The sequence below is a fragment of the Pedobacter sp. B4419 genome, from assembly GCF_059693725.1.
In genome coordinates this window covers 519044-576714 of sequence record NZ_JCASSL010000001.1, presented here as the reverse complement: position 1 = coordinate 576714, position 57671 = coordinate 519044, and the positions used below count along the sequence as shown (strand labels likewise).

55 protein-coding genes (2 of these 55 running past the window's edge) are annotated in these 57671 nt (G+C 41.1%); 28 read left to right on the top strand and 27 right to left on the bottom strand.

Annotation, left to right across the window (positions count from 1 at the left end; all coding sequences use genetic code 11):
* The 7 genes from AC570H_RS02350 to AC570H_RS02320 all read right to left on the bottom strand — a co-directional run.
* Window positions 1-73 carry the beginning of a DUF7847 domain-containing protein gene (locus tag AC570H_RS02350; RefSeq protein ID WP_497351318.1) on the bottom strand. Its footprint begins 803 nt before the window's first position, so only the first 73 of its 876 coding nucleotides appear in the window; the start codon lies at window positions 71-73; its stop codon lies off the left edge, out of view.
* Entirely contained in the window at window positions 70-1038 is a 969-nt protein-coding gene (locus tag AC570H_RS02345; RefSeq protein WP_497351316.1) for a glycosyltransferase family 2 protein, read from the bottom strand. Before AC570H_RS02345 ends, AC570H_RS02350 begins: the two co-directional genes overlap by 4 nt.
* 77 nt (window positions 1039-1115) lie before the next feature.
* Window positions 1116-2063 carry a glycosyltransferase family 2 protein gene (locus AC570H_RS02340; protein ID WP_497351314.1) on the bottom strand — a complete coding sequence of 316 codons (948 nt, stop codon included), beginning with the start codon at window positions 2061-2063 and terminating at the stop codon, window positions 1116-1118.
* Window positions 2064-2201: 138 nt separating this feature from the next.
* A complete protein-coding gene (locus AC570H_RS02335) occupies window positions 2202-2792 on the bottom strand; it encodes a DUF4199 domain-containing protein (protein WP_497351312.1) in 591 nt (196 codons plus the stop codon).
* Between the two features lie 16 nt (window positions 2793-2808).
* Window positions 2809-3483 carry a hypothetical protein gene (locus tag AC570H_RS02330; RefSeq protein WP_497351310.1) on the bottom strand — a complete coding sequence of 225 codons (675 nt, stop codon included), beginning with the start codon at window positions 3481-3483 and terminating at the stop codon, window positions 2809-2811.
* Window positions 3476-4738: a dihydroorotase gene (locus AC570H_RS02325; RefSeq protein WP_497351308.1), complete on the bottom strand. Its 1263-nt coding sequence runs from the start codon at window positions 4736-4738 to the stop codon at window positions 3476-3478. The genes AC570H_RS02330 and AC570H_RS02325 overlap by 8 nt, the downstream gene beginning before the upstream one ends.
* 40 nt (window positions 4739-4778) lie before the next feature.
* A complete protein-coding gene (locus AC570H_RS02320) occupies window positions 4779-6827 on the bottom strand; it encodes a BatA domain-containing protein (RefSeq protein ID WP_497351306.1) in 2049 nt (682 codons plus the stop codon).
* A gap of 184 nt (window positions 6828-7011) precedes the next feature.
* On the opposite strand from AC570H_RS02320, the gene AC570H_RS02315 reads away from it, so the two are divergent.
* Window positions 7012-7482 carry an Lrp/AsnC family transcriptional regulator gene (locus AC570H_RS02315; RefSeq protein WP_497351304.1) on the top strand — a complete coding sequence of 157 codons (471 nt, stop codon included), beginning with the start codon at window positions 7012-7014 and terminating at the stop codon, window positions 7480-7482.
* Between the two features lie 7 nt (window positions 7483-7489).
* On the top strand, window positions 7490-8464 hold the full coding sequence (locus tag AC570H_RS02310; protein WP_497351302.1) for an EamA family transporter: 975 nt from the start codon (window positions 7490-7492) through the stop codon (window positions 8462-8464).
* Between the two features lie 5 nt (window positions 8465-8469).
* On the opposite strand, the gene AC570H_RS02305 is transcribed toward AC570H_RS02310, so the two are convergent.
* Together AC570H_RS02305 and AC570H_RS02300 are read right to left on the bottom strand one after the other, a co-directional pair.
* Window positions 8470-9297, bottom strand: a complete 828-nt coding sequence (locus tag AC570H_RS02305) for a TlpA family protein disulfide reductase (RefSeq protein ID WP_497351300.1) — start codon at window positions 9295-9297, stop codon at window positions 8470-8472.
* A gap of 90 nt (window positions 9298-9387) precedes the next feature.
* Window positions 9388-10965 carry a L,D-transpeptidase family protein gene (locus AC570H_RS02300; RefSeq protein WP_497351298.1) on the bottom strand — a complete coding sequence of 526 codons (1578 nt, stop codon included), beginning with the start codon at window positions 10963-10965 and terminating at the stop codon, window positions 9388-9390.
* Window positions 10966-11240: 275 nt separating this feature from the next.
* On the opposite strand from AC570H_RS02300, the gene hisG reads away from it, so the two are divergent.
* From hisG to AC570H_RS02250, 10 genes are all read left to right on the top strand, one after another.
* Window positions 11241-12092: an ATP phosphoribosyltransferase gene (gene hisG / locus AC570H_RS02295; RefSeq protein WP_497351296.1), complete on the top strand. Its 852-nt coding sequence runs from the start codon at window positions 11241-11243 to the stop codon at window positions 12090-12092.
* Window positions 12093-12161: 69 nt separating this feature from the next.
* Window positions 12162-13451 carry a histidinol dehydrogenase gene (hisD, locus tag AC570H_RS02290; protein ID WP_497351294.1) on the top strand — a complete coding sequence of 430 codons (1290 nt, stop codon included), beginning with the start codon at window positions 12162-12164 and terminating at the stop codon, window positions 13449-13451.
* Window positions 13452-13593: 142 nt separating this feature from the next.
* Window positions 13594-14637, top strand: coding sequence for a histidinol-phosphate transaminase (gene hisC / locus AC570H_RS02285; RefSeq protein ID WP_497351292.1), 1044 nt, complete (start codon window positions 13594-13596; stop codon window positions 14635-14637).
* 82 nt (window positions 14638-14719) lie between these two features.
* On the top strand, window positions 14720-15853 hold the full coding sequence (gene hisB / locus AC570H_RS02280; RefSeq protein WP_497351290.1) for a bifunctional histidinol-phosphatase/imidazoleglycerol-phosphate dehydratase HisB: 1134 nt from the start codon (window positions 14720-14722) through the stop codon (window positions 15851-15853).
* A 171-nt stretch (window positions 15854-16024) separates the two neighbouring features.
* Window positions 16025-16618: an imidazole glycerol phosphate synthase subunit HisH gene (gene hisH, locus AC570H_RS02275; RefSeq protein ID WP_497351288.1), complete on the top strand. Its 594-nt coding sequence runs from the start codon at window positions 16025-16027 to the stop codon at window positions 16616-16618.
* A 1-nt stretch (window position 16619) separates the two neighbouring features.
* The gene (gene hisA, locus AC570H_RS02270) at window positions 16620-17369 is read left to right on the top strand and encodes a 1-(5-phosphoribosyl)-5-[(5-phosphoribosylamino)methylideneamino]imidazole-4-carboxamide isomerase (RefSeq protein ID WP_497351286.1); all 750 of its coding nucleotides are present in this window, start codon (window positions 16620-16622) and stop codon (window positions 17367-17369) included.
* A 49-nt stretch (window positions 17370-17418) separates the two neighbouring features.
* Window positions 17419-17643, top strand: coding sequence for a hypothetical protein (locus AC570H_RS02265; protein ID WP_497351284.1), 225 nt, complete (start codon window positions 17419-17421; stop codon window positions 17641-17643).
* 4 nt (window positions 17644-17647) lie between these two features.
* The gene (gene hisF / locus AC570H_RS02260) at window positions 17648-18442 is read left to right on the top strand and encodes an imidazole glycerol phosphate synthase subunit HisF (protein ID WP_497351282.1); all 795 of its coding nucleotides are present in this window, start codon (window positions 17648-17650) and stop codon (window positions 18440-18442) included.
* A 255-nt stretch (window positions 18443-18697) separates the two neighbouring features.
* Entirely contained in the window at window positions 18698-19300 is a 603-nt protein-coding gene (gene hisIE, locus AC570H_RS02255; RefSeq protein ID WP_497354891.1) for a bifunctional phosphoribosyl-AMP cyclohydrolase/phosphoribosyl-ATP diphosphatase HisIE, read from the top strand.
* A gap of 104 nt (window positions 19301-19404) precedes the next feature.
* Window positions 19405-20304: a WD40 repeat domain-containing protein gene (locus AC570H_RS02250; protein ID WP_497351280.1), complete on the top strand. Its 900-nt coding sequence runs from the start codon at window positions 19405-19407 to the stop codon at window positions 20302-20304.
* Here AC570H_RS02250 and AC570H_RS02245 read toward each other — a convergent pair.
* The 3 genes from AC570H_RS02245 to AC570H_RS02235 form a co-directional block, all read right to left on the bottom strand.
* Window positions 20294-20980: a carboxypeptidase-like regulatory domain-containing protein gene (locus tag AC570H_RS02245; protein WP_497351278.1), complete on the bottom strand. Its 687-nt coding sequence runs from the start codon at window positions 20978-20980 to the stop codon at window positions 20294-20296. The two genes, AC570H_RS02250 and AC570H_RS02245, sit on opposite strands and share 11 nt — an antisense overlap.
* 81 nt (window positions 20981-21061) lie before the next feature.
* Window positions 21062-21790 carry a carboxypeptidase-like regulatory domain-containing protein gene (locus AC570H_RS02240; protein ID WP_497351276.1) on the bottom strand — a complete coding sequence of 243 codons (729 nt, stop codon included), beginning with the start codon at window positions 21788-21790 and terminating at the stop codon, window positions 21062-21064.
* Window positions 21791-21842: 52 nt separating this feature from the next.
* A complete protein-coding gene (locus tag AC570H_RS02235) occupies window positions 21843-27692 on the bottom strand; it encodes an alpha-2-macroglobulin family protein (RefSeq protein ID WP_497351274.1) in 5850 nt (1949 codons plus the stop codon).
* 106 nt (window positions 27693-27798) lie between these two features.
* Here AC570H_RS02235 and AC570H_RS02230 point away from each other — a divergent pair, with 106 nt between their 5' ends.
* Window positions 27799-28458 (top strand): YceH family protein, encoded by a 660-nt coding sequence (locus AC570H_RS02230; RefSeq protein WP_497351272.1) that lies wholly within the window; start codon window positions 27799-27801, stop codon window positions 28456-28458.
* A gap of 109 nt (window positions 28459-28567) precedes the next feature.
* Here AC570H_RS02230 and AC570H_RS02225 read toward each other — a convergent pair whose 3' ends face one another.
* Window positions 28568-29347 carry an NlpC/P60 family protein gene (locus AC570H_RS02225; protein WP_497351270.1) on the bottom strand — a complete coding sequence of 260 codons (780 nt, stop codon included), beginning with the start codon at window positions 29345-29347 and terminating at the stop codon, window positions 28568-28570.
* A gap of 109 nt (window positions 29348-29456) precedes the next feature.
* On the opposite strand from AC570H_RS02225, the gene AC570H_RS02220 reads away from it, so the two are divergent.
* Window positions 29457-29906, top strand: coding sequence for a universal stress protein (locus tag AC570H_RS02220; RefSeq protein ID WP_497351268.1), 450 nt, complete (start codon window positions 29457-29459; stop codon window positions 29904-29906).
* Between the two features lie 66 nt (window positions 29907-29972).
* Here the strand turns inward: AC570H_RS02220 and AC570H_RS02215 are convergent, their stop codons facing one another.
* Window positions 29973-30323: a 4Fe-4S dicluster domain-containing protein gene (locus AC570H_RS02215; protein WP_497351266.1), complete on the bottom strand. Its 351-nt coding sequence runs from the start codon at window positions 30321-30323 to the stop codon at window positions 29973-29975.
* A gap of 77 nt (window positions 30324-30400) precedes the next feature.
* Here AC570H_RS02215 and AC570H_RS02210 point away from each other — a divergent pair, with 77 nt between their 5' ends.
* The 6 genes from AC570H_RS02210 to dnaJ all read left to right on the top strand — a co-directional run bounded on the left by AC570H_RS02210 (window position 30401) and on the right by dnaJ (window position 36303).
* On the top strand, window positions 30401-31420 hold the full coding sequence (locus AC570H_RS02210; protein ID WP_497351264.1) for an acyl-CoA reductase: 1020 nt from the start codon (window positions 30401-30403) through the stop codon (window positions 31418-31420).
* 49 nt (window positions 31421-31469) lie between these two features.
* Window positions 31470-33410: a T9SS type B sorting domain-containing protein gene (locus AC570H_RS02205; RefSeq protein ID WP_497351262.1), complete on the top strand. Its 1941-nt coding sequence runs from the start codon at window positions 31470-31472 to the stop codon at window positions 33408-33410.
* Window positions 33411-33460: 50 nt separating this feature from the next.
* On the top strand, window positions 33461-33664 hold the full coding sequence (locus AC570H_RS02200) for a fructose-6-phosphate aldolase (RefSeq protein WP_497351260.1): 204 nt from the start codon (window positions 33461-33463) through the stop codon (window positions 33662-33664).
* Window positions 33665-33666: 2 nt separating this feature from the next.
* Window positions 33667-34350, top strand: a complete 684-nt coding sequence (locus AC570H_RS02195) for a cell division ATP-binding protein FtsE (protein ID WP_497351258.1) — start codon at window positions 33667-33669, stop codon at window positions 34348-34350.
* A 130-nt stretch (window positions 34351-34480) separates the two neighbouring features.
* Complete coding sequence (locus AC570H_RS02190) at window positions 34481-35053, top strand: nucleotide exchange factor GrpE (RefSeq protein ID WP_497351256.1); 573 nt, start codon at window positions 34481-34483, stop codon at window positions 35051-35053.
* A gap of 86 nt (window positions 35054-35139) precedes the next feature.
* Window positions 35140-36303, top strand: coding sequence for a molecular chaperone DnaJ (dnaJ, locus tag AC570H_RS02185; protein WP_497351254.1), 1164 nt, complete (start codon window positions 35140-35142; stop codon window positions 36301-36303).
* Window positions 36304-36373: 70 nt separating this feature from the next.
* On the opposite strand, the gene AC570H_RS02180 is transcribed toward dnaJ, so the two are convergent.
* From AC570H_RS02180 to AC570H_RS02160, 5 genes are all read right to left on the bottom strand, one after another.
* The gene (locus AC570H_RS02180) at window positions 36374-36877 is read right to left on the bottom strand and encodes a hypothetical protein (protein WP_497351252.1); all 504 of its coding nucleotides are present in this window, start codon (window positions 36875-36877) and stop codon (window positions 36374-36376) included.
* 30 nt (window positions 36878-36907) lie between these two features.
* Window positions 36908-38290: a DUF3472 domain-containing protein gene (locus tag AC570H_RS02175; RefSeq protein ID WP_497351250.1), complete on the bottom strand. Its 1383-nt coding sequence runs from the start codon at window positions 38288-38290 to the stop codon at window positions 36908-36910.
* Between the two features lie 133 nt (window positions 38291-38423).
* A complete protein-coding gene (locus AC570H_RS02170; protein WP_497351248.1) occupies window positions 38424-39152 on the bottom strand; it encodes a LytR/AlgR family response regulator transcription factor in 729 nt (242 codons plus the stop codon).
* Between the two features lie 9 nt (window positions 39153-39161).
* Window positions 39162-40370: a serine hydrolase domain-containing protein gene (locus tag AC570H_RS02165; protein WP_497351246.1), complete on the bottom strand. Its 1209-nt coding sequence runs from the start codon at window positions 40368-40370 to the stop codon at window positions 39162-39164.
* Window positions 40371-40379: 9 nt separating this feature from the next.
* On the bottom strand, window positions 40380-41393 hold the full coding sequence (locus AC570H_RS02160; protein ID WP_497351244.1) for a sensor histidine kinase: 1014 nt from the start codon (window positions 41391-41393) through the stop codon (window positions 40380-40382).
* Window positions 41394-41687: 294 nt separating this feature from the next.
* Here AC570H_RS02160 and AC570H_RS02155 point away from each other — a divergent pair, with 294 nt between their 5' ends.
* The 8 genes from AC570H_RS02155 (at window position 41688) to AC570H_RS02120 (ending at window position 51633) form a co-directional block, all read left to right on the top strand.
* A complete protein-coding gene (locus tag AC570H_RS02155) occupies window positions 41688-44093 on the top strand; it encodes a TonB-dependent receptor domain-containing protein (RefSeq protein WP_497351242.1) in 2406 nt (801 codons plus the stop codon).
* Window positions 44094-44242: 149 nt separating this feature from the next.
* Window positions 44243-45415, top strand: a complete 1173-nt coding sequence (locus AC570H_RS02150; RefSeq protein WP_497351240.1) for an ankyrin repeat domain-containing protein — start codon at window positions 44243-44245, stop codon at window positions 45413-45415.
* Between the two features lie 29 nt (window positions 45416-45444).
* Entirely contained in the window at window positions 45445-46779 is a 1335-nt protein-coding gene (locus AC570H_RS02145) for an ankyrin repeat domain-containing protein (protein ID WP_497351238.1), read from the top strand.
* Window positions 46780-46820: 41 nt separating this feature from the next.
* Entirely contained in the window at window positions 46821-47576 is a 756-nt protein-coding gene (locus AC570H_RS02140) for a DUF72 domain-containing protein (RefSeq protein ID WP_497351236.1), read from the top strand.
* Between the two features lie 80 nt (window positions 47577-47656).
* Window positions 47657-48568, top strand: coding sequence for an ABC transporter ATP-binding protein (locus AC570H_RS02135; RefSeq protein ID WP_497351234.1), 912 nt, complete (start codon window positions 47657-47659; stop codon window positions 48566-48568).
* Window positions 48561-49898: an ABC transporter permease gene (locus AC570H_RS02130; protein ID WP_497351232.1), complete on the top strand. Its 1338-nt coding sequence runs from the start codon at window positions 48561-48563 to the stop codon at window positions 49896-49898. The genes AC570H_RS02135 and AC570H_RS02130 overlap by 8 nt, the downstream gene beginning before the upstream one ends.
* 73 nt (window positions 49899-49971) lie before the next feature.
* The gene (locus tag AC570H_RS02125; protein ID WP_497351230.1) at window positions 49972-50688 is read left to right on the top strand and encodes an SDR family NAD(P)-dependent oxidoreductase; all 717 of its coding nucleotides are present in this window, start codon (window positions 49972-49974) and stop codon (window positions 50686-50688) included.
* Between the two features lie 45 nt (window positions 50689-50733).
* Window positions 50734-51633 (top strand): Ppx/GppA phosphatase family protein, encoded by a 900-nt coding sequence (locus AC570H_RS02120; protein WP_497351228.1) that lies wholly within the window; start codon window positions 50734-50736, stop codon window positions 51631-51633.
* A gap of 14 nt (window positions 51634-51647) precedes the next feature.
* Here the strand turns inward: AC570H_RS02120 and AC570H_RS02115 are convergent, their stop codons facing one another.
* The 8 genes from AC570H_RS02115 to AC570H_RS02080 all read right to left on the bottom strand — a co-directional run.
* A complete protein-coding gene (locus tag AC570H_RS02115; protein ID WP_497351226.1) occupies window positions 51648-52247 on the bottom strand; it encodes a carboxypeptidase-like regulatory domain-containing protein in 600 nt (199 codons plus the stop codon).
* A 198-nt stretch (window positions 52248-52445) separates the two neighbouring features.
* Window positions 52446-53024: a Maf family protein gene (locus AC570H_RS02110; RefSeq protein WP_497351224.1), complete on the bottom strand. Its 579-nt coding sequence runs from the start codon at window positions 53022-53024 to the stop codon at window positions 52446-52448.
* A gap of 97 nt (window positions 53025-53121) precedes the next feature.
* Window positions 53122-53532, bottom strand: coding sequence for a hypothetical protein (locus AC570H_RS02105; RefSeq protein WP_497351222.1), 411 nt, complete (start codon window positions 53530-53532; stop codon window positions 53122-53124).
* A 153-nt stretch (window positions 53533-53685) separates the two neighbouring features.
* Complete coding sequence (locus AC570H_RS02100; RefSeq protein ID WP_497351220.1) at window positions 53686-54213, bottom strand: KdsC family phosphatase; 528 nt, start codon at window positions 54211-54213, stop codon at window positions 53686-53688.
* Window positions 54214-54362: 149 nt separating this feature from the next.
* Window positions 54363-54605 (bottom strand): Fe-S cluster assembly protein IscX, encoded by a 243-nt coding sequence (iscX, locus tag AC570H_RS02095; protein ID WP_497351218.1) that lies wholly within the window; start codon window positions 54603-54605, stop codon window positions 54363-54365.
* A gap of 111 nt (window positions 54606-54716) precedes the next feature.
* Window positions 54717-55049, bottom strand: a complete 333-nt coding sequence (locus AC570H_RS02090) for a 2Fe-2S iron-sulfur cluster-binding protein (protein ID WP_497351216.1) — start codon at window positions 55047-55049, stop codon at window positions 54717-54719.
* A 40-nt stretch (window positions 55050-55089) separates the two neighbouring features.
* Window positions 55090-55854 carry a Rossmann-like and DUF2520 domain-containing protein gene (locus AC570H_RS02085; protein ID WP_497351214.1) on the bottom strand — a complete coding sequence of 255 codons (765 nt, stop codon included), beginning with the start codon at window positions 55852-55854 and terminating at the stop codon, window positions 55090-55092.
* A gap of 69 nt (window positions 55855-55923) precedes the next feature.
* A protein-coding gene (locus AC570H_RS02080; protein ID WP_497351212.1) for a heme lyase CcmF/NrfE family subunit crosses the window boundary here: on the bottom strand, window positions 55924-57671 show its 3' portion. The gene runs 727 nt beyond the window's last position; 1748 of the gene's 2475 nt are visible here — the last part of the coding sequence; its start codon lies beyond the right edge, outside the window; its stop codon occupies window positions 55924-55926.

Genomic DNA, 57671 nt, shown 5'->3' with positions numbered 1-57671 from the left:
CTTTTGTTACCCTCCAAGCCTGCAGCACTACATCTTTAACCGCAAACGAGCTTTCCTTTAAATAATCTATCATGATTGTTTAAATATAATTCGCTTAAAAAAATCTTGTATAAAGCCCAAGCCATAGGCTGTTAATTGTATAAACGATGCAACAACACTCAAAAATGCAATTTTTATTGATTTATTGGCTTGCCAAGCATGAAAAAATATCAACACAAAAAACAGCAGCAAAAAGAAATTGCCTACCCAGGCCAATGGCCAATAAATGAAGTTGCATAGTAAGGTACCGCCTAATCCAAGCACAAAAAATGCCGGAAAGAAGTGCACCGGTTTGAGTTCTGATGGAAAATGTTTGTAAATATTGATCCTAGCCCGCCCAAAAAAGTGCAGCTGCTTGTAAAACTGGCTAAAGCTGGTTCTTCTTTTGTGAAAAACCTTGGCTGCCGGAATCAGTCCGATTTTAAAGCCGTTTTCGTGGATACGGATACTGTATTCAATGTCTTCGCCCAAACGGGTGAGGATAAAGCCCCCTACTTTTTCCCAAACCTCTCTAGAAACGCCCATGTTAAAGCTGCGCGGATGGAATTGGCCGATATGCTTTTTATTGCCACGGATGCCCCCTGTTGTAAATGGCGAGGTCATGGCATAGCTGATGGCTTTCTGTATCGGCGTAAAAGTATCGTGAGCAGCATCTGGTCCACCGTAGGCATCCAGCTGATGCTCAAATAGGTAATCTCTTACAATTTCGAGGTAATCCGACGGGATCAGGCAATCTGAATCGAAGATGACAAAATAATCGCCTTTGGCCCTTTCAAAACCAAAATTACGCGAAAAGCCCTGCCCTTCGTTAGGCTTAAAAAAGTATTTGACATCTAAACGGTTGGCATAAGAAGCTACAATAGCCTTGGCATCGTTTACTGAACCATCTTCGATAACCAATACCTCAAATTGCGTATAGGTTTGCTTGGTTAGCGTAGCCAACAGCTCGTCTATTTCTTGCGGACGGTTATAAAGCGGAATGATGATGGAGAAAAACATGGGTTGGGGTAAAAGGTGGAAGGTAGAAGGAAGAAGGTTTATGGCGTCGATTTACCTTACGCCCTAAACCCTATGCCTTAAAGCTCCTTTTCAATTAAGTACTGGTTTCTTTCTGGTGCGTTGCGTGACAACAATTCTGCAATAAAACCTGCTAAAAACATTTGTGAACCGACAATAATAGCCACAAGAGACAGGTAAAATAACGGTTGTTCCGTTACATCTCGATAAGGCAAATTCTTCCAAATCAATATTTTTTTCTCCAAAAGAATATAAACGGCCATTACCATCCCTAAAAAGAAGCTCAATACGCCCAAGGAGCCGAAAAAGTGCATTGGTCTTTTGCCAAACTTGCCCACAAAAAAGATAGACAGCAAGTCGAGGAAACCATTTACAAAGCGGCTTAAGCCAAACTTGGTTACACCATATTTTCTGGCCCTGTGTTCTACCACCTGCTCGCCAATTTTGCTAAAACCTGCCCATTTGGCAATAACCGGAATATAACGGTGCATTTCGCCATAAACCTCGATGGTTTTGATCACATCTTTACGGTAGGCTTTTAGGCCACAGTTAAAATCGTTGAGGTGGATGCCACTCATTTTGCGGGTAGCCGCGTTAAAGAGTTTGGTAGGGATGGTTTTGGTAATGGGATCGTAGCGTTTCTTTTTCCAGCCAGAAATGATATCGAAGTTTTCTTCTTTAATTCTCCTGTACAGTTCTGGTATTTCATCTGGACTATCTTGCAAGTCGGCATCCATAGTGATGATTACATCGCCCTGCGCCGCTTCAAAACCTACATTTAATGCTGCAGATTTGCCGTAATTCCTTCTGAACTTAATGCCTTTTACACTGCCAAAGCTTTCTTTAAGCTGCGTAATTACAGCCCAAGAAGTGTCCTTGCTGCCATCGTCTACAAAAATCGCTTCATAAGAGAAGTTATTTTCGATCATTACCTTATCTATCCAAGCGATAAGCTCAGGCAAGGATTCTTCTTCGTTATAGAGTGGAATTACTATTGATATATCCATTAATTTAGTATCAAGTAGCGAGTATCAAGTATCAAGCAACGATTTGCCTATGACTGCATACGCTTAAAAAACAACGTGCAAATTTCATCAAATTAAATGACAAAACCTGCACGTTACATTAACTTCTGTTATTTAGTTTTATTGTGGATCTGAATCTTCAACTTGTTGACCCGCCCATGGATTAGGGTTACTTCTTTTAAAAATCAAAGCAAAAATCAAAGCACCTATAAAATAGAAAACAGCTGTTATACCAAAGCCTACAACTGCTTGACTAAATGTTGGATTAAATTGACTTTCCAATCTTTTCTCTGTTTCTGCTCTTGCTTCAGCAATTTTAGCATCATCTAGTCCAAAAGTCTTATACATTTCTTCCGTTTTGCTCATTGTCAACTCCTTCATTTTCACTGTATAAGTTGGGTCTATAACTTTTCCGAAGAAGAGCGTAAACGCGTAAATGATTAAAGTAGACATGATAAACATTACAAAAATACTCCAAAGAGCTTCACCAAACGTCCAATAGCCTCCTGCCTTTTTTCTCATATCAAGGCAGAAAAATATAGCTAGCGAAATTCCAACTACAAAAGTAAGTCCCACATAGATATAAGAACTCATCAAATCTGGCATTATATACCAAGTTACAAGGAATATTATGATGCTGATAATACCCCAAATTGCACCATTCTTTAAGGCCTCCCTCTTTAGGTTAACCGTAGTTTTTGTTGCTTCCATTAGATTTAGTTTTGGTTTAGTTATTTTTATTAAAGTTAGCAATTAAGCTGTAGACTGCAACATCATAACTTTTGTTACTGCTAAACTTCAATAATTCGCCTTGTACGTTCTCTCCGCCGTTCGGATGCAAGAAAAACGTCATGAAAGGCACAAATAATTCTTCCATTTCTTCTTTCAGGTCTATTGTTTTGGCATTTTTGCAAATATCCTCTACGCTGCTTTCGGCCAATTGCTGGTTGCTGATCAAATCTTCATAGATGTGGAATTCATCCTGGAATTCATCTTCATCAACCAATAAGAATTCTTTTAAGAAATCATCCAGCTCTGGCTTGATTTCCTCATCATGGCATTCGTTAATGTACAACAACAGGTTCAGCAATTCGGTGCCACGGTCTATCGTTTCTTCCTCAATGGCTTCCCATTCTTTCGATTCGAGGTAGTTTTCTTCCAACTTATTTACATCGCTTGTAAAGAAATTGATCATCAGGGTATCGAAATACACTTCGCGCAATTCCTCAAAAGCAGGATTGTCATCAAAAACCTCATCAAATTGGGCAACTTTATCCAAAAAGTTAATATCCAATGCAAAAACCTCAGTCAGTTTTTGTTCTACTTCTTTTGTGGAAATTCCTTTTGCAGCACCAAATGCGTCTAAAGAGACCGCTAATGCTTTTTCGATTTTGTTATTCATAAGTTTCGAATTGTTTGTTGTTGTACACCAATTGTACTTTTCCTTTTAGTGTTTTGCCCAATAAGGGTGAATTGATCGCTTTTGAACGGTTGTTATTTACATTGTACTCCCACTCCTGTTGCGGCTGGTACACGACGAAATTGGCTTTGCTTCCTTTGGCAATTACCGGAACTTCGAGCTTTAACAGCTTACGTGGATTGATAGCCAATTTCTCTACAATAAGATTGGCATCTAAACCGGCCTGTACCAACAAAGGCAATACCGTTTGCAGGGCAATGATACCGTACGAAGCGATTTCGAACTCTACGTCCTTAGATTCTATTTCATGCGGGCGGTGCTGAGAAGTAATGGCATCGATGGTTCCGTCTTTCAGTCCGGCAATTAAGGCTTTATTATCAGCTTTGCTTCTTAAAGGAGGTTTTACCTTATAGTTGCTGTCAAAATCGTTCAATAAGTCTTCGGTAAACACCAGTTGATGGGCCGCTACATCGCAAGTAACCTTAACGCCGTCTTTTTTGGCTCTTTTGATCAGCGCTACGGAGCCTGCAGTAGAAATCTGGCTGATATGGATCGGTGCATTATGGTAGGTCGCCAAATAAATATCGCGTGCAATTTGCATTTCTTCGGCCAATGCCGGAATGCCTTTCATGCCCAAAAGCACATTGTTCTTGCTTTCGTTTACCTGGGCTTTGCCAGCAATGGATTTGTTTTCTGGATAAACCATTAACAAACCTTCAAAACCTAAGGCATATTGCAGGGCACGGCTCATGAAACCATCGTCTGTAATTGCCTTGCTTCCATCGGAAAAAGCAACCGCACCGGCATTTTTCATATCGAAAAGCTCGGCTAGTTCTTTGCCTTCCAAGTTGTGGCTAATGGCACCTATCGGGAAAACATCTACCAAATTGTTTTTAGCCCTGTTTAGGATGTATTCTATCTCTCCTTTCGATTGTACCACGGGTTTGGTGGTAGGCAATACGGCAATGCCGGTAAACCCACCAGCTTTGGCTGCTGCCGTTCCGCTTTGCAGATCTTCCTTGGTTTCAAGGCCAGGATCTCCAATCATACAATTAAGGTCAAAAAAACCAGGCGAAAGTATAGCGCCCTTGGCCTCTACCACAGTTTCGTTTTTCAAAGGCGATAGCTGTTTTTCGATAGCGGCAATTTTTCCGTCTTCAACGCGTACATCACAGTTTTGCTGGTTAAACTCGCTGTTAGGATCGGCAATGGTGATTCCCTTTACTAAGAGGTTCATGAATTTATATGTTATTGATTAGCTTATATTAATATTTGTATCAATGAGCTTGCAAGCTCGGTTTTTGAGTATGATAAAATCGGACCAATAAAATTTCAATGGCTAAGAAAACCAGGCTCAAAATTAGGCAAAGTTTCCATAACTCGGTTCCATTATTTTTTGAAGAAACAGCCGAGGCAATGCTATCAGACCTTGGATCCAAAAACGCAACCTGCTGTTTTCCAAATAGTTCTTTTACAGCCGAAGCTGAGCTATAGTGCATATCCGATTCTGTCCGGTTATCGTTAAAAGCAATTACTGCCAAGGTCGAATCAGCCTTTTTAAGTTCGTAGTAACCTGCTTTTTTAACCTGATCGGCTACATACAGCAAGGTTTTGCCATTGGTTTGGCGCAGTTCGGGAATGACCTCGAAATTATCGGCCACCAATTTAAGTGTTTCGTTCGCCCCCAAGGCTATTTTTTGGCTTTCGAGCATATTGTCTCGCCCTGCGGTATAATAAATAGGCTGCTCTTTGGCACTTGCAAAAGCTATTTTATACATCAGGGGTACAAAAACGGGGTGCTTGGCCAAGTTGCCATCTTCGTTGTCCAAACCGGTAGCCACTAAATAAGCCTGTCCGTTGCCGATTGGATAACGTGCAAAAAACAATTTTCCGGCTGGCAGCGTCAACAGATCTTCTTTGTTGCTCTGGTTGCGTTCTATAAAATTAAAATAACGATTGACCTGAGGCAAATCGATGTTTTGGGGCAAGGTTTCGAATACACCCTTAAACAAAGGGTGCTTGAGTTCGATGTGGCTAACCTTGGTGGCACTTGTGTTGACATCGGCTACTGCCGGAAGGTTTAGCGCGGTTAAAAAAGATGAATATATATTCTTCTCTGTCTTCACATTAGGAAAAATAACTACCGATCCACCATTGTCAATATAAGTTTTGAGCTCCTGGGCCAATCCGCTAGAAGGATTATCCAAGTCGTTAAGCACAATTAAGCTGTAATTGGATAAGGTCGAATAATTGATATTGGACTCTGGCATTTCGGTGAGCTGAAAATAAGGATCTGCACTAAACAATGCCTTGATGTATTTTTCTGCGCTTTGTCCGTTAATGCCCAACACCTTTTGGCTGGCATTGACCTTGAAACTGAAATTCAGCTGGTCATCGAAAGTTAATGGAAAATCCTTGATGCTTATCGCTCCCTTTTGCCAGCCCAAGCCCAGGCCGCTATAGGCCAAAGTATCAGTTTGGGTTTTTCCTGCAGAGATATTTACACTACTAATGGCTTTTTGTTGCTGATTGATGTTCAGCTTAATCGGAATATTTTTGGCATCTTCATCGCCATAGTTATGCAGCTGCACCACCAGTTTTTCTGTGGCACCAGCCTGATGGGTTGGCGAGAGCAACCAAGCACTATCAACTGCTACATTGGGCAGGGCATTTGAATTGAGCTTGATGAGCGAGACATTGGTATTTGCATTGGTTTTAATGGGTTGGCTACCGGCAAAACCAATCTGAAAATCGGATATGATATAGGCAAAGCGATTGCTCGCTCCAGTAAAAACGCTTTGTTGGCGATTGATTACCTGTTGCAAAGCCCGGCTTGCCGAAGAGATTCTCACTTCATCAACAGCTTGGATCAGTTCATCGGCATTGAGCAAACGCTGATGTTTGCCTTCAAAATCGTTGGTGAGCAACTGAAAACGATCATTGAGCTGAAAAGCCTTTACAATTTCCTTCGCCTTGCGCTTGGCTTCGTCTAAAAGGCTACCCTCTTTGTTTACCGCCTCCATACTGTAAGAATTGTCGATATAGATACTTACAATATTTCCCTTGCTTTGGTCTATCTTACTACCTGAGGGCAAAAACGGACGGGCAAAAGCGAAAACCAAGAACACAATGGCCAAAATGCGGCAACAAAGGATAAGCAGATTTTTAAGTTTTTCCCTGGATGATTGTTGCTCTTTGATCTCTTTTAAAAATGCAACATTGCTGAAATAGACTTTTTTAAATTTCCTGAAATTGAATAAATGGATAATGACCGGAATAGCGACCGTTAAAAGTGCAAAAAGAAAGCCCGGATAAAGGAAATTCATTAAAAACCAAAGATAGAAAAATTATGGAGATTACTAAACCAGTAATTGAAAACTTACTCAGTTTGTATACAAACTTAATCACAACTCAAAAAATCAAATCAAAACAGAATAAAAAACATTTATTACAAATAAATTATGAATATTATTCTTTTTAATATTAAATTTACTGAACTAAAATCAGAATATGAACTTAGATAAGATAGACCTTTCTATTTTGAGATTGATGCAGGAGAACTCGCGGATATCGAATGTAGACATGGCCAAAGAATTAGAAATGGCACCCTCGGCAGTGCTGGAGCGGGTAAAAAAACTAGAGCAGCGAAAAGTAATTACGCAGTACACTACAAAAATAGATCCGGCATCTATAGACATGAGTTTATTAGCTTTCATTTCTATGAAAACTTCGAATACCGTAGGCTGTACCACTACCGCTGAAGAACTTTCGAAGATAAAAGAAGTGCAGGAAGTCCACATTATTGCCGGCGAAGACTGCTACCTGGTAAAAGTAAGAACCAAAGATTCGGCTTCCTTAATGGCACTCATGCGCGACGAGTTTAGCAAAATATCGAACATCCTTTCGGTTCGCACCACCATTGTGCTCGAAACCGTAAAAGAAGACCAACAATTAATCATCCCAGAAATTAACATTAAATAACACAATTATGGCAAACGTAAAAAAAACAGCCCCCCTATTTATCGTCTATCTAGCCTTTGCCATTGTTTACATTGTGTGGGGCTCAACTTATTTCTTCATTCAAAAAGCATTGGCCGGCTTTCCACCATTTATATTGGGCTCTTTCAGGTTTATCTTGGCCGGATTGCTCCTTATCACCTGGTGCAAGCTCACAGGACAGCAGATTTTTAACAAACGCCTAATCAAACATGCAGCTGTTGCGGGCATCCTGATGCTGGGCATAGGCAATGGCATTGTGATTTGGGTAGAACAGTTCATTCCGAGTGGCTTGGTGGCTATTATGGTAGCATCGGCAGCCATCTGGTTCGTCATCTTAGACAAGCCGAAATGGAAAGAGAATTTCGGAAGCACTTCTACCGTTGCGGGACTTATTGTTGGTTTTATTGGTGTAATCCTTTTATTTGGCGAACAATTGATCCAGATTTTGAGCACCAGCCAAAGTCCAACCCAAATTGCAGGAATTATACTTTTAGTATTAGGTCCGGTAGCTTGGGCAGCTGGCTCGCTTTATTCTAAACACAAATCTAATCCTGATGATTCTGTTTCGGTAGGTACTGCCTGGCAAATGCTCGCCGCTGGTATCGCATTTATTCCAGGTGGTTTATTTACAGGCGAGTTCAAGAAATTTAACTGGACAACCATTCCCTTAGATGCCTGGCTTTCGATAGGCTACCTGGTGCTGTTTGGCTCTATTGCCGCCTTTAGCGCTTATGTTTGGTTGCTGAAAGTACGTCCGGCTACACAAGTGAGTACCTATGCCTACGTAAATCCGGTAGTGGCTGTACTGCTGAGCCTTTGCTTTACCGATGAGAAAATCAGCTTATTACAAATTCTCGGCCTAGTGGTTATTTTAGGAAGCGTTTTGCTCATTAACCTGAGCAAGTACAGAAAAAGCAAAAATACCACATCAAACCTAAAGCCCGCGTTAACAGATAAAGGCTAGAATGCTTAGTTTTTGCCGATTTCTCGAGCGAGCAAATCGGCAATTGCAGTTTCTTCGTTTACCACATTAACCAATAAGCCCTCTTTATCAATTAAAAAATGGGTAGGATAGGCATTTACGCGAAGCTGTTCGGCCATGTAATGCTCTTGATTGGGAACCGTAGCATAATCAAACTTGGTTTTAGCCAAAAATGCTTGCAACTCGGGTTTCGAATCTATAGCGAGGCTGACAAACAAAATATCGTTCCGATCCTTATACTTTTCAACCAGCTCGTTAAGCGCCGGCATTTCTTGTACACAAGCTACACAGCCGATAAACCAACACTTAAACAATACAATTTTACCTTTGGTATTGGCCGAAGTATACAGCTTGCCGTTGATGTCCTTAAAACTAAAGACTGGAATTGCTTTGCCTTTCATGTCGGTGTATTTCAATTCATCGGCAGCAAATTGCCTCATATAGGCACCTATGTTCGGATCGGTACCTTTTGGAATCCTAGCCAACTGATAATGTGGACGAGAATCATCTGACCCCAGTAATAAAGGAAAATAAAGCTCCGATTTCATTAGCTTTAAGAAATCGTCTTTGGCGATAACTTTACCACTTAAATCATGTGGTACAAAGTTTTCATAAAACTTGATATATCTAGTGTAATAGTTCCAGAATCCATTGAAATCTAATGGAACTTTGGCAGCGACAAAAGTAGGCTTCGTCGCAATCGCCGTGTCTATTTTCTTTTTCTCAGCAACCTGTTCTTTACGTTCAGGAGATTGACAAGCCCCTAAAAAACCGAGGAACAATACAGATAAAATTAAGCCATTTTTAATATTCATAAAGACATGCAACAGATTAGGAACGACTAATATCATCATTTAATCCGTAATTCTGTTAAGCGCTTAGGGTTTAGCTTATCTGCAAAACGCCTACATGTATTTTTTAATGGCCTGCCATAATGTTTCATCATAATCATAAACATCTGGCCTAAACTGAACCTTGCCATTTTCGGCCCAAGCGGTGAAATAACCGATTACAACCGCCACATTTTTACGCGTGGCAAACCAGCTCGGCTTTAACTGAAACACATTCAGGGTATCTGCCCTCTTCGCCTGGCGCTTTTGGAATTGTTTCATTCTGTTCGAATCTACCGGTGGCAGATTGACTTCCATGCGCAACTGATCGTATTGGTATTTGTCCCTCACCATTAACTGGGCAAACTGCAATGGTTTTTCTATACGCACACAGCCATGGCTAATTGCCCTATTGGCCAATTTAAAGCCATTTTTATTATTGGTATCGTGCAGGTATATGCTTGAGCTGTTGTCAAAAATAAACTTGAACTTGCCTAAGGCATTGCCTTCGCCAGAACCCTGCTTAAATTGAAACGGCAGTTTTTCTCTTGAATATTTATTCCATTGGATGGTATCCGGATCACTTACCGGCTTACCCTTAAAATAGACTTTAATGTTGTTGTTCGAAAGGTAATAAGGATCTCTGATGGCCTGCCAGTAGATTTCGCTCTGCGCAATACTTACCGGAATATTCCAGATAGGGTTTACCTGTATCGAATTAAATACGCTCACCAATTGCGGTGTTTCGTGGTTTTTAGGCTTGTCGTCTAAGTTTTTTGATTTAAGATAGACTTTCATCTTATCTAAATAGCCTTCTTCACGCTTTCCGCCAACGCAAACATTCATGTGCGCCAAGGTATCCTGTTGCTTAAACCAGGTCAATGAAAAATCTGGAATATTAACGAGCACCACCTCATCGGTCTTAATCGGCATTTGCCAGCGCATGCGTTCCATATTGATCTTTATGGCTTTAATAGCCGGATCTTCATCCGTACCTAAGCTATCTCGATAAAACGCCAAGGCCTTTTTCAGGTCCAAGTAGCTTTTAGAGGTCTGCTGTGCATTTTTAAGTGTGGCAACCAGGTCAGTGGTATTCAACATCGAATCGAGCTTGAGGCTATCAGGGCGCTTATTGGAAATGTAGTAGCGATTAAAAAACTTTCTAGGATTGATGCTGCCGTATTTGGTAAACGTGCTGTACTTTAAAAGGGCATCGGCCGATTTGATCTCCAGATCGGCGATTACCGGATAAACCTCGTCAATTTGCTTAAAGCTATTGCTACCTAAGGTTTTCAGCAAGGCTTCTAATTCGTTTATCCTGAATATTTCTGGATTGAAGCCATCGGCTTTGCTTCTTTGAATATAGTTTCTTAAAGAATCAAGCCCACCGTTTACATAGAAATGGGTTACCAGCAAAGGCTTATTCTCGTTGTGCTTATAGTAGCCCTTGATTACTTTTGGATTGGACAATTTACTGCTCAGTTCGTCCATTTTTTGGGTAAATACCGAATCGTAGGCAAGCGTGTCGAACTTGTTGTAAAGTTTATTATCGAAATGTTTGGCCAAAACAGTTGCGATCTCCGGCTTGGTGCCAAACCAGCCACAAGAGCTCAAAAACAAACATACGGCAACAAATAGGAGCGTTTTTTTCAATTTTTTGTAAGATTTAGTGTGTCATTCGGCCTAAGGGCTTGGCAGTTACACGGCAAATAAAATGCCATATTTTTTTGATTTTACATTTACAAGGTTATATTTGCAACATCTTCTGACCAAAATTACGGAAAGAAAGTTATATATGATCCAAGTTTTAAACCATTGTGCACATTTACACCATCATCGCCATTGCGGCGATAGATAGATAAATGTTTTGTACGCAAAACGGTTTTTAACAATAGACTCAATATTTCTTATTCCTAATTTTATACCAAGTGAAAACACTTAAAATTGCTATCCAAAAATCGGGTAGGTTAAACGAAAAGTCAGTAGAAATCCTTAAAAATTGTGGTTTAAATTTCGAAAACTACAAAAGTTCCCTTATCTCAACCGTTACCAATTTCCCATTAGAAATCTTATTTCTAAGAGATGACGATATTCCGGAATATGTTCAAGATGGCATAGCCGATTTGGGCATTGTTGGCGAAAATGTAATTGTAGAAGCAGGTGCCGATGTTTGCTATTTGCAGAAGCTTGGCTTTGGCAAATGTACCTTAAAAATTGCTGTCCAAAGCACGAGCAACATCACCGAATTGGCCGAGTTAAACGGCAAGGCAATTGCCACTTCCTATCCGGTTATCCTCGAAAAATACCTGAAAGAAAACAACGTCGAAGCGCAGATCAGAAACATCTCTGGCTCGGTAGAAATTGGTCCGGGCTTAGGCTTGAGCGATGCCATTTTCGACATCGTTTCTACTGGCGGAACTTTGAAGAATAACGGACTAAAACCTTTCAAAGATGTGATGAGTTCGGAGGCTGTTCTCATCTGCAATAAAGACATCGAGTTCAATGCCGAGGTGAAAGAATTGGTGCAAAGAATTCAATCGGTGCTAAGGGCAAAAGCCACCAAATATGTGGTGCTCAACGTAAGCAAAGAAAACCTGCAGGCGGTAGTCGATCTATTGCCAGGCGTAAAAAGTCCTACCGTTGTGCCATTGTTCGAAGAAGGCTGGGTAGCTGTTCATTCAGTAATTGCCGAGCAGGATTTTTGGGAAAAGATCAACAGCTTAAAGGCGGCTGGCGCACAGGGCATCGTTGTAATGCCAATTGAGAAAATTATTACGTAATTTCAATATTTTCGACTCAAAATAGCATAAAAACATATTAACTAATAGTTAAATCAAAAACATAAGAAATTGAAAATCTATAGTTATAGAGATTTATCTCAACAAAAAATAGAAGAAATTTGTTCAAGACAGCTTACTGACGATAATTTAGTTGAAACGCGCGTAAAGGACATCATTTCTACTGTAATAACTGAAGGCGATCCTGCCCTATTTGCCTTTGCATCGCAGTTTGACCAAGTGCAGCTTGCACAACTTTTCATCGGCAAGGAAGAGCTTGAAGCTTTGGCCAAAGCTATTCCTCAAACCGTAAAAAACGCCATTGATGTAGCTTATCAAAATATCTATAAATTTCATGAGGCGCAGTTAAAAAGCGAAGCAAAAATAGAGACCATGCCTGGCGTAAATTGCTGGCGGGAAGCTCGTGCTATTGAACGTGTCGGCCTTTATATTCCCGGCGGGACAGCCGTATTGCCAAGCACTTTTTTAATGCTGGGCATCCCTGCAAAAATTGCCGGATGCAACGAAATTATTGTTTGCTCTCCCCCACAAAACGACGGCAAGGTGAACACCTATTTAGCCTACGTGGCAACGCTCTTGGGCATCGAAAAAATCTACCTCGTGGGCGGCGCGCAAGCCGTAGCGGCCATGGCTTATGGAACGGCAAGTATTCCAAAAGTGAGCAAGATTTTTGGACCTGGAAACCGCTATGTTACCGAGGCTAAAAAACAGGTGCAAAATAGAGTGGCCATCGATATGCCTGCGGGTCCGTCAGAGGTTTTAGTCATTGCTGATGAAACAGCCAATCCGAGTTTTGTAGCAGCCGATTTATTGGCACAAGCCGAACACGGAACAGACAGCCAAGCCATATTGGTGAGCACTTCGCAACAAATGATTGCAGCAACGCTTGAGGCTATTGAACAACAGCTAACAGAACTGCCTCGACGCGACATTGCAACTCAAGCCATTGCCAATTCTTATGCGGTTTATGCAACAGATTTAGCAGAAGCCATGGCCTTTAGCAATACCTATGCGCCGGAGCATTTGATTTTGGCCACCGAGCATTTCGAAGCGCTTATTCCATTGATCAGCAATGCGGGCTCAGTGTTTTTGGGCAACTTAACTCCTGAGAGTGCGGGCGACTATGCCTCGGGCACCAACCATACCTTACCTACAAGTGGTTTTGCCAAAGCTTTCTCCGGCGTTTCGGTTGATACTTTTTTAAAGAAAATCACCTTTCAGCACCTGAGCAAACAGGGTTTGGAAAACATCGGCCAAACTGTAGAGGATCTGGCTGAAGCAGAAGGATTGCAGGCCCATAAAAATGCGATTACGATAAGAAGGATTAGAGAACAAGGATAAAGGAACAAGAATAAAGGAGCAAAGACAAAGGATAAAGGATAAAAGAACAAAGACAAAAAATTAGAGGAAAGTATTTAGCAATGTAGTTTAGGCGCATTGCCTCATCTTTGCTCCTTGTTCTTTTACCTCAAAAATATAAACAATGGACATTAAAGACTTACAGAGAGAAAATATAAAAACATTACGTCCTTATTCTACAGCAAGGGACGAATTTAAGGGCCAAGCAAGCGTGTTTCTAGACGCCAACGAAAACAGCTTTGGTTCTCCCCTGCCTGCTAATTACAATCGGTATCCTGATCCTTTGCAGTTGGATTTGAAAGATGCCATCAGCAAAATCAAAGGCGTTCCCATCGAAAATACATTTCTGGGCAATGGCAGCGATGAAGCCATCGACTTGTTGTTTAGGGCGTTTTGCAATCCAGGCAAAGACAATGTGATCATCTTGCCGCCAACCTATGGCATGTACGAGGTTTCGGCCAACATCAACGATGTAGAAGTAAGAAAAGTAAACCTATTGCCTAATTTCCAACTGGATTTAGAGAAAATAGCAGAAACCATAGATGCCAATACCAAAATTATCTTTATCTGCTCGCCCAACAATCCTACCGGCAATTCGATCAACAGAACCGATATCGAAACCATTTTGGCCAATTTTAAGGGATTGGTAGTGATTGATGAGGCTTACATCAACTTTGCCAAGCAAAAGACTTTTATCCAAGAGTTAACCGAATATGTAAACCTAGTGGTGTTGCAAACTTTTTCGAAAGCCTGGGGCTTAGCGGCCTTGCGCTTGGGCATGGCTTTTTCTTCACGTCCGGTTATCGATATTTTGAATAAGGTAAAACCTCCTTACAACATCAATCAGGCTACACAGGATTTGGCTTTAGCCGCTTTGGAAAATATCCAGCAGGTAAACGAATGGATTAAAATTACAGTAGCCGAAAGGGAAAGATTAAGCGCCCAACTGGCCAAAATCCCTATGGTGAAGCAAGTTTACCCATCGGACGCCAACTTTATATTGGCAGCAATAGAAAATGCCGTCGACGTTTACAATGCGCTGGTAGACCAAGGCATTATTGTACGCGATCGCTCGAAGGTTACGCTTTGTGAAGGCTGTTTACGAATCACCATCGGCACTGCCACAGAAAACGACCAATTGATTAGCCTATTGAGAAAAATGAATTAATGAAGGAATAATAGAATGAAGGAATGCCGGCTGACAGGCAGCTAATTCATTACTCAAAATTCAATCATTCAAAATTAAACTTATGAAAAAAGTATTATTTATAGACCGCGATGGCACTTTAGCCATAGAACCCGAAGACGAACAGGTAGACAGCTTTGCCAAGTTGCAGTTCTATCCAAAAGCACTGTATTACCTTTCTAAAATTGCCAATGAGCTCGATTTTGAATTGGTAATGGTTACCAACCAGGATGGCTTGGGCACTACCTCGCACCCTGAAGAAAATTTTTGGCCTATCCATAATTTCCTGATCAATACTTTTGCTGGCGAAGGTGTAGTATTTAGCGATGTGGTTATCGATAGGACCTTTGCCAAAGACAATGCGCCAACCCGCAAACCAGGCACGGCATTGTTGGGAAAATATTTGGGCGGGGGTTACGACCTCCAGAACTCCTTTGTTATTGGCGACAGGCTCAATGATGTAATCTTAGCTAAAAACCTTGGTGCAAAAGCTATTTTCTTACGTCAGAACGATAATTTAGGCATCAATGAAGGTATGGACAAGCTCGAAAGTCTAGCAGCTATCATTTGTCTGGAAACCAAAAACTGGGAAGACATCTATACCTTTTTAAGGGCTGGAACTAGAAAAGTATCCCACCGACGCAAAACCAACGAAACAGACATTAGCATTGAGCTCGATTTGGATGGTACGGGCAAGGCGAACATTAAAACCGGCTTGAATTTCTTCGATCACATGCTTGATCAGATTGCCCGACATGGCAGCATGAACCTGGAAATAATTGCCAAAGGCGACTTGCATATCGACGAGCATCATACCATTGAAGATACCGGAATTGCTTTGGGCGAAGCTTTTGCACAAGCTTTGGGCAATAAACTGGGGATTGAGCGTTATGGATTCTGCTTGCCAATGGACGATTGCCTAGCCCAGGTAGCCATTGATTTTGGCGGGCGCAACTGGATTGTTTGGGAGGCCGATTTTAAACGCGAAAAAGTGGGCGATATGCCAACCGAAATGTTTTTTCATTTTTTCAAATCTTTTAGCGACGCAGCCAAATGCAATTTGAACATCAAAGCCGAAGGCGGCAACGAACACCATAAAATAGAAGCAATTTTTAAGGCTTTTGCTAAGGCAATTAAAGTAGCCGTTAAACGCGACGCCGAAAAATTGGTCTTACCAAGTACCAAGGGATTATTGTAAGATGAAGTTGTTCAATTGTCTAATTGTTAAATTGCTAAATGTAAACTGGCAATCAGAAATTACTGACTAAGACCTAATTGAAAGAGATTGCTTCGCAGGCTCGCAATGGCTATGAACCATAGACAAATCACTACTGACTAACAACTGGCAACTGAAAACTGACAACTAAAAATGATTGGAATAATCAACTACGGAGCAGGCAATATCTTTTCGCTTACTGCAGCGCTAGAAAGGCAAAACATCGCCTATGGCATGGTAAACAACGAAGCCGAGCTCGAAAAATACAGCCACATTATCATCCCAGGTGTTGGCCATGCAGGTGCAGCGATGCACAAATTGGAACAAACGGGCATGGTGGAAGCGATCAAGGCATTGCAGAAACCTGTACTGGGCATTTGCGTGGGCATGCAGCTGCTAACTTCGCATTCTGAAGAGGGCAATGCCAATCTACTGGATATCATTCCTTTAGGAACGAAACTTTTCAACAAAAATTTGGGCATTAAAATCCCACACATGGGCTGGAATACCGTAGATTTTAAAAACAATTTATTATTTGAGAATGTTCCTAGTGGAACACAGTTTTACTTCGTACATTCTTATTTTATTGAATATAACCCTACTTTTGATATCGCCTCTGTTAATTATGGAAATAAATTTTCGGCTGCCATACAAAAAGACAACTTCTTTGGTGTTCAGTTTCACCCCGAAAAATCGGGCGAAGCAGGTGAGCGCCTATTAAAAAACTTCTCAAACTTAAGATCCTAGTATGTACATTATCCCAGCAATCGATATTTTAGACGGAAAGGTTGTCCGCTTACGCGAAGGCGACTACAACCAAAAAACAGAATATGAGGTTTCTATTGAAGAAATGATAGAGCGTTACCGTTCAAACGGCACGGATTTCATCCACATTATCGATTTAAATGGTGCCAAAGGTGATTTCAGCAATCAAAAAGCATTGTTCAGCATCATCAAAAAAACCGAGATGCGCGTACAATACGGTGGTGGCATCAGAACCATAGAACAGGTAACCAATCTGCTCGATGCCGGCATCCACCGGGTAATTGTAGGTACACAAGCGGTAAGCAACCCTGATTTTCTGCCAAATTTAAGTGCAGCTTTTGCAAAGAAAGACGATTACGCCAATCGCATCGTCATTGCCATCGATGTATTAGACGAGGTAATCAAATATTCGGGCTGGATGGAAAGCTCGCCAATCAAATTGATGGATTATGTTGACAAATGCCTACAATTGGGCTTTTTCAGGTTCCTGTGCACCGACATCAACAAAGACGGCAAATTGGGTGGCGCTGCAGTAGACCTGTACAAAAAGCTGTTAGACCACTCCCCTTTTATTAAACTGATTGCCTCAGGCGGTGTAAGTTCTATGGACGACATTAAAGAATTGGCCCAACTTGATATCAGAAGTGTAGTAGTAGGCAAAGCGATTTATGAAGGCCATATCTCCATCGAAGAAATCAAAGAATGGAATTTAAAGGCATTGAGCTCAATTTAGTCGTCATTGCGAGGAACGAAGCAATCTAATTACGATAAAATCCTAATCAATGAAATTCATCAACCTGCTAACAATAGGCATCTTTATCACTCTTTCGGGCATGGCGATGTGCTTATGGGGAATCCACATGTTTACTTATAGGGGAGATTACACAAAACTCATGTCGGTAACTGGAGAATACTCGTTTTTTCTTTGCAGCCCTACCCTTCTTCTTGGTCTAGTTCTGGCAGGTGTTGGCATAGGAAGAAGAAAAAAACCTTCTATTAAACAATAATACTTTGAACGAGCAATTCACAAATATTCCTTCAGTGGGCGGGGGGTTAACTAAGAGAATAATTCCATGCCTTGATGTAAAGGATGGACGCACAGTAAAGGGTGTCAATTTTGTCGACCTTCGTGATGCTGGTGATCCTGTTGAACTGGCAGCACAATATGCCAAGCAAGGTGCCGACGAATTGGTTTTTCTAGACATTACGGCTACGCATGAAAGGCGAAAAACCATGATCGAAATGGTAAAATCTGTAGCCAGACAATTGAACATTCCATTTACCATAGGCGGTGGCATAAGCGAAATTGCCGATGCAGAAGCCTTGCTCAATGCCGGTGCAGATAAAATCAGCATCAACTCTGCTGCAGTGCGAAATCCGCAGCTGATTGAAGACCTGGCCAAAGCTTTTGGGGTTCAGTTTGTGGTTTTAGCTGTAGACACCAAGCATTTTGAGGGCAAAAACAGGGTACATTTAAACGGTGGCCGATTGATTACCGACCTCGAAACAGAAGACTGGATTAAAAGGGCCGAGAACTTAGGTGCTGGAGAGATTTTATTGACTTCAATGGACCATGATGGCACCAAACAAGGCTTCGACTGCGAGTTATTAGGCAAAATCAACCAAATGATCAATATCCCAATCATTGCTTCGGGCGGTGCAGGAAAAACCGAACATTTTACAGAAGTTTTTCAAAAAGCGGGCGTAGATGCGGCACTGGCAGCTTCGGTTTTCCATTATGGAGAGATTTTGATCCCAGATTTGAAACAAGAACTAAAAAAACACCATATTCCAGTAAGAATCTAAACCATGAGAAAAACGTTTGATGACTTGACTTATGCTGAAATTTTACGTGCATTGCAGCAATTCAGGAAAGTTCATCAGATTGAGATCATAGAGGAGATTTTTATTGCAGAAGCTGATATTATACTTTGTAGCTATCAAAACAAGCGGTTTAATGTTAAATTTGATCTCGCTTATGGTCCTGTTTTGGAAGCTGTAGATGAAATTGACCGCACTGAACTCAAGAAACTGGAAGCATTAATTGTATTAGAAAATAAAATGACAATCGATATCAATTCACTTGACTGGGAAAAAACAAATGGATTAATTCCGGTGGTGATCCAAGATGAGCAAACATTGGAAGTGCTGATGTTGGGCTATATGAATGCCGAAGCCTTGGCAAAAACACAGGCAGAAGGCAAGGTTACCTTCTTTTCGCGTACTAAAAACCGCTTGTGGACCAAGGGCGAAGAAAGTGGCAATTTTCTTTTCGTCAAATCCATTGATACCGATTGCGACAAAGACACCTTACTGATTAAAGCAAGTCCGGTTGGACCAACCTGCCACACGGGAAGCCGCAGCTGTTTCAATACAACTTACAATCAAAACTTTATTTTTGAGTTAGAAAGCATCATCAAAGATCGGTTTGAAAACCCAACTGAAGAATCTTATGTGAACAAGCTTCGTCAAAAAGGCCTCAACAAGATTGCACAAAAAGTAGGTGAAGAAGGTGTAGAAACCGTAATAGCCGCATTAAACGAAACAGATGAAGATTTTGTAAACGAAGCTTCCGATTTGGTATTCCACCTCTTGGTTTTGTTAAAAGCTAAAGGAAAAACGCTAGAGGATATTGCGGTTAACCTAGAGAAAAGACATAAATAGGTTAAAGGTTTAAAGTTAAAAGTTTTATATGTTTCACTTTCCATCTTGAACTTTGAACCCTGAACTTTCTACTTTGAACTTTCAACCCAGAACTCAAAACTAAAATGCTCAAACACCTCCGCAACCTTTCTGGTCACCAAAATCCGGTATATGCTTTATCCAATTCGGGTAAGGAAGGAATATTTTTTAGTGCAGGAAATGATAAGGGCGTGGTAGAATGGTCGCTAGAAAAACTGGCTTTTATCATGGTGAAGATGCCGGTGCAAAGCTCGGTTTATTGTATGCACTACTATAACGACCAATTGTTTATTGGCGAAAGAAGCGGTGCATTTAGCGTGTTCGATTTTGAAAAACAGGAAGTTGTTGCACGCATTAATGCCCATACCAAGCCCATTTTCAATATCCAAACCGTAAAAAGCAAAAATGAATTGCTCACCACAGGCGAAGATGGATCTGTTGCCGTTTGGTCGTTAGCTGCATTTAAAGAAATTTATCGTTTTCAGGTAGCAAAAGATACCGTTAGAGCCATTGCCATTTCACCCAACCAAACCGAAGTAGCCTTTGCCTGCAAAGATGGCTTGATCCGGATTTATAATTTAACAGATTACAGTCCCAAGCAAGAGCTGGACGGCCATACCCTACCAGTAACTTCGCTGGCTTATCATCCGGAAGGAAAATACCTGATTACCGGTGGCCGTGATGCCCAATTGCGTATTTGGAGTTTGCCCAACTATGAACTGAAACAAACCATTCCTGCCCATCTATTTGCCATCTACGATATTATTTTCCACCCCAAGTTTCCATATTTTGCCACGGGAAGCCAAGATAAGAGTATTAAACTTTGGGATGCCGAAAACTTTAAGCTCTACAAAATCCTAAATATAGACAAAGCCGGCATTGGCCATACGCATTCGATCAATAAAATCATTTGGTCTAAAACCGGCGAGCACCTCATCTCAACGGGCGACGATAAAAAGATTATGGTTTGGGATTTTAATGACTAATAAAAGGACTTCTGATCAAATTCCAGATGCGTTTGAAGAAAGGGCGTCTAACGCTAACCACTACAGCACCCAGTGTTAAACCCTTCTCACTATAAACCATTTCTAATTCAAGTTCATGTTTATTCAATTCAGGTGTTATTTCTAGCTGTTTTGTTTCATAAGCAAGACAACTAAACTCCAATAATAGTTTCTTATCTGAATTGGCTTTTACCTGAAGCGTAAACTTGCCATCGGCATCGGTACTGCCCGATACACTACTATTTTTTAAACGTATGCTTACGCCAGGCAAAGGAAGTTTATCCTCTCTAGCAGTAATTCGACCGGTTATTGTAATTAGACTATCTGATGGTTTTAAATTTTCTTTGACTTTTGACTCCTTAGGATTATTGTTTTCGTGTATTGCAGAATCGTTTTTCACAAAAGTATTCGAAAAAGCATTTGAACTTGTAAACAAAGCCAAGCAAGAAGCCAACAAAATTTTAGCGCTAAAATTCCAACCCGAACGCTGTATTTCTTCTGGCTGAAAGTAATCTAATTGTTTTTGCGAAAGATGGCCACATACACGTCCGTTATTGTTATTAAACCAATCTTGCAACTGATCTGTGCTCCAGCTTCTAAAATCGATCACTTCTTTCTCACAAGAGCTACAATAGCGCCCTTTTTCAGATGGGCTCATACTTGCCCAGGTTTGGGTACAGGGCTCGGGTATGGAGATTCTAAGTTGTGGCATAAGCGTTAGTATTAATCACAAAATACACTATTTGAACGGACTTTTCATAAAGTTCCATACTCGTTTGAAAAAAGACGGTTTTGCAGTTACACAAACAATTGCACCGCCTAAAACTTGTATGATTTGTTCTTCGGGTTTACCCAATTCTATTTTTAGCTCTTCGGTTTCTCCAGGATTAAGCACAAGCTCTTTAGTTCTATATCCAGTATAATCGAAAAACAATATCACTTTACCGTCCTTTTTAGCTTTAACCTGCATCGTAAATCTTCCATACGCATCAGTCACTGTTTTTTGCCCGCTTAATGTCCACACTTTTACATTTAGCAAATCTATTTTATCATTAAAATCTTTCACTCGGCCACTAATCGTCACCAAAGTATCTGTTTTTGAATCTTTAACTGTAAAATTAGATTTGGATGCTTTATTTTCTTCATATACGGTTGCTATTGCTTGTTTTGAATAAGCTTTTGAGCTAGCAAACAAGGTAAGACAAGAGGCCACAAATACACCTTTGGCCAAGCTCCAGCGTGATTTTTTGACAGGTGGGCTACCCACAGTGATTTGTTCCTGAAAAAACAAGCCACATGTTGTTCCTTTATCATTTAAGAACCAATCTTTCAGTTCTTCACTTGTCCAATTCCTAAAATCGATCACCTCTTTCTCGCAGGAATTGCAGTATCTTCCCTTTTCGGAAGGTGTCATATTTACCCAGTTTTGAGTACAAGGTTCAGGTACGGAGATTCTAATTTGAGACATCAGCGTTAATTTTTAAATAAGATGCACGTTGTTACAAATTCCATAAGCCGAATTAATTTATTCCTACTTTTTTCATTCCTTCCCTGCCAAAAAACACTGGAAAATACATCATTTCGGCCTTTGCCGGATTAAGCACATAATTGCCCGAATAGCGTGGCATCAAGTCAATAGTGAAAGTATATTTGCCCTGTTTAAGCTGTGTACAGAAAATAGAAGTCTTCTCTTTAAAATATTCGCGATGGGTTTCTACGCCCCCAAACGATTGCAGTTTATTTTCGTAAGAACAACCTGCCGGGATGGGAATTTCGATCATCACATAATCCGCATCAGCCCTTACTTCTACTTCCACTTTTAAGGTGGCCAAAGTTCCAGCCTTTAATTGGCGCACAGTCGCTCCTTTTTGAACGAAGCTCGAACTTACCGTAAAATCTTTGCCCATTTTTTCAGGTTTTGAATTCTGGAACTGCTGATAAGCCGTAAAATAGACTGGCATTCCTCCTGTTTTCGACAAGGCAACCGCCTCTGTATTGACCAAAGTCTTAGCAAAAGGAAATTTGCTAATGGTTTCTTGATTAACCGTTATGGACGCAGGTGTTCCTTTCTGATTGTCAACCAGTAACTCAGGCAAAATAGTTTCTAAAATCAAAGAGGATTCGTAAGTATTGCGCCATTGTCCATCTTTGCGCTGTTCTAAAAAGTAACGCTGGATCTTATCGAGTTCGGCAATGGATTTGCCAGCCGCTTTTAAAATCTGATAAGCCAACAAGGTGTTTTGGATGCTGTTATCCCAGAAACGGTTGTTTTCTTCGCCCCAGTACAGGTTGCCAAACATGGTTTCTTTTTTAATGGCCAACAATGAATCCGCATTTATTTTTAAGCCCGCCATTTGTTTAAGGCGCATTAGCTGCAGGCGATTGTACAAAGAGGGTTTTGGATCGGTCTTGGTTTTCTCGATGGCCAATACCCAATCTTTGATATAGTTCTTATCATCGAGCAAATGAAGCAGCTTAACTGTTGCCACTTGGCTGTAATCTGTACGCGCTGTTAGCTGCTTCGTTAGATAAGTATAAAGCGCCCTTTTATCAAGGCTGGTTTGATAGCCTGCTTTTTCTGCTTCTAATAAAGCTTCTACTGCATGCAGGCTGATCCACATTTCTTCATTGCTATTTTGCCACCAGCCCCAAGTACCCTGTGGCTTTCTGTTCTGTTGCAGTTTTTTAAGTATAATACTGATGTCTTTTTCATGTTTAAATGGCTCGTTAAGATAGGCTCTCACCTTTTTCTCGAGCAAAAGTGCTTTTAACTTAGAGGCCAGCTGTTCATTGCAGAGGTATTCGTAGTTACGGAGCTTGGTCATTTCATCGAGCAAAGTCGGAAAAACAGAAGCTTCTGCCCTTAAAGTAATGTTCCCCAATTTTTTATCAAATGCATAACTGATGGTTGTGTCGCGCAATAAAGCCGAAAAATAGCCTTTGGTTTCTTTTACCCCTGCTTCTACTACGGGCACTTTTCTGATTTCTCCATCAAAATAACCATTGTCTTGCTTCAGGGTGTATTCAAAGTTCAGGCTGTCTTTTCCGACTACCGCGACAGCAAGCATATCGATATGGGAATTTTTAAAGCTAACCTGACCATTTGCCAATTCCTTACCATTGTATATAAACCTGCGGACAACTTTTTCTTCGAGCGGCGTATAATTCATCAGTTTGCCCAATACCTTAATGCTATCGCCGGTAACGGCAAACATTGGCGATACAAAATTGGCACTTAATGTTTTGAAAGATTTGATGGCTGTTTCGGCATAGCCATTCTGTTTGTTGCCGTTCATGGCAATTACCCTTGCTTTCCAATTGGTAATGTCATCCGGAAATTTAACCGTAAAGCTTGCGTTTCCATTTTCGTCGGTAAACAAACGTGGCTGCCAAAAGCCAACATCAGAGAAATGAGTACGCATGGTTTGCTGTTGCGATGCCAATTCTCCCGTTTCGGCAATGGCTGTATTTCCCTTCTTGCTTTTGATAATGATTACGCCGTTGGCCGCGATTGCGCCATAGATTGCAGCGCCCTCATCGCCTTTTAACACGGTGAGGTTATCTACTTCTTCGGGATTTAATTTGGCCATGATTTCATAAGGTACCACCACCCCATCAATCACTACCAAGGCTTTATTATTGCCTTCTAAACTTCTGCTTCCTCTCAACACCAAACGGACCCCATCCTTGTTCGCAATTAAACCTGGGGTGCTTCCCAACAGCGAACCAGAAACACTGGATACTGAAGCAGAAAGCATTTGCTTTTTAACAGTTCCATATCCCGTTACCACTATTTCTTGCAGAGAATTTGTACTTTCTTCAAGGGCAATAGTTCCAACATCGCCGTTTGTAGCCACTATCTCTTTTGCATCATAGCCTACCATAGCGATTACAATTCTTCCGTTTTTTGGGACAGTCAAACTAAACCGTCCATCGTGACCTGTAAAAGTGGCCTGTTCAAAACCCAATAATCGAATAGAAACTCCGGGCAACGGTTCTTTATCTGAGGCTGCAATTACTTTTCCAGTCATCTGATCAAGCAATAAGCCCTTATCAAAATTCTTATTGTTAAAAGTGTATAAAACCTTATCCTCAATGGTGTTCGACACACCACTTTTGGCCGATTTCACATAGGTATCCAATTCTTTGCTCAATTGATCGGCAGGCAAAACCTTAAAGCTTTGCCATTTATAATAATTTAACCCATTGGCTTTAATGTTGATGTCATTTGCCATAAAATAGCGGTTGTCCTTAAGCAAAAACAGGATCCGATAACTTCCCTGATCAAACGGCCCGAAATTGGTATGGTTACCGGGATAAATCCTGATGAAATCTGGCTCATCGTTTTTATAAACAATGATGTTTTTAATATAAGGAAGCTTGTTTTTAAAGGCAGTATCGATGTCCATGCTCAATTTCCCCCTTAAAGCAGTTCGTGTACTTTCATTGGTAAACAAAGCGGTAGTATAACTCCTCAGGTTTAAATATTCATTCCAGATGCTGTCTATTTCGCCCTTTTTAAGTTCATATTGCCTAAAATCATCATTGCCGTTTTGAGCTGTGCTGGCCAAGCCCAAGCCTGAGGGAGGAGCCGGTGTTCTTGTGTTTTTAGGCTTGTACATGCTTCTGGCATTAATGTAATTCGGCACCTGCAAACTTTCAAAAGATTTTTGTTTAATGAGGCCTGGTAAAAAAGTATAGGTATAACCAGGCTCTTTTAAAAAATTATGCGAAAAACCAGTGGTCTCAAAACGGAGTATATTCTCCTTGATCGGCCCTACCAAGAGTTCCCTGTTTTTTGAAACCGTTGGTGGCGGATTTAACAAAATGGCAGTACTATCTGCTTTCAAAGTGGTTTTCTCAGACAGGAAATTGTCTGTGATCTTCAGCATGTACTTCTGTAAATTGAGTGTCTCCTCCTCATCCAACACTGGAGCTTTCTGAATTACAGCAACATTTCCCGTGGTCATGTCGGCATTTGTAATAGCGGCATTTATACTAATTACCTTTTTGGTCCCCTTATCTACTTCTACCTCCCATAGGTGAACCATTTTGGTAGCCGTGCGTAAATAAATGCTATGCTTGCCCGGGCTTACCGCAAAGGCGTAGCGCTGCAATTGGTCTGCCTGACTAAAATATACCGGAACCTGATCGATGTAAACAATACTTACCGGATCTATATCGCCCTTATCCATTACAAAAGGGGCAATTTGAGCTAAAGTATCCTTGGTTTGTTCTACAAATGTATAAATTTCATTAGGGTGAGTAAACTTGTAATATTCTATGGTATCTAGTCCCAAAGCCTTTCCCCATTTTTGCCAGTCCATTTTTAGACTGCCAGAAGCCGTGATATCTTCTATTTCCAATTGGATTTTCTTTTTTCGGGCATAATAGCGCTTGATAAAATTGGGCAAAGAAGGCGTAGACACATTTCCAAATTTGGCGGTAAAGGCCTGCGCGGTCACATCGGTAGCACTCACAGGCTTATTGGCTATATCGGTAACCTTAACCAGCATTTTCACTTCCTGTCCAGGATAAACAACAGCTGGCGCAATCAACTTTACATTTAAATAATTTGGATTGTAAACGGCGCTAAGCTCCTGCATTTTTTCTTTCTCGTCCCAAAAATAATTGATCCGGATATGAGCAGCTTTACTTACGCCATGCCTTATCGCCGTATCTAACTGGCTGCCATAACCTTGCAATAGAATTTGATTACCCGAAAAAACCGTATACCAAAAAGGCACTTTATTTTCATTATCCACCACTACCCTCAACGAATCTTTGCTTTGCAGGGCGTTGATATTCAGCTTGGGTGTAAAGTCGGCAAGGTAAATCGTTTCCTCGTAACCATTAGGCAATTTTACTTCGTAATATTCGGCATTGTAATTTGTTTTTAAACGAGTAGGCAAATCCACAGGAACAGAATCAAGCAAAATATCATTTGAAGAATAAGCAAGGACAAAAGCCTTTTGGTTTAATGATTTATCATTTTCTTTATACTCGACCAGCAAACTGTCTTTTTGTAGCGATCCTTTTATTTCCCGTAGCTTTAATTCTTTTTGATAGACATAATCAAGCTGCCTTTTTTCTCGTCTAACCTCATTGTTGCTATTCCGAAAAGTAAAATCAAGCGTAAAATCGATATTTGCCTTTGGGAAAATGCTATCGGGCAAGATCAGTTTGGTTTCGCCCACTGGCTCAAGCTTCATTTCCTTTTTCCAAAGCGTATCAGGTATAAACACCTTTTGATCAAAATAAGCCCTAGTCCTGGAGGTTGTGGCCAGTATTTCTACCCTGCCGTCGGGAACGGCCAATTCATTTTCGTCGCTGGCCTTCATAAAAATGGCAAGTGGCGATCCGCTCTGATGTGTGGTTTTATCGGTTCTTACCTGAAAATTCAAGGATTTGAGCTCATAATCTTCGTACTTAAAGCTTGAACCGATCAACATGGTTTTTTCCTTGTCTTGTTTAACCAAGCTTACATTATAGTGATTGTCTAGTGTTAAATCAAGGCTATCACTCAATACAAAATCAAAATCGTAGCCCCCATTTCTGTATGGCTGGATAGTTCCTATTTTTTTCTGTTTATTGCGACCAGCCAACATTACATCAACAGGTATATTATTGATCAAACTGCCTTTCGCATCTAACACATAAGCCTTGAGCCTAACGGTGTCTAATGGCTTATATCTAGGCTTACTAAAAACCAGATAGCCTGTATATTTTGGTGGCACATTTTTATAGCGGTATTTCTTCTTAAAAAGATTCCGAAAAGGTTGCCAGGTATATTTAATGGGAAATGAATAGGCTACTTTCTTAAAAAACGGCCAATCTTCACGCTCATCGTCTATTTCGAAACTAAAAAAATTGCTTACGCCCTCGTAGCTCACTTTAATTACTTGGCTTTTTTTCTTAAAGCTGGTCTGATAAAGATGGGTTTGCTGGTTATAAGCTACCTTTTGGCCATTGCCCAATTCTACCTTGGCATTATTGATCAAATTGCCTTTGACATCCTTTACATAAAACTGCAGGTTGTGCAGGTTATTGACCATGGCAATGGATACGTTCTGTTTATCAATCAACGAATAATTGAGTTTATTCTTGATGGCGCTCACATAAAGGTAGTTTCCGTAAGGCAAGCTCTCCTTTTTGTATTTTTTAGCAAACTCGAAACTGTCTACAAGTGTATGCAGGAAGCTATCATTGATGGCCAAAACGGAATGTTCGGCAATAGCTAACATCTCTTTGTCTGTGAGTTGATAGATATAAGTATGGCTACTGGTTTGGCGACTTTTATTTAATTGCTGCTGTGCAACTGCGAGGGTAGAAAGAAAAAGAAAAGAAAAAAGGAGTAAGCGTATCTTCATAAAACGGGGATTTACTTAAAGATACTTTTTGGATTAGAATTCCATACTTAAAAATCAAATTTTACCACAATATTTAGAAATTTAATGAATTGCCCTATATTTAGCCATGGACACACTAAAACCGCTACCTACATTAGATGCCGAACAGATCAGAGTATTGGGTGCTTTGATGGAAAAATGCAAGACCACGCCAGATTATTATCCGATGACCTTAAATGGACTGGCCGCAGCCTGTAACCAAAAGACATCCAGAAAACCTGTTGTTCAATATGACGAATCGACTATTGTTGCCGCACTGAATTCATTAAAAATTGCAGGGCTGATTTCTACAGCTACAGGTGGTTCGATCAGGAACATCAAATACAAACATAATTTTGCCATTGTTTATCCTTTGGTTCCGGCCGAAGTAGCGGTGATGTGCCTCTTGTTTTTACGCGGTCCGCAAACGCCTGGAGAAATCAATACTAACTCGGGCAGGCTCTACGAGTTCGAAACTTTAGAAGAAGTACAAAGCGTATTGGAGAAACTGGCTAGCGAAGAACCCGCTTACATCAAACAACTGCCACGCAGACCTGGACAAAAAGAACAGCGCTACATGCATTTATTTGCCGGCGATATTGAGACTTTTGAAGAAGAATACATTACTTCGGAAGAAACGCCAAGCAGATCGAACAGCGAATTGGAAGAACGTTTGGGCAAAGTAGAAACAGAATTGGCCGAACTCAAAGCCAAATTAGAGGAATTGATGAAAGAACTGGGTGTTTAGCATCGAACCTAGTATTTGATGAGTTGTTAGCTCTCCCATTCGTCATCCGCACATAATCTAGGATCCAACTTGGCAGATTCTGAAACAAGTTCAGGATGACGACCTTTTATTAAAAAAATCGCTTCACAATCCGCAGCTTGTGTGTATACCTTCCCAATTCGGCATTATAAATACCTTGTCCATCGATAGGATCGATACGAACCTTACCCGCAGCATGGATGATTTTGTCGTTACCCAGCATCATCCCCACATGGGTAATCTTGCCCTCCTCGTTATCAAAAAAGGCCAAATCGCCTACAGCAGCGCCAGATAAAAAATCGACCAATTCACCCTGTTCTGCCTGTTGCGAAGCATCTCTTCTCAGCTGGATGCCATGCAACCTGAACACCGTCTGCACAAAACCCGAACAATCGATACCAAACAAGGTTCTGCCACCCCATAAATAAGGTGCATTTTCGAAAAATTTCGCTGTGTTTTCTATTTGATCTTTTATAGATTGAGTGCTGGCCAATTGGGCTTCAAATTTAACTTCAAACTTCTCTTCGCCCAAAAAGCAAAAACCATCTTCATAAAAAGGCAAGGTACTGCCCGCTGCCACATAATAGGCACTTCCGTTGGCAGCTATCAGGGTATTATTTACCGCAGCTGGAGCCAAATAGGTATAAGAACGGCCATCCAGATACTGCGCTTCACTCAATTTTCGCAGTTGTTTAAAATCCATCCAGCCCTCATAGCCATCGTCGAAATTTTGAACCAGCCACCACTTTTCGGTTTGCTCGAGTACCTTCACCCGATCGCCAAACAAGAGCTGCGATACAATTTCACTTCTGTCTGATGGTTCTTTTCTTAAAGGCGCGATGGCAACCCTGCAAATTTGGTAGTTTTCCATTTTTAAAACATGAGCCCTAAAAATAAGGATTAATAGTTAAAAAGTGCATTACCAAACATTTATGGACGAAAATTGTTATTTTTAACAGACAAACTTAAATGCTGAAATCATGAACTACAAAAAAATCCTCATTGCTGTAGACAACAGTACTTGTTCTGAAAAAGCAGCAAAAACCGGCTATGAAATGGCCAGTAAATTCGACGCAGAAATTGCCTTGTTAAATATCATCGAACCTGCACCCGCAACCGTTAATCCGGATTTTACATTGGCACCGGTTTTTATGGAGATGTATGATAACAGTGAAGAAAACAGCCATGTGCTGCTCAAGGAAATGGAAAGCAAGTTTGGCAACAATATAAAAACCACTTACCTCACCAGTTTGGATACCGCCAGTCATGGCATTTTAAAGCAGGCCGAAGAATGGGGTGCCGATTTGATTGTGATTGGCACACACGGCAGAACAGGCCTCTATCATTTTTTTATGGGCAGCGTAGCCGAAAGCGTGGCCAGAAAAGCGCCTTGCCCCGTATTAGTGGTTCCTAACAGAAGCGACGTTTAACCAAAACTATAGCAACAAAAAAGGGACCCGATTACCGCGTCCCTTTTGTTTATTTTGAGCTTTTAATTAGCCTTCTTGGTGCAACCAGGCTTTTTTAGCCAATAATTCTTCTTCGGTTTCGCGGATATCTTCATCATCCACACAACAATCTACCGGACAAACTGCCGCACATTGAGGCTCATCATGAAAACCCTTACATTCTGTACACTTATCAGAAACAATATAATAAACTTCGTCAGAAAGTGCTTCCTGAGAAGATCCAGCATCAATTTGCTGGTCACCAAAGTCGATGATGCCGTCTAGATTGGTACCATCCGAAAATCTCCAGGCAGTGCCTGCATCGTAAATTGCATTATTTGGGCATTCTGGCTCACATGCGCCACAATTAATACACTCGTCTGTTATTTTAATCGCCATGTCTTCGTCTATATCTATTGCTAAGCTTAACTTTGCAGTGCAAATATAACACATAATCATTTATAATAATTCTAAATATGTCATCACTTAGCAAAGAAAGCCTTATTAATGCCTTCGAAAAACTCGGTCGGTTCATGTCTCAACCAGACCAAGCTTTCGAAGCCGTTATCGATTCGGCAAGCCGCCATAATGCATGGTTTACCGTTGGAGAGGTAAAAAAAGCACTTTCTTCGCTAGGCAATATGCTCAATATCCAAGACCTCCAAACTTGGATGGAATCCATCCGTTTAAGCAATACGCCAAAGAAAGTTGGGCTGATTTTGGCCGGAAATATTCCTTTGGTAGGGTTTCACGATGTGTTGTGCGTATTGGTTACAGGCAATATCGCGCTGATCAAACTGTCATCTTCTGATGATAAATTATTGCCCGAACTGCTTAAAAAACTGGTGGAATTTGAGCCTGCACTTCACGATCACATCGTTTATACCGAAAGGCTAAAAGAGTTTGATGCCATTATTGCGACCGGCAGCAATAATACTTCGCGTTATTTTGAGTTTTATTTTGGCAACGTGCCCAATATCATCCGCAAAAACAGAAATAGCGTAGCCGTTTTAAGTGGCCAAGAAAGCAGTGAAGAACTTAAAAGCCTGGGTCATGATATTTTTGATTATTTTGGATTGGGTTGCCGAAACGTCTCTAAAATCTATGTACCCAAAGGCTATAAACTGGACCATTTTTTTGAAGCGGTAGAATCTTTTAACGACATCATCAACCACTTCAAATACAACAACAATTACGACTACAACAAATCTGTATACCTGGTAAATTTGGTCAAACATCTTGATAACGGCTTTTTGCTAGTGAAGGAAGATGAATCGCTTACTTCGCCACTGGCAGTGCTCTTTTATGAAACTTATGAAGACGAAGCCCAACTGGCCGAAAAAATCAATACTCAAGAAGAACAGATCCAATGTGTGGTTTCGCATTTGAACCTGCCTTTAACCAGAGCGTCTATCGCTTTTGGACAAAGCCAAAACCCAAAACTTTGGGATTATGCCGACAATATAAATACAGTTGATTTCCTATTGGCTTTGTAGCTTATAAATTTATCCCTATTTTGTAGACGCTTTATCCCCAAGCGTCCATTTGACAGCAATTAGAAGTTTTGTTTGGTCTTTATTCGTACTGCTCTTTTCCATAACTGGATTAAAGGCTCAGGTTTGCAATGGCGCACTGGGCGATCCGGTAATCAATATCGATTTTGGAAAGGGATCGAGCCAATTTGGACCCCAATTAAGCAATGGGCAAACCAATTATACCTATATAGCCGATAGCCCCAACGACGGCCAATACACCATTGCCCAAAGCACAAACGGCATGCACAACAGTCCGGGGAATGGCTGGTTCCAAATTGGCAACCATACTCCTAACGACCCCAATGGCTATATGATGGTGGTGAACGCCTCTACCACACCAGGAATTTTTTACCAAGAAACGATTTCTGGCCTTTGTCCGGGTACTACCTACGAGTTTTCGGCCTGGATTGTCAATATCCTGAATTATTCGGGCAACAAGCCCAACGTAACTTTTACCATTGAAACCACCAGTGGCACAGTTTTAAAAACCTACGATACCGGCGATATCTTCGAAACCACCCAAGCCACTTGGAAACAGTATGCCATGACGTTTACTACTTCGAGCAATGCCAGCATTGTTTTGAAAATGATCAATAACGGCCCAGGTGGCATCGGAAACGACATTGCCTTGGATGACATTACCTTTAGGGCATGTGGACCTGTAATTACGCCTTCTATTAATGATATTGCTACCAATTTTGGCACAACGATCAATGTTTGTGAAAATGCTACGACGAATTATACTTTAAGTGCAACAGTTTCGGCAGGCTATAACGATGCTGTTTACCAATGGCAAATTAACACCAACAGCGGATGGACAGACTTGCCGGGTGAAACCAACACGCAAACCATTATTACGCCTAATCCCTTGCCAGGCACTTACGAATATAGATTGATAGCAGCGGAAAGGGCCAATATCAACTCGCCAAGCTGCAGGGTTTCTTCTGCCCCACTCACCATTAAGGTAAATGCCAGGCCTAATCCTATGATTAGCAACAACGGCCCCATTTGTTTTGGAGGCAACCTGCAACTAACCACCACCAATATTACTGTTGCTACAGGAGATGTGGTGAGCTATAAATGGGATGGACCGAACAACTTCAGTTCTACGCAAAAAGATCCGGCAATCAATAATATGGATGCCAATAAAGCAGGCACCTATCGGCTTACTTTCACCAAAAACGGCTGTGAAGAAATTAGGCAAACCACGGTTAGCGTTCTCCCTCAGGTTAACGCACTGATTAAGCCCCTTACCGGCCCCATTTGTGAAGGCCAAAGCATACAATTGGAAGCTTCTGGAGGCACTACCTATTCATGGCAACCTGCTGATGGCTTAAGTGACTTGAACAGCGCAACGCCAACGGTTTCGCCGAGCCAAACCACAACTTATGCCGTTAGTATAAGTCGAGATGGCTGTTCGGCAACAGCTTCGATAACCGTCCGTGTATTGAAAAACGTAAATGCAAATGCTGGGCCCGACAAAAAAATAGTGCAGGGACAAGGCATTGTATTGGATGGCCAAGCCAGTGGCGATGATTTAACCTACAGTTGGTTTCCTACCGATTACCTGGACGACCCCACCAAGCTTAACCCTATTGCAAGTCCGCTAAAAGACATTACCTATACTTTAACCGTTCAGTCGCCCTGCAATACAGTTACCGATGAAGTCTTTATCAAAGTTTACCCGAAAGTAGAAATCCCGAATACTTTTACACCTAATGGCGATGGTGTAAACGATAAATGGCTCATTCCATCTATAGAAGGCTATGATAAGGTAAAGCTGAGAGTGGTTAACCGCTACGGACAATTGGTATTTGAAACAACGGATGCCAAACATACCTGGGATGGCAAATCAGATGGCAAAGTTTTACCTGCCGGCACCTATTATTATACCCTTTACCTCAACGACGATAAAAAAGCCTATTCTGGTTGGGTATTATTGGCCAGATAAAATCCATTATTTCAATCTAAATTTCGGCTAGAAATGTTATTTTTGGGCAGATGTATATCATAAAAGTAAAAGGCATTGCCAAAATACCCGACTATGTGCAACTAAGAGATGAAAAATTTACGCTCTTGGCCTATTTCAGAGTCGACAGACCCGATAAATCTTTAGAAAAATTGGGCTTTGGCGATAAGCTAGATCAAATTATGAACATTATTAATGACCTTCCCTTTGGACAGGTTACCAAACTAGATATTTGAACATGACACAAAGCGCAGTAATCAACCTACAGAATGTAGATGTTTTTCAACAGAAGCACTTGGTTTTATCTAACGTAAATCTTGATATAGCCAAAGGCGAATTTGTCTTTTTAATTGGCCAAACGGGTTCTGGAAAAAGCAGCTTGCTCAAAATCATTTACGGCGATTTGCATATCGGCAATGGCAATGGCAGCGTAGCGGGTTTCAACCTTAAAAACCTGGCTGAAAAAGAAGTGCCTTACCTGCGCAGGAAACTGGGCATTGTTTTTCAGGATTTCCAATTGCTAAGCGACAGAACCATTGAGCAGAATTTAGAGTTTGTATTAAAGGCTACAGGCTGGAACGATAAAAACCTGATTAACGAACGCATTAAAGACGTACTTGAAAAAGTGGGTTTGCGTTCTAAAATCAAGAAAATGCCTCATGAGCTTTCGGGTGGCGAGCAGCAACGCGTGGTAATTGCGCGGGCTTTGCTTAACAACCCAGAGATTATTTTGGCCGATGAGCCAACGGGCAACTTAGACCCTGATACTTCAGAAGAAATCGTGTTGCTGTTGAAACAAATCAGCCAAAGCGGCACTGCTGTTTTAATGGCCACGCACGATTACCATATCATCCGCACCTTCCCTTCTCGCATCATCAAATGCGAAAGCGGCGTGATGCACGAAGACGCCCAGATTGCCTAGTGCAATGCTGACAAAAAATTAGATTTCAGCCATTCTGTTCGGTTACTCCCAGTTAAAACTGACAGCATGGCTGATTTTTTTGTATTGGCAAAGCTTTTGAGTTCAAACACAAAAAACACGAGTATACAACATGTTTAATAAGAAGAAAAAGGAAGAAGAACCGATTAACGAAAATCAGGCGGAGCAAGAAGTGCAAGATACACAGGCTGAGGGAACACAAACGGAAGCTCAGGCAGAACCCGTAGCAGAACTTTCTGCAGAAGAAAAACTGCAACAAGACAACGCAGCCTTGAACGATAAATACCTTCGTTTATTTGCAGAATTCGACAATTACAAACGCCGTACCCAAAAAGAACGCGTAGAATTGTTGCAAACTGCCGGAAAAGACGTGGTGGTTTCTTTGCTCCCGGTTTTAGATGATTTTGAACGTGCCATCAAAGCAACCGAAAACGCTACAGAAGTAAGCGCTATTCGCGATGGTATTGTATTGGTACAAACCAAGCTGAAAAGTATCCTAAGCCAAAAAGGCTTAAAGGAAATGGAAAGCATGCATACCGTTTTCGATACAGATATACACGAAGCCATTACCAATATCCCTGCCCCTACAGAAGATCTAAAAGGCAAGGTAGTAGATGAATTGGAAAAAGGTTATACTTTAAACGATAAAGTAATCCGCTTCGCCAAAGTAGTAGTTGGAGCATAAAAAATAAATTAATGAATTGTGGATGAGCGAATGATTGAATAAAAACATTCAAAATTCAATCATTCAAGATTCAATCATTAGTAAAAATGAGCAAAAGAGATTATTACGACATACTTGGCGTAGCCAAAGGCGCTTCGGCGGAGGAAATTAAAAAAGCCTACCGCAAATTGGCTATTAAATACCATCCTGATAAAAACCCTGACGATAAATCGGCAGAAGAAAAGTTCAAGGAAGCTGCTGAAGCTTACGAGGTATTGAGCAATCCAGAAAAGAAACAACGTTATGACCAATACGGCCATGCGGGTGTGGGTGGCGCAGCCGGAGGAGGCTATGGTGGCGGTGGCATGAACATGGAAGATATCTTTAGCCAGTTTGGCGATATTTTCGGTGGTGGTGGCAGTCCGTTCGACAGCTTTTTTGGCGGTGGCGGAGGCCAATCGCGCGGTGGCCGCAGGGTAGCTAAAGGCAGCAACTTGCGCATCAAGGTTAAATTAACCCTCGAAGAAATTGCCAATGGTGCCGAGAAAAAAATCAAGGTTAACAAACAGATTACCTGTAAAACCTGCGATGGCAGCGGCGCTAAAGACAAATCATCGGTAAGTACCTGTAAAACCTGTGGTGGCAGTGGCGCGGTGCGCAGGGTAACCAATACCATATTGGGCCAAATGCAAACTACGGCAACTTGTCCAACTTGTCACGGCAGTGGGCAACAGATTACAGCTAAATGTAATTCATGTCATGGCGAAGGAACCGTACGTGGCGAAGAAACCATTACCATCAACATTCCTGCAGGCGTAAGCGAGGGCATGCAACTGAGCATGGCTGGCAAAGGAAATGCCGCCCCAAATGGAGGCATTCCGGGCGATTTGATTATATTGATTGAAGAATTGCCACATGAAACATTGAAACGCGAAGGCAATAACATTGTTTACGATCTGCATGTAAGCATTATCGATGCAGCCATTGGTGCGAGTGTTGAAGTGCCAACCATTGATGGAAAAGCCAAGATAAAAATCGATCCTGGAACCCAAAGCGGCAAATTGTTGCGTTTAAAAGGAAAAGGTATTCCAGAAGTAAATTCATACCACCGTGGCGATGAGATTATCCATGTGAACATTTGGACTCCTAAAGCGCTAAGCAGCGAAGAGAGGGCCATGTTAGAGAAACTGAGAGAATCTCCAAACTTTAAGCCGCAGCCTGGCAAAAATGACAAAAGCTTTTTCGATAAAATGAAAGAGTATTTCGAATAAATAAAAAAAGCACTGAAAATTTCAGTGCTTTTTTTATTTCATGCTTTTTGTTTGATGTTAAATTTCTGAGTTAGGCTATGGTAAGATAGAATAGCGGTTTTACATAGTTGGCAACGTTTCCTGCTTCAATCCCTACCTCTTTCTTGTCTATCGTCAGTTTTTCTAATCTACCATACGATTTATCAACTGTTATATCCACTTCCATAGGTGCTTTATCGCCTAACTTCAAATAGAAAGTCTGATTCGCCCTTAAGGCTAATTCAGCAATCTGGGGAGAAAAGATCTGGCTAAATTCATACTTCTCGTTGCCATATGAAAACGGCGGACGTATAATAAACGGAATTTGCGTAATCTTTCCATCACTGCCTTTCTGATAGAGTTGTATCTGGTCTGCCTTGAATGAACCACTTGTCGCTGAGTTCAACAAATCTTGGCCAGCAGAATTTTTAAGTACCAATTGTAGCGTAGGTCCGGGCATTGGTGAACAAGCACACAATTTTCCGCCAATACCTTCCTTTTTACAGGCAATGCTTACCGTGAAAAGCAGGAAACAAACGAATAAAAATTTTTTCATTGAAATAAGGATTTACTCAAATATAATAATCTATTTGCTTTTCTTTAGTTTGTCTTTATTGGAATCTTCATTTTTGAGCGCCACAGCTATACGGTCTTCAAAAGGTTTCAAATCAAGGTTCATTTTACTTACCGACAGCGGAATTTGATTATTGGTTTTCAAAGTAGGTGTATAGCCGCCAGATGCCATATAAAAGCGATCTGGATAATTTGGCGAAACGCCTTGTTCATAATCTACACGCTGTCCTTCCTTCCCATCGGTATTAGAGAACCTTACCTTATTAAAATTGATCCATTTTCCTGTACCCTCTTCCCTGCCCCAGGCATTGTAATAATAAGCTTCCCTCCTCAGTTGGCCATTGGTATAGCCATAGTTTTCTATAAACGAATAAAAGCCATCAAACAAACGCTGTTCTTTTGGCGCGCGCCAAGTAGCCACATACTGCCAGTCGCCACTTTCAAGCTTGTACCAGGCTGATAGAACCACAGAGTTGTTGGCTTGTTTGCTGATGTTCATCAAAAACTTAACGGGTTTTCCGGTTTGCCAGTTGGCAGTTTTTACATACGATTGGCCGCCAGTACCCTCACCACCAAAGCTATTTACGGTGGTAGCTTCGCCTTTATCCACCAAAGAAACATAATCATGTTGGGTGATGGTTTGATCATGCTCGGCATCTTTGCTGTCCCAAACCGAGAACAGTACCCTCCGTTCGCTTTCACTATTGGTTTGAATACCCATATAACCCCTAAAAAAACCCAGACTCATGTAGTAGGTTGCCAAAGGATCGCCTCCCTCGGGTACCAATATCTCTTCATAAATCCAGTTGTATGCCTTTGTAGTTTGATCAGTTGTACTAAACGAAAGGTGTACCGAAGGCGATGACTGGTAATCGGTTTGATTAACCTGGCCACCTGGCTTAAGCGATTTAAAAGTCAATTCCTTTATTTTAATGGCTGATTCTGGATCAGAAATAGGCCTCAGTTCATACCTGAAGTATCCAGTTTGCGGAATCTCAATTTTGCTTGCAAACAAACTATCGGCTTGGCCCGTGCCTTTAAACGTGAGTTTCTTGGTAAATGTTTTAAAGCCTGAATTGGCATAAGTAGCACTTACCTTTAATTCGAATTGCAGGTTTTTCCCCTGTTCTACCGTGTTGTTAAAAGAAAGCTCATAACTGCCCGGCTTTTGATAAAGGTACCAAACTACGCTCTTGCTTTTATCGCGCCAATTGGAAACGATGCCTTTGTTTTCCGGGTAGCCAACAGGTACCGAAACGCCAGGTCTTCCTGCGCCAAAAGGTTCTACATAGCCTTTGTTAGCTGGTATCTTAAATAATGGTGTGGCGGGCTGTTGCGCAAATGTTGTCGCGCATAGCAAAATAGCCATGCCGAATAGGGAAATCTTCAATTTCATAGGTTCAATGTGGTTTAGCTGTTGTGAACAACAAATTACCCCATTTTAAAATAGAAACAGAACATAAAACGGATTTCACACAAACGTTTGTGTGCTCAAATCGTGTAAAAAAGCTGCAACAATCTGTTCAAAATCAGTTGCTTTCCCTAATCATTTTAAAAAAATCATCGCGATAGGTTTCTCCAATCGGCAAGGCCTGATCCTTGATAAAAACCGTATTTCCATCTATCATTTTGATGTGCTCAGCCGATACGATGTAAGATTTATGGATTCGATAAAAAGACTGCTTAGGCAATATGTTTTCCAGTTCGCGCAAAGATTGGTAGGTAATCAAACGCTGATCGGCCGTAAAAATTGAGATATAGTTTTTGAGCCCCTCGATATAGAGGATATCGCTGTATTTAATCTTGATGAACTTGTTTTTGGTATCTCCCTTGATAAAAATAAAATCGGCTGTGCTGGCTGGCGCAACTGCTTCTGAAGCTGCAGGCGTTGCAATCGGCTTATCTAAGAGTTGCTGTACTTTTAGCGCTGCTTTATAAAACCGCTCATACGATACCGGTTTCAACAGGTAATCGATCACATCCAATTCAAAACCCTCTAAGGCATATTCTGGGTAAGCCGTAGTCAAAACCACTTTGCATTTGCCTCCACAGATCTTTAAAAACTGGATCCCGGTGAGTTCTGGCATCTGGATATCTAAGAAAATCAGGTCTACCTTCCCTTCCTGCACCATATTTAAGGCTTCAAAGGCATTGGTAGTGGTGCCGATGAGCGTGAGGAAAGGCGTTTTTTTGATATAAGTGGCAATAATTTCTGAAGCATAGGCTTCATCATCAACAGCAAGGCAACGGATCATCATATTTTGTTCTTAATTAATTTCTCTGCCCACAGCAGGGATAAAACCATTAAAATAAAGGCTTTTATTGGGATAGTTTCCCATCCTAACAATGATAACATTATTATCAGGATTTACGTACACGATTTGGCCCAAAATTCCTTCGGCCCTGTAATCTTTGGCTAGGGTTTGAAAATAATAGGTTCCGTTGCTCATCTTTTTGATTGGGGCTTTTAGGTTGAGCTTAGCCAATTGTTGGCTGGCGCTGATCGAATCTTTAAAATAGCTCAGCTTGCTACAAGCCCACCATTGGTTTTTGTAGCCTCTTTTGGCCAATGAATCAGGATTTACCGTATTATTGATCCACTGATTGGAAACCAATTGCGTTCCCTGCCAGTTTCCTTTTTTAAGGTAGAGACGCCCGAGTTTGGCAAAATCGGTAACCGTAGCATTGAGGCAACAGAAGGCTTTAATGGTTTTTCGGCCATCCAGACTCCAAATGGCGTCAGATTCTGCACCTAAAGGCTGCCAGAGGTGTTTGGCCATTAGCACTTCTATTTTTTCGCCACTGGCACGTTCCAATAAAGCAGCCAAAACCTGCGTATTGATGCTTTGGTATTCGAAGGTTTGGCCAGGTTCTTTTTTCATCTTCAGCTTGGCAACCTGATTTTTTAAGGAATTGCCATAATAAAGCTTCGCAATACTGCCAAAGGGACTAACGCTGTCTTCATCGAAATCGAAACCGCTTCGCATATCCAGTACATGTTGAATGGTTAATTTGTGAAAGCGTTCATCGTTCTTTTCCAGTTCTGGCATATATTTAATCACCAAGTCATTAGCCGACGAGATTATTCCCTTATCAATGGCAATGCCCATCAAGGTACCGATGTAGGATTTGGCCACCGAAAAACTGGGGTGCAGGGTATTGGCATTCACGTTGCTGGCGAAATTCTCGTAAATAATGCTATCGTTCTTAATTACCAAAAAAGCATTGGTATTGGTTTGAAGCAACATGCTGTCCAAGTACTTTTTCATTTTGGCGTATTTAGGTTGTCCAATTGCCTGAACAAACCTAAACGGCTCTTTATTAGCTACCAGTCTTGCATATTTAAATTTCGAGCTGTCGTTAAGATCAGGTTCGCGCCAACGTGTGGCCCTTAGCGGTGCACAGCCATAGGCAATGCAAAGGCATAAACAGCTCAACAACATCCATTTGTAGGATTGATTTTTGAAATTTTTCATTTGGCCAATCTATAAGTTAACAATCAATGTAGTTTTATAGGTATTGCTATTATTAGAAACCAATAGCTCGTGGCTATCTGGATAAATAAGGTCTAGCCTGCGGTGCACATTAACCAGTCCCACTCCGCTCGAATGGTCTTTTTGGCCATGGTTGATTTTGTTGCTCACTTCAAAAACCAGGCGTTTGTTGGCCTGCATTTTTAAGGAGATACGAACAGGATGCTTTTCATCGTTAATCACACCATGCTTAAAGGCATTTTCTACAAAAGGAATCAAAACCAGCGATGCAATTTTTTGCTCGTCAGTTAAACCTTCGGTTTTAAATTCGACGTAAAAATTGGGTTCAAAACGCATTTTAAAGAGTGCAATGTAGCTTTCGAGGTATTCTACTTCCTTGCTCAACAGCACTTTGCCATCGGGACTTTCGTTTAAGGTATAACGCATCAGGTCAGATAAACGCAAAACCGCATTGGCTAGCTTTTCCGATACCGGGATAGCCAAAGAGTATACATAATTAAGCGTATTGTATAAAAAGTGTGGATTGATCTGCGATTTCAAAAAAGCCAATTCGGCCTTTACCACCTCGTCCTTCAATTTACGTCTCGCCAGTTCGCCTTTGTAATTCTGTTGTACGCTATAGGCTCCAAGAGAAATAAAGATGTAAGACAGTCCATAATAGATGTTATCTCTTATGTAATAATCAATCGTAACGCCCTCTGAATAATTATGAAAGCCAAAAAGATGCAGGTAAATCACCTCTTCTATCAGATACCTAGAACCGATAAAAACAACCATGGCCAACAACATGCCACCTATCAGCTGAAGCATTTTTCCATGCTTCAAAAAATTGGGATAGACCCATAAAAAGCAAACATAAAATTCTATAATCTGGATAATGGTCATCGAAAGATCGAAGGCAACATTATAAAAGCTGGTTATCTTCAAAAGGTAAGCGCCATATCGGTAGCCCAGTACCAAAAGCCAGCAAAGGATGTGTATTAAAACGAGGGGAATTCTTTTCATGTGTATATATATTTCAATGTTGATGAACTGCTATGATGTTGTGGATTTCACTGTGTAATTAAAATCATAATGCTTTCATGCCCTAAAACTATAAAAAGCTTTTCCAACGCCATAGTTTCTTATGCCAATCCCGACATAAATTATCCCAACCCCTTGTTTTTAGGGACGAAACCTTTTTATGGGCAAAATTTGGGTTGGGATAATATTTTAGGAGGTTGGGATTATATAATTGAGCAGCTGCATCGCTTTGTGAACCTTTGGACAGCAAACCAAAGACATACAAATCTTAACATCATGAAAACTCTTTTTAAACTCTTAGCAGCTCTTTTCCTTTTAGGCTTTACAACGGCACAGGCGCAAAACTTTAAAGTAAGCGGCACCATAATAGACCAAACCAAAAAACAGCCTCTGGATTTTGCCTCTGTTGCATTGGTTCACCTTCCAGATTCTGTTGCCGTGCTACAGGCCACCAACCAGCAGGGCGTTTACGAATTTAAGATGGTTAAACCGGGCAGTTACATCATCAAAGCCTTAATGATGGGCTATGGCAAGCTTTCATCTGCTGTTTTCGAAGTAAAAGATACTGATGTTAAAGTGCCTCAAATTGCATTGCTTAGCCAAAGCCAAAACCTGAATGAAGTAAACATTGTTTCGAAAGTGCCCGTAATAGACCAAAAGGCAGACCGTACCATTGTGAACGTAGAAAAGATGAACACCACAGGCGATAATGCCCTTGAGGTACTGGCCCGTGCACCAGGCATGAGGCTAGACAAAGATGATAACCTGATTTTAAAAGGCAAACAAAATGTAACTGTAATGATCGATGGCAAAATCAGCTATATGAGTGGCGAAGAACTTAAAACCTATCTCAAGTCGCTGCCTGGAGAAGTGATCAGCAAAATCGAGCTGATTACTAATCCACCTGCCTCTTTTGATGCAGCCGGAACGGGAGGCTTTATCAACATCAAACTTAAAAGAAATAAAATGCAGGGCATGAACGGCAACGTAAATCTTGGTGGTGGCTATGGCAAATATGAGAAATTAAACGGCGGCGCCAACCTTAACTACAATATCGGCAAGATCAGCACCTATGCACGCTTCAGTACAGAGCATATGAATTCTTTTAACCGCCTTACCCTTAACCGTACCATTGGCAATGAACGATATGACCAAGTGAATTATTGGCACCCGATAACCAATAGTAAAAACTATGCAGCTGGTGCCGATTATTTCATCAATGACAAACATACGATTGGATTGATGTTCAAAGGCTTTAGCGCGCCAGCCAATACCGATGTAACCAGCAACTCGCCCAACTACAATGCCCAAGGCGTTAAATTAGGCTCGGTTACTATGCACAATCCACAAAAAAACAGCGTGGGCAATAACGCATTGAACTTCAATTATCGCTTTAAAATGGACACTTTGGGTAGAGAATTAAGCTTTGATGCCGATTATGTTCATTACGACAGCTACCAGAACGAAAGCTTTGTAAACAGCTATTTTGACGCCAACAACCAACTAAAAAGCGACCCTATCAACATGCGCAACAAAGCTGATGGAAACATTGACATTTATGCCTTAAAAGTGGATTATGTTCATCCTTTTACCAAAAAGCTAAAAATGGAAGCCGGTTTAAAAAGCAGCTGGGTTGATGCCAGCAGCGGCGTGCGTTTCGATTCGCTTAAAACAGCTGGCTGGATAAACGACCAAAGGCGTACTAATCTTTTCCAGTATAAAGAAAACATCAATGCAGCTTATCTTTCACTAAATCAATCGTTTAAAAACATAGACATTAAGGTTGGCGTAAGGGCTGAACAGACTTTGGGCGATGGATTATCATCTGGCACCAATACCGTTATCGATCGTAAATATTGGAAATTGTTTCCAAACGTGGCAGCCTCTTTTAAAGCTACCGAAAACAACCAATTTACTTTGTCTTATCGCAAAAGCATCAACCGCCCGTCGTATAGCAGCCTTAATCCTTTTTCTTTCTATTCCGATCCTTACACAGCCTTACAGGGCAACCCCTTGTTGCAGCCTTCTTATGCAGACAATTTCGAATTTAACTACAACTTTAAAAACATGCGTTTATTAAGCGTGAGTTATGCAACTACCAAAGGATCTGTTTCTGAAGTGATTTACCAAAACAGCGTAACTAAAGAAAGCATTACCCGTGCAGAAAACCTGAACAACGAAACCAATTTATACATCGCTACCGGTACACCTGTTGATGTGGTAAAATGGTGGAACAACAATTCAGAGATTTATGCAGCCTACAATAAACTAAGCTCTCCGGTACAAGGTGTAGGCTTTAACTCGTCGCAATGGAGTTGGGGTGTAAGTTCAGACAACAACTTTACGCTTCCAAAAGATTATGTAATTGGGGTTTACGCTTATTATAACTCACCTTCAGTTTCGGGCTTATTCCGCAATCTTGAAAGTTATGCAGTAAACGTAGCTGTTAAAAAAACCTTCTGGAAGAAAAACGCAACTGTTTCGTTGAAGTTAAATGATGTATTTGCAACGGGAGTTTTCAGGGCCAGACTTCAATACAATAACGTAAATACTTATTGGCAAAACGAATGGGAGAACAGAAAAATATCGTTGAATATCACCTACAAATTTGGAAACATGAAAATCAAAACTGCCCGTAATCGCAGAACTGGTACCAGTGAAGAAGAAGGTCGCGTGAGGTAACCAAAATTTTATAAATAAATAATTTCGATCCCTTTACAAGAATTGTAAGGGGATTTTTTTATTTCAACTGTTCAGAAAAAAAATTAATTAATGATAAAACGATTAATTGGTATGGATATTGAATTATAGACATACCAAATACCGTCTAAATGCTAGTACAACACTTACAATCTGCCAACTACACAGAAGCACTGGCCCTATTGGCCAACAACGAAAAACTGCCTGATACTTTGCAGGATTTCCAGAAGCAACAGCTGTTAGATCAATTGCTACGCGCCAAACAGTTTGAAATTCTCCATCATTTTATCAAGGATAAAACCATCGAAACAGATATTTATGAATACGATAGTTTTAACAGGAGCATCTTCGAAAGCATTGTCCGCTACTTGCCAAACGATGAAGAGTCTATTAAGTTTTTTGAGGATTTTATTGCTCAATTTGAGAACATTAGCGACGAGGTAGAGGCTAAAACCCTACTCGGCTTTTTTTTAGAAAATGGAGCTTCCATTGAAAAAGTAAAAGCTTTGATCGCTGCTGGAGCCAGTACCAGCTTTAAGAACAATGCCGAAGAGAACTTCATCCACCAGGTGGTGAAAACCTACACAAGGACGCCTGAACTTTCTTTAGCTTACCTTGCTTTGCTCATCGATGAAGGTCTAGCCGTTGATGAACCAAATATTGTACAACAAACCCCGTTACAATTGGCTATATCGTTTAACAGACCCGAGTATATCGATCTTCTGTTAAACAGTGGCGCTGATGTAAATCACATCGACAAGCAGGGCAACAGTGCCTTTTATTATGCTGTTGCAGAAAAATTCGATCTGGAACTGTACAACAAGCTGAGTTTGTACGGTACCCCGCAATTTGATACGATCAATAAAAACCAAGTATCGTTGTTGTTCGAATACATTAGAATGTTGAATCATCCCTCACCCAAAGAGACTGAATTATTGGCCAAATTAATTGCCGATGGTGCAGACTTATATCAAAACAGTAGTTATTATGGAAGCGAAACCACTCCAATAGACTTACTTGCCGAAAAAAACGTTGATGTTTTGCAAACAGTGCTCAATAGTGGCGCTTTAAACGTAAACCAACAAGACGAAGACGGCAACACTTTGCTGCATAAGATTTGTGCCTATAATGTGAATTATGAAACAGAAAAGGCAAAAGACATGTACAGGAAAGTAAAACTGCTATTGGAAAATGGAGCTGATGTAGGCATCACCAACAACAATGAACAAACGCCGGTGATGTTGGCCTTAGACGATAACCTTAAAATAAAGACTGTTGAGCTATTAACGAAATCAACCATTTAATTGCCTACCTAATTAACATCACCATGTCAATGTCATTTATTCTCGCTTGTGAGGGCGGAAAAAGGAAAATAGCCGAGCTTTTATTGGCTAACAAAGAGGCAGATATTGCCTATACCGACGAAAAAGGCAGAACAGCGCTACACTATGCGGCTCATCATGGCTTTTTAGATCTGGTTAAAATCCTGATCGAACAAGGAGCAGATTTGGATTATGAAGACCATGCGGGAGAAACGCCCTTTTATTTTGCCTGCCTGCAAAAGCAGAAGCAAACGGCCCTGTATTTACTGGAACAGGGTGCTAAAACCGATATCAAAGATTATAACGGAAATAGTTTATTGCACCTTACTGCCCAAACGGGCCAGATAGAAGTATTTGAAAAGGTACTCGATTCGGGAATGAATATCGATGCAGAGAACAACGATGCCGAAACTCCGTTACTCATTGCCACTAGCTGGCGCAACAAACAGATTGTAGAGCTTTTGTTAAACAAAGGCGCTAACATCAATGCCACCAACCAACAAGGAAATTCGCCATTGCTGTATGCGGTAAAATCGAAAAACATGCCAATGGTAGAGCTTTTGCTGAAGAATGGAGCCGATGTTAATCAGGTAAACCATGCCGGTGTATCGGCCTTGCTTATCGCCTGTTTTGACATGAACAGGATGTTGACCAAATTGCTGGTTGAACATGGAGCAGATGTATTTACTTCGGCAAAAGATGGCCTATCGCCTATTTGGTACGCATGTTCGCATAACCAGAAGGATGTAGTCGAACTATTTTTAGACCATTCAGTTGATGTAAATTATGCAAAGCCATTAACTGGCAACGATACTGCCATGGGTTCTTACCTCAATTGGGTAGAAACAGCCAACAACCTTGCCAGCGCCAACGATTTTGTTTTTGATTACAGCTACGGCGGTGAAAGATTACTGCATGTAGCCTCAAAAAGTGGCCATTTAAGTATGGTAAAACTGCTTTTGGAAAGAGGCGCGACCATAGATGCGCAAGATGAAAGCGGGAATACAGCTTTGCATTATGCTGCAGCCAATGGTAAAAAGGACATCGTAAAATACTTGTTGGAACAGCAGGCCGATGCCACCATTGTGAATGTGAAAGAGCAAAAAGCCATCGACTATTCGAACATTAAAGGATTTAATGAAATTACAGCTTTGTTATTACAGTTCGGTCCGGCCAACGCAGCCGTGCCCACTCCAGCGGAAACACCTCCGCAAGCTCCTCTAAATTTGGCAGATATGGACGCTAAAAAACAGGCCTTGCTCAATTTAAAAGAACTGTTAGACGCAGGAATTCTATCGCAAGCCGAATTTGATGAGGAAAAAACGAGGATTTTGAGGAGCAGTTAACCAAGGCAAGAACATTTTGGGCAACCGGATGTTTCAATAACATGGATTGGCGCATAGGTTGCTCAGGCTTTTATTACAGAGAATGGAAAAGTGTTTTCTATCCCAATGATTTGGCGCAGAAAAACTGGTTTTCCTTCTATTGTCGATATTTCAATACCATTGAAATCAACTCGACTTTTTATAAAATGCCTACCCAAAAATCTTTTACGAAATGGTACGATGAAAGCACACCAGATTTTCTCTTTACCATTAAGGCGCCACGGCTAATTACCCATTATAAACAGTTAAATGACTGTCAATCGCTCATATCCGATTTTTATCTGGCCATAAGCGATGGCCTAAAGGAAAAACTGGGTGCAGTGCTTTTCCAGTTTCCGCCAAAATTTGATTTTACCGAACAACGCCTGGAACTTTTGCTCCATCTTTTAAATCCTGCATTTACCAATGTGGTAGAGTTTAGGCATTCCTCTTGGTGGCAGACAAAGGTTTACGAAGAACTAGCCAAGAAAAACATCATCTTTTGTGGGCAAAGCTATCCTTCCAACTTGCCTGATGAGGTCATCAAAAACAATCCGACCATTTATTACCGTTTTCATGGCAAGCCCGTACTTTATAAATCAACTTATCCGATAGCCGACATCGAAAAGCTTATTGAGCAGCTGAAGCCGCCCACAACAAGAGCATTCATCTATTTCAACAATACTTGGGGCACCGGAGCACTAACCAATGCCAAACAGCTGCAACAGTTAACTACCGGCCTATTGGCAGAATTGGAACAGACGAAACTCGACTTTTAGCTTTCGTATATGTTTTTTATTGGCAACGTAACATTTCTTAGCCCTTCGCATCTTATATTTACTCAAACTAAACATTAAAAATGCTAAGCGTAAAGAATATTGTTAAACAATATGCCACGCACCGCGCCTTAGACCAAGTGAGCCTTGAAATAGAAAGAGGCAAAATATTCGGTCTGCTGGGCCCAAATGGTGCTGGAAAAACATCCCTGATTAGAATCATTACCCAAATAACGGCTCCCGATAGTGGCGAAGTGCTTTTTAATGGCCAACGCCTCAATGCGGATCATATTTCGCAAATTGGCTACCTGCCCGAAGAAAGAGGTCTCTACAAAAAGATGGAGATTGGCGAACAGGTGTTGTACTTATCTAAACTAAAAGGATTAAGTACTGCCGAAGCCACCAAACGCATCAAATTCTGGTTCGAAAAATTGGACATGGCTACTTGGTGGAACAAAAAGGTGGAAGACCTGAGCAAGGGAATGCAACAAAAGGTACAATTTGTGGCTACGGTTTTGCACCAACCAGAACTGATTATCCTGGATGAGCCTTTTTCTGGTTTTGATCCGGTAAACGCCGACATCATCAAAAATGAAATCCTCGAACTGAACAAACAGGGTGCCACGTTTATATTTTCTACGCACCGCATGGAGAGCGTTGAAGAGCTTTGTGATAACATTGCCCTTATTCACCGTTCCAAAAAAATATTGGATGGCAGCGTCGACGAAATCAAGAGCAGCTACCGCAATAATACCTATTGGGTAGAATATGAAGGCGAATATGATCCATCCTCAACAGCCAATATCTTTGATGTTTTGCAAACAGAAACGGCAAAAAACAAAACCCTGATCAAAATCCAGTTGCAAAAAGACAAAACCGCCAATGAGGTTTTAGCTGCCCTTCTGCCTCATGTGGCCATTAGCCGTTTGGATGAGGTGATACCAACCATGAATGATATTTTTATTGAAAAAGTGAAAGGACAAGTACATGAATAAGATTTTACTCATCATCCGTAGAGAATATTTATCAAGGGTAAAGAAAAAGTCATTCATTCTCATGACCTTTTTAACTCCCCTGCTCATTGCCGGGATTTATGGTTTGATTGGCTATTTTACCTATAAAGGGATTAGTGATACGCATGATAAGATTGCCGTAATCAGCCAAAATAAAACATTGACCGAAAAACTGGCGGCAGACAAGAACGTAACTTATGTGTACGAGAACAAGTCGCTGGAGCAGATGAAAAAATCGCTTAAAAATTCCGACTACGACTATATCCTTTACTTGCCAGAGTTTAGTTTAAAAGAGCCAAAGGGGATCGAACTCTTTGGTGCGAAACAGGCAGGTCTATCCTTAAGCAATCGTATTTCTGGAGATATCGAAGAATTGATCCGCAACCAAAAACTCAAAGAATCGGGCATTGCGCAAAGCGATTTGGACCAGCTGAAGACCACGGTTGATATCTCGACCAAAAAAATTGCCGAAACTGGTCTCGAAGAAGAATCCAGTGCAGGCGCGAGCACCGTTATTGCTTTTATTGCCGGTATATTGATGTTTATGTTCATCATGTTGTACGGCGTACAGGTAATGCGCGGTGTAATTGAAGAGAAAACCAGCAGAATTATCGAGGTAATGATTTCTTCGGTTAAACCTTTCCAGTTAATGATGGGCAAAATTGTAGGCATCGCCTTGGTAGGCCTTACCCAGTTCATTTTGTGGATTATCCTCACTTTTACCATTAGTACCATTGCGGTGAGCGTTTTTGTTGATAAAGCCGATGTGAAAAAGATCGCGGCTTCGGCACAAGCCAATAGCCAAATTTCTACCGGAACCCAAGTAGCAAGTGTAGCTGCAGCGCAGGGGCCAATGGCCGATGTACAAAAAAGTTTGGCTGGTCTCGATTTCGGCAAAATCGTGTCTGTGTTTATCTTTTTCTTTTTGGGAGGATACTTGTTTTATAGCGCCCTTTATGCCGCAATCGGTTCTGCAGTAGACAGCGAGACCGAAACCCAGCAATTTATGATGCCGGTAATGCTCCCCTTGCTCTTGGGCTACGCGCTTTCGTTAAGCGTGGTTACCAACGATCCTTATGGAAACGTAGCCTTTTGGCTTTCGATGATCCCTTTTACTTCGCCAATTGCCATGGTGGTTCGTATGCCTTATGGCGTATCCAATTGGGAGCTCATCCTCTCTATGGCTATATTGGTAATCGGTTTTATTGGTACCGTTTGGGTGGCCAGCAGAATTTACAGGGTCGGCATTTTAATGTACGGCAAGAAAACCACTTTTAAGGAAATGTTCAAGTGGTTTACTTATAGGAATTAGGACTGAAGTCGGAAGTCCACGGTTTTTAGTCCATAGCTAAATGGCCAATGAACTAATGAGCCAATGAACTAAAATGAAAAAAGCAATCGTAATTGGTGCCAGTTCGGGTATTGGTAGGGCTTTGGCCCTACTTTTGGCCAATAATGGCTATATGGTTGGTGTAACCGGGCGCAGAAGTGAGCTCTTGGCCGAGTTGCAAGCCGTGAATCCAGCGCAAATTAAGGCTTCGGCTTTTGATGTAACCGAGGCCAGGGATTTGCACAAGCACTTGGATGAATTGGTTGCGCAATTGGGCGGACTGGATTTGCTGGTCTTCAGTTCGGGCATTGGCGAATTGAATGCCAATCTGGCTATCGAGCTCGAAATGGCTACCATTGACGTTAATGTAAAGGCTTTTAACCAAGTAATGCTTTGGGCCTATCATTATTTCGAAGCGCAAAAGCGTGGGCATATTGTTGCGATCAGTTCTATTGCGGGCCTGCGTGGTGCTGCCCTCGCTCCTGCCTACAATGCCAGCAAAGCTTATCAGATCAATTACTTGGAAGGTTTACGCCAAAAAGCGACCAAGCAAAAACTGTCTATCACCATTACAGACATCAGGCCAGGCTTTGTCAATACAGCTATGGCTAAGGGCGATCAGTTGTTTTGGGTCGCATCGCCAGAAAAAGCCGCCAAACAGCTCTTTAATGCAATACGATCGAAAAAGAACGTTAAATATGTAAGCAAACGCTGGACGCTGATTGCAGTACTATTTAAAATGTTACCTAGGTTTATCTACCAGCGCTTGTAATTTGATCCAGCGTATTGTTAAATTAGCTACAATATCCCTCAACACATGAAAATAGCTGTAATCGATCTTGGCACAAACACTTTCCATCTTATTATTGCCGAAAAAAATGGCAGTGTGCCTCATGTTCTCTTTAAAACCAACAAACCTGTAAAGCTTGGCGAAGACATTACCAAAGACAATTTGATTATTCCAAGTGCGTTTGAACGGGGCATAGCCTGCCTAAAAGAGTTCAAAGCCATAACCGATCAATACGAAGTTGATCAAATCAAGGCAACAGCTACTTCAGGTGTACGCAGTGCAAACAATGGTTTAAGTTTTGTAAATGAAGCCAAAACACAGGCGGGGATAACAATAGAAATCATTGATGGCGAAGAAGAGGCCGAATACATTTATAAAGGTGTAAAATGGAGCGGGGCGATCAAAGGCAAATCCTTGATTATGGATATTGGCGGTGGAAGTACCGAATTTATTTTGTGTGATGACAATCAAATGGTTTGGAAAAAGAGCTATAACATTGGCGCAGCCCGATTGATGCAAAAATTCTTTAAATCTGACCCGATTAACGAGACCGATAAACAAGCTATTTTAGCTCATCTAGACAATGAATTAAAAGCATTGAAGGTGATCTGCGAAGAATACCAACCCAAAACCCTTATTGGTTCTGCTGGCGCTTTCGAAACCTTTGTGGGGATGGTCGATCCAACAATAGATATAGATAGAATCGCTACAGCAATTATCCCATTAGAAGCTTATCAAAAATTAGCACATCAGCTGATTCATTCTACGCACGAAGAAAGAGCTACTATGCCTGGTTTAATTTCCTTAAGAGTTGATATGATTGTAATGGCGAGTATGTTGACCGATTATGTTTTGGCCGAGCTAGGCATCAAACAGATCAAGCTTTCTACATACGATTTGAAAATGGGGGTTTTAGCCAGTCTTTAATATTTCTGGGGCTATTAATTCATAATAACCAAACCCATCACCATCTCAGCTAACCGTACCGTCAAATTTTGTTGTTGCGGTTTTGAAAAATCAATCGTTAAGCCTCCCTCATAACGCACACTTTCTACAAAAAGCTGCCTGTCTTTTTGATTAAAGCGATTGCCTAAGTTAATTTCATAACGTCCATTCTCATCTGTTAGGGCAAAAAGCTTGCTATTGCTTATGTAAACCCTAATTCCGGCCATTGGCTTTTTGTTTTTATCAACTACATAGCCATAAATTCTCTTTACTTCCGGAAGTTTTTTATCCGTTGCTTTGAAATGGGCATGAATTTCCGTTGGCGCAACAGCTCTGGGTACGGCAGCGCTTACATTTTGCGCAAAAATACTGGCGCCAATGGCCAATACGCCTACATATTTCATCCAGTTTCTTTGCGCAGGGGCTAAAACCAAGTGATAATTCAATTGATCAAGCTGTGTTTGGGTTAAGCGACCGCAAACCTCACCGGTTGCATTGGATAAGGCTTGAATGATTTCGGCATTGGTAGCCGTAGAGAAATCGACTACACATTTCTGGCAGCTTGAACAAAAGTTTTCACCTTCTCTTTTTTCCATCAATTCCCAATTTTGGGAACAAGGTTCGTGTATGCTGATTTTGGTTATGGAGCTTTTCATATTCATCATTTGGATATATGATGAAGGCATTATTAAAATTCCACAAGAGGAAAATGATTTTTTATGATCAATTGGGATCTAACTCAGGCGATTTATCTCTTGTTTCCCGACTACGGACTATTGACCATGGACTATCGACTAAAAATACATTTCTAGCTTAGCTAGCTCGCGATACAGCTTCTCAGTTGGCAAACCCATTACATTGGTATAGGAGCCTTCGATACGCTCCACTACGGCAACGCCATACCAATCTTGGATACCGTAGCTGCCAGCTTTGTCAAAGGGCTGATAATTGTCTATGTAAAAATCTATTTCTTCTCTTGTTGTTTCCCTGCAATAAACTTCTGTGAGGTCGTAAAACGATTGCAATCCATTTTCGCTGATGATGCTCACACCGGTATAGACTTCATGTTTTGAGCCTGATAGTTTTCCCAGCATTTCCTGCGCCTGCTCACGGCCATTCGGTTTGCCCAAAATTTCTCCGTTAATAGCCACAATGGTATCGGCAGTAACCACGATTTGGCCTGGTACAGCACCAAAAGCATTGGCTTTTTGTTCGGAGATGTAAACAGCAATTTCGGCCGGACTTAAGTCTTCGGGATAACTTTCGTCTACCTCTTTAAGTTCTACCGTAAAATCGAGGCCCATGAGTTTAAGCAATTCTTGCCTGCGAGGCGATTTAGAGGCCAATATGATCTTTTTTTGCTGTTTGTACATCTTGCTAAAATTTGCACTAAAATAGGAAAATGCAAAGCCATTAAACAACAAAAGCGGCCTATAAGCCGCTTTTGTTGTTGTAAATACTGTGGTTCAATTATTTACCGCCACCGCCTTGTTGTCTTTCTTTCATCATTTTCTCTCTGGCAGCTTTAACTTCGTCTTGCCAAGTTTTGTAGGCTTTTTTCTGATCTTCAGTTAAAAATGCATTGATTTTGGTATCGGTATCCGCAGTCATTTTTTGCATTTTTTCCATCATGGCTTGTCTGTCGCCACCGCCACCTTGCATTTCTTCACGTGCTTTTTTCATAGCTTCAGCCGCTTCGGTATAAACAGCTGTAGCTTTTGTTTTCTGGTCGTCGGTTAATTTAACCTTCTCATCTAATTGTTTTACTCTTTCTTCTGGAGAAGCTGCCATACGTCTGCCGCCACCTTGACCACCTTGCTGTGCCTGAGCAAAAGTTACTACACTGAATAATAACCCGCAAATCATTACTAATTTTTTCATGTCTTTGTTTTTGTTTTAATTGTTTCTGGGCTGTTGATCAGCCTTATGTTGTTTATGCTTTCTTAGAACAAGAAACCCATTGCAAAGTTTAATTGCAATGTGGTAACTTAATTGTTGCACACTCAACTCCTTAACACACAAAGAAATAAAATATTATTTGCTCGAATCGGCAGCAGAAGGTTTAGGATCGTGCCAGTTGTGCTGCACTTTTAATACCTTTTCGATGACATCTCTTACGGCTGCTTCGCCTCCTTTTTTGGGAGAGATGTAATGAGCGATCTGTTTAATTTCGTCAACCGCATCTATTGGACAAGTTGCAATGCCTACGAGTTGCATAACCTGATAATCTGGTATGTCATCCCCCATGTACAATACCTGTTCAGGTTGTATGTGGTGTTGATTTAAATAGTTTTGGTAAACTTCTACCTTATCGCCTACGCCTAAAAAAACATCGGCAACGCCCAGTCCATCAAAACGCCTGTTCATCGCTGCGCCCTTGCCTCCAGAAATGATACAGATCTTATAGCCTTTTTTGGCCGCCAGCTGCAGGGCATAACCATCCTTAATGTTAAAAGAGCGCAAAAGCTCTCCCGATTCGGTAGCAATTACGGTTCCATTCGTCAACACACCATCAACGTCGAAAACAAAAGTGGTGATATTTTTAAGGTTCTCTAGAAACATACTTTTGAGGTAAGATGTAAAAGGGTAAACGGATGAAGGTTATCGATGTTTATTGGCATTACGAAATGTAGCTAGAAACTCACCTGAGATTGCTTCGCTGGCTCACAATGACGATACCTACAAACCGACAACTGTTAACTCACAATTGATTATTGGTTGTCTCTCCACTCATAAACCCAGGCCGATTGGATCTGCTCCAAATGCCCTTCGTTACATTCTTCACGGGTTCCCTTAAAATTAGGCAATCCCAATACCCAGTCCATCAATTCGGTAAAACGGATACGGTAGATTTTGGCTTCGTTAAATTCATCGCCAAATTTCTCATACAGCTCTTGAGCTATATCTTCATGGTCTTTCCAGTATATTGGCAATGCAAATTTATCGCTGTTCATATATATTGTTGTAAAGTTTTAATGTTGTAAGGTTAAATTGGTTAGCTCTCGGTCTTGATACCTGATACTCGCTACTTAATACCTAACTGCTAACTCAAAACTGTTAACTGACTAGTGTCCCAAAAATCCAGACTGATCCGGAATAGTTACTTCAATATCACCATCAATTACTACACATTGGCAGGCCAAGCGAGAAGTAATTTTCGGTCTTACTGCCCTATCAATAAAGTCTTCTTCCTTATCTGATATCTCTTGGATATTATCCATGCCCTTGTTCACGTAGATATGGCAGGTACTGCAACCGCAAACGCCGCCACAGTTATGTTGCAAATCTATTCCGTTATCAAGAACTACATCTAAAACGTCTTCGCCGGCAGCTATTGGCAATTCAACTGGTTCCTTGCCCTCTTCTTCAAAATTTATCTTTAATTTAAAAATACTCATAATTTAGTTGCAAAAGTAAGTAGCGAAAACCGCAATCATGCTATGATTTTGTTTTTTTAATGCTCTCACTTAATGTTTTATAGATTTCTAACAAATGTGGATGTTGCACCAGCAGCTCTTGGTGCGCTTTTAGGGTCTGTTCATCGTTTCTGATGGCAGGTCCTGTTTGTACTGCTAAAGGCAAGGCCTGCTGTACCTTAGCTGCAGTTTCATTGATCAACGGGCGTAGGATATCGAAATCCATTCCGTTGGCATTTACAATTTGCTCGCCCAAAGCATAAAGGTGATTGGTAAAATTACAGGCAAACACCGCAGCCAAATGTAGGATTTTGCGTTTTTCGCTATCCACTTCAACTACGCGGGTACTTAATTTGTTGGCCAGTTGCTTCAATACCTGCATCGAAACCTCATTATTGGCTTCTAAGCAAAGCGGAATATCGTTAAAGCTAAGAGCCTTGTTTTTAGAGAAAGTCTGCAATGGATAAAATACGCCGTAATTGGCAAATCCTTCTTCAAAAACGTCCATGGCAACTGCACCACAGGTATGGGCAATTAAGCCTTTAAACCCTGTCAATTGTTGCGCAATGCCGGCCAACGCATCATCTTTAACCGCAATTAAGCAAATATCGGCTCTTGGATCAACTTCGTTTAATTCGGTTATGGCCTGTGCATCTACCTGTTGAGCCAACTCGATGGCATTAGGGTAATGATAAGACCAAACCTGTACCACCTGCAGGTGAGCAGCCTTTAAAGCCAGCGCCAAGTGGGTAGCAACATTTCCGGAACCTATAATTACAACATTCATTCAGCTCATTTTTTAACAAGTATCATGAGCTGCATGATGACTACAATTGCAAACCCATGATGGCTATCATTAATTAGTCTTCAGCTCCTTCTTTCTTCTAAAAATAGAAATCAAGAAACCGATCACCATCACAATGGTACCTACCCAGTATAGGTTGATGTAAGGGAATTCGATTGATTTAAATACCAACCAATCTTTGGCTTGTTGCGGCCTTTCGTACACCATCAATTCGAATTTGCCTTGATCAGGCAAAATTTTGGTGAACCTGAACCTTAATCCCAATTCGTCAATCTTTCTGGCAAAATCGAAAGTATTATTCCCTTTCACCATAAACAAGGGCTCGGTTTTATAAATCTTGCCACCTACATTGATTTCTAATGGCAAGCCTACAGCCAAATCGCCTGGAGCAATGGTCAAGTCTTTAACCGTTGGATTGCTATTGATTGGCTTTACCGTTAACACGCTACCAGCTACATGCAAAGTATCATTAACGCCCAAGGTTACTATACGTGGGGCTTTGTAGTTTTCATCTTCAGAGTGGCCTTCGTGCTCGCCATGCTCTTCTTTCTTTTCGGCCGCACTGGTAATGTGGGTATAAATATCTGTAGTTAAATAGTGTTTGGTATCTGGCGAAGCTACCATTCCCATCTTGCCATTTTCCTGTATGTTCGGGTTCAAATCGAAATCTTCTTTGATCTTTCCGGTCTTTTCGTCGATTTTCTTGAAATTAATCTTGTAATAGGTATTTGGCGCTATGGTTGTATCGCTGATGTAAGTAACGGTGTACTTGCCCATTTTCTTAGGCTCGTTCTTATACAGCATGATGTTTTCGGCAGGCTTTTGGTTTTTTTCGAAATCCCTAACCGGAATAAATTTGGCTTCGTTAATCGAGATTGGATTACTGGTTGCCGCCGCTACCAATGCGCCCAACAACAAAACGGCAAAGCCGATATGCGCCACTGCCGAACCAATCAACTTGGTGCCCTTGCCCACAAATGCGGCAGATAAAATCCTGGCATTGGAAAGCACTGCAAAAACACAGCTGAAAGTGAGCAAAATGTACATTAAATTGGTATAAACTCCGGTTAGCCAAACAAAGCCTCCGGTAATTGCCATCGAAAATACAATAGAAGAAATTAGGCTGCTGTAAAACTTGCGCGGATCGGTACGCTTGTATTTTAGGAATTGAGAAAAACCCGAAATTAAGGTGACCAATACCGCAAAAGGAGCCTGCCACTGATTATAGTATTGAACAAAACCTACTTTAGGTGGGGCAAAATTAGTTCCAAAAGCTCTATTGAACACCGGTACAGAAGTGGTAAATATAATTTGCAAACAAGCTACCGTAAGTACTAGTGCACCAATAAACATCCAAAATTCGCGAGAGTAGGTTTCTTCGTCTTTATGGGTAATTGGCAATTCCTTCCAGCGGGTTACGATAAAATAGATCGCAATGATCAGGAATACCACATTGTAAGTGATCAAATGTCCAAACATGCCTAAATCGGTAAACGAGTGCACCGAAGTTTCGCCTAAAATACCGCTCCTGGTTAAGAACGAAGCATAAAGCACCAATAAGAAACTGATGAGGATCAATGCCATAGCGGTAAAGAAAGCATGACCAGTATTTTTATACGCAATTAACACGTGTACCCCAGCAATTAAGGTTAACCAAGGAATGATAGAAGCATTTTCTACTGGATCCCAAGCCCAAAAACCGCCAAAGTTCAATGCCTCGTAAGCCCAAAACGAGCCCATGATGATACCTGTTCCCAACACCATTACAGCGAATAGAGTCCAAGGCAATACAGGTTTAA

Bases quoted from the DNA above. Each gene is read 5' to 3' on its own strand.
- AC570H_RS02220 (WP_497351268.1), top strand. From the start codon at position 29,457: ATGAACTACAAAAAAATCCTCATTGCTGTAGACAACAGTACTTGTTCT.
- AC570H_RS02170 (WP_497351248.1), bottom strand. From the start codon at position 39,152: ATGATGATCCGTTGCCTTGCTGTTGATGATGAAGCCTATGCTTCAGAA.
- AC570H_RS02195 (WP_497351258.1), top strand. From the start codon at position 33,667: ATGACACAAAGCGCAGTAATCAACCTACAGAATGTAGATGTTTTTCAA.
- hisIE (WP_497354891.1), top strand. From the start codon at position 18,698: ATGACAATCGATATCAATTCACTTGACTGGGAAAAAACAAATGGATTA.
- AC570H_RS02265 (WP_497351284.1), top strand. From the start codon at position 17,419: ATGAAATTCATCAACCTGCTAACAATAGGCATCTTTATCACTCTTTCG.
- AC570H_RS02305 (WP_497351300.1), bottom strand. From the start codon at position 9,297: ATGAATATTAAAAATGGCTTAATTTTATCTGTATTGTTCCTCGGTTTT.
- AC570H_RS02180 (WP_497351252.1), bottom strand. From the start codon at position 36,877: ATGAAAAAATTTTTATTCGTTTGTTTCCTGCTTTTCACGGTAAGCATT.
- AC570H_RS02250 (WP_497351280.1), top strand. From the start codon at position 19,405: ATGCTCAAACACCTCCGCAACCTTTCTGGTCACCAAAATCCGGTATAT.
- AC570H_RS02105 (WP_497351222.1), bottom strand. From the start codon at position 53,532: ATGAAAAAATTAGTAATGATTTGCGGGTTATTATTCAGTGTAGTAACT.
- AC570H_RS02140 (WP_497351236.1), top strand. From the start codon at position 46,821: ATGGATTGGCGCATAGGTTGCTCAGGCTTTTATTACAGAGAATGGAAA.
- AC570H_RS02210 (WP_497351264.1), top strand. From the start codon at position 30,401: ATGTCATCACTTAGCAAAGAAAGCCTTATTAATGCCTTCGAAAAACTC.
- hisC (WP_497351292.1), top strand. From the start codon at position 13,594: ATGGACATTAAAGACTTACAGAGAGAAAATATAAAAACATTACGTCCT.
- AC570H_RS02165 (WP_497351246.1), bottom strand. From the start codon at position 40,370: ATGAAAAATTTCAAAAATCAATCCTACAAATGGATGTTGTTGAGCTGT.
- AC570H_RS02230 (WP_497351272.1), top strand. From the start codon at position 27,799: ATGGACACACTAAAACCGCTACCTACATTAGATGCCGAACAGATCAGA.
- AC570H_RS02200 (WP_497351260.1), top strand. From the start codon at position 33,461: ATGTATATCATAAAAGTAAAAGGCATTGCCAAAATACCCGACTATGTG.
- AC570H_RS02335 (WP_497351312.1), bottom strand. From the start codon at position 2,792: ATGGAAGCAACAAAAACTACGGTTAACCTAAAGAGGGAGGCCTTAAAG.
- AC570H_RS02175 (WP_497351250.1), bottom strand. From the start codon at position 38,290: ATGAAATTGAAGATTTCCCTATTCGGCATGGCTATTTTGCTATGCGCG.
- AC570H_RS02125 (WP_497351230.1), top strand. From the start codon at position 49,972: ATGAAAAAAGCAATCGTAATTGGTGCCAGTTCGGGTATTGGTAGGGCT.
- AC570H_RS02110 (WP_497351224.1), bottom strand. From the start codon at position 53,024: ATGTACAAACAGCAAAAAAAGATCATATTGGCCTCTAAATCGCCTCGC.
- AC570H_RS02135 (WP_497351234.1), top strand. From the start codon at position 47,657: ATGCTAAGCGTAAAGAATATTGTTAAACAATATGCCACGCACCGCGCC.
- dnaJ (WP_497351254.1), top strand. From the start codon at position 35,140: ATGAGCAAAAGAGATTATTACGACATACTTGGCGTAGCCAAAGGCGCT.
- AC570H_RS02325 (WP_497351308.1), bottom strand. From the start codon at position 4,738: ATGAACCTCTTAGTAAAGGGAATCACCATTGCCGATCCTAACAGCGAG.
- AC570H_RS02150 (WP_497351240.1), top strand. From the start codon at position 44,243: ATGCTAGTACAACACTTACAATCTGCCAACTACACAGAAGCACTGGCC.
- AC570H_RS02130 (WP_497351232.1), top strand. From the start codon at position 48,561: ATGAATAAGATTTTACTCATCATCCGTAGAGAATATTTATCAAGGGTA.
- AC570H_RS02145 (WP_497351238.1), top strand. From the start codon at position 45,445: ATGTCATTTATTCTCGCTTGTGAGGGCGGAAAAAGGAAAATAGCCGAG.
- AC570H_RS02235 (WP_497351274.1), bottom strand. From the start codon at position 27,692: ATGAAGATACGCTTACTCCTTTTTTCTTTTCTTTTTCTTTCTACCCTC.
- AC570H_RS02345 (WP_497351316.1), bottom strand. From the start codon at position 1,038: ATGTTTTTCTCCATCATCATTCCGCTTTATAACCGTCCGCAAGAAATA.
- AC570H_RS02155 (WP_497351242.1), top strand. From the start codon at position 41,688: ATGAAAACTCTTTTTAAACTCTTAGCAGCTCTTTTCCTTTTAGGCTTT.
- AC570H_RS02225 (WP_497351270.1), bottom strand. From the start codon at position 29,347: ATGGAAAACTACCAAATTTGCAGGGTTGCCATCGCGCCTTTAAGAAAA.
- AC570H_RS02330 (WP_497351310.1), bottom strand. From the start codon at position 3,483: ATGAATAACAAAATCGAAAAAGCATTAGCGGTCTCTTTAGACGCATTT.
- hisB (WP_497351290.1), top strand. From the start codon at position 14,720: ATGAAAAAAGTATTATTTATAGACCGCGATGGCACTTTAGCCATAGAA.
- AC570H_RS02310 (WP_497351302.1), top strand. From the start codon at position 7,490: ATGGCAAACGTAAAAAAAACAGCCCCCCTATTTATCGTCTATCTAGCC.
- AC570H_RS02085 (WP_497351214.1), bottom strand. From the start codon at position 55,854: ATGAATGTTGTAATTATAGGTTCCGGAAATGTTGCTACCCACTTGGCG.
- AC570H_RS02115 (WP_497351226.1), bottom strand. From the start codon at position 52,247: ATGGAAAAAAGAGAAGGTGAAAACTTTTGTTCAAGCTGCCAGAAATGT.
- AC570H_RS02190 (WP_497351256.1), top strand. From the start codon at position 34,481: ATGTTTAATAAGAAGAAAAAGGAAGAAGAACCGATTAACGAAAATCAG.
- AC570H_RS02315 (WP_497351304.1), top strand. From the start codon at position 7,012: ATGAACTTAGATAAGATAGACCTTTCTATTTTGAGATTGATGCAGGAG.
- AC570H_RS02320 (WP_497351306.1), bottom strand. From the start codon at position 6,827: ATGAATTTCCTTTATCCGGGCTTTCTTTTTGCACTTTTAACGGTCGCT.
- hisA (WP_497351286.1), top strand. From the start codon at position 16,620: ATGTACATTATCCCAGCAATCGATATTTTAGACGGAAAGGTTGTCCGC.
- AC570H_RS02340 (WP_497351314.1), bottom strand. From the start codon at position 2,063: ATGGATATATCAATAGTAATTCCACTCTATAACGAAGAAGAATCCTTG.
- AC570H_RS02090 (WP_497351216.1), bottom strand. From the start codon at position 55,049: ATGAGTATTTTTAAATTAAAGATAAATTTTGAAGAAGAGGGCAAGGAA.
- iscX (WP_497351218.1), bottom strand. From the start codon at position 54,605: ATGAACAGCGATAAATTTGCATTGCCAATATACTGGAAAGACCATGAA.
- AC570H_RS02215 (WP_497351266.1), bottom strand. From the start codon at position 30,323: ATGGCGATTAAAATAACAGACGAGTGTATTAATTGTGGCGCATGTGAG.
- AC570H_RS02245 (WP_497351278.1), bottom strand. From the start codon at position 20,980: ATGAGCCCATCTGAAAAAGGGCGCTATTGTAGCTCTTGTGAGAAAGAA.
- AC570H_RS02100 (WP_497351220.1), bottom strand. From the start codon at position 54,213: ATGTTTCTAGAGAACCTTAAAAATATCACCACTTTTGTTTTCGACGTT.
- AC570H_RS02240 (WP_497351276.1), bottom strand. From the start codon at position 21,790: ATGTCTCAAATTAGAATCTCCGTACCTGAACCTTGTACTCAAAACTGG.
- AC570H_RS02160 (WP_497351244.1), bottom strand. From the start codon at position 41,393: ATGAAAAGAATTCCCCTCGTTTTAATACACATCCTTTGCTGGCTTTTG.
- hisH (WP_497351288.1), top strand. From the start codon at position 16,025: ATGATTGGAATAATCAACTACGGAGCAGGCAATATCTTTTCGCTTACT.
- AC570H_RS02120 (WP_497351228.1), top strand. From the start codon at position 50,734: ATGAAAATAGCTGTAATCGATCTTGGCACAAACACTTTCCATCTTATT.